Source organism: Streptomyces sp. NPDC002209 (assembly GCF_042890265.1).
GTDB lineage: Bacteria > Actinomycetota > Actinomycetes > Streptomycetales > Streptomycetaceae > Streptomyces.
The window spans coordinates 167972-225642 of the sequence record NZ_JBIARX010000011.1; the positions used below are offsets into that span (position 1 = coordinate 167972).

Genomic DNA, 57671 nt, shown 5'->3' on the forward strand with positions numbered 1-57671 from the left:
AAGGACGGTGTCATCACCGTCGAGGAGTCCAACGCCTTCGGCCTGGAGCTGGAGTTCACCGAGGGCATGGCCTTCGACAAGGGCTACCTCTCGCCGTACATGGTCACCGACCAGGAGCGTATGGAGGCCGTCCTCGACGACCCGTACATCCTGATCAACCAGGGCAAGATCTCGTCCATCCAGGACCTCCTGCCCCTGCTCGAGAAGGTCATCCAGGCCGGCGGCTCCCGCCCGCTGCTGATCATCGCCGAGGACGTCGAGGGCGAGGCGCTCTCCACCCTCGTCGTCAACAAGATCCGCGGCACCTTCAACGCGGTCGCCGTCAAGGCCCCCGGCTTCGGTGACCGCCGCAAGGCGATGCTCCAGGACATGGCCACCCTCACCGGTGCCACCGTCATCGCCGAGGAGGTCGGCCTCAAGCTCGACCAGGCCGGTCTGGACGTCCTCGGTTCCGCGCGCCGCGTGACCATCTCCAAGGACGACACCACGATCGTCGACGGTGCCGGCAGCTCCGACGAGGTCCTCGGCCGCGTCAACCAGATCAAGGCCGAGATCGAGTCCACGGACTCGGACTGGGACCGCGAGAAGCTGCAGGAGCGCCTGGCGAAGCTCGCCGGCGGCGTCTGCGTCATCAAGGTCGGCGCCGCCACCGAGGTGGAGCTCAAGGAGAAGAAGCACCGTCTCGAGGACGCCATCTCGGCGACCCGCGCCGCGGTCGAGGAGGGCATCGTCTCCGGCGGTGGCTCCGCGCTCGTCCACGCCGTGAAGGTGCTCGAGGACAACCTGGGTCTGACCGGCGACGAGGGCACGGGTGTCGCGGTCGTCCGCCGCGCCGCCGTCGAGCCGCTGCGCTGGATCGCCGAGAACGCCGGCCTCGAGGGCTACGTCATCACCTCGAAGGTCGCCGAGCTCGACAAGGGCCAGGGCTTCAACGCCGCCACCGGCGAGTACGGCGACCTGGTCAAGGCCGGCGTCATCGACCCGGTCAAGGTCACGCGCTCCGCGCTGGAGAACGCCGCTTCCATCGCCTCCCTGCTGCTCACGACCGAGACCCTGGTCGTCGAGAAGCCGGCCGAGGACGAGGGCGACGCCGGTCACGGTCACGGTCACGGCCACAGCCACTGACGCGCTGAGTAGCCAGCGAAAAGGCCCCGGTCCCGCCGTCAACGCGGCGGTGACCGGGGCCTTTTCCGTGACCGGGGGCCACTACATCGCGCCGAGATCCTTCATCAGGCGCATGGCGTCGTAGTGCCACCAGCCTTCCTTGATCTTTCCGCCCTCGCAGCGGAAGACCGTCGTACCGGTCATCGTGCAGGTCTTGCCGGTCGGGGCGATCCCCATGAACTCGCCCTTGTGCGTACCGGTCCAGGTCCACAGGGTGGTGATGTAGTCGTCCTGCGCCATCTGGGCGTCCCGCGTGAAGGTGAAGTCGAAGGCGCTGCGCCACATCTGCACGTCCTCGCGCATGCCTTCGGGGCCCATCTTGTCCGTGGGGTTGGAGATGTCGTGGTCGTGGTAGTCCGACGCGAAGATCTCGTCGGCGGTGGACAGGTCGCCCTTCATCGCGAGCTCGTCGAACATGCGGTTCGCGATCAGGGTGTTGAGGTGCTCGTCGCGGATGACGTCAAGGTTGGTGAACCGGGGCATCCCGTCGCAGAGGGCCACCATCTCCTGGAACATCTTGTCCGTCTCCTGGAGATGAGAGTTCTTCATGGCCTCTTCGTACGACGGGAATTCGACGACGTCGACGAAGTGCGTGTCGGATTCGCGGTCCCTGCCCACCATGGTGTGGGACACGGTGCGCTTGCCCTGCGTCTGCGCCAGGTACCGGTCGAAGACCTCGTTGACGGCCTCGGGCCTGCTGGTCTCGTAATCGACTATTTGTACGAATGTCATGGCGTCTCCCGGGCTGGATCGGACACGTCCAGTTTAGGGAGATTTCACCCGGTCGGCCGGTTTTCCGGACCGGCCTACCCGTAAGTCACTCGGCGGTCACTCGGACTACTGGGGGCCGTACTTGCGGCCCGTACGCGAGGACACCCCGCCCAGCAGCCCGCGCGGCGTCAGCTTCACCAGGCCCATCAGCGCCTTGTACCGCGGGTCCGGGATCGAGACGGTCTTGCCGCGCGCCAGGTCGTCCAGGGCCGAGGCCACCAGCTTGTCCGCGTCCAGCCACATCCAGTTGGGGATGTTGTCCGTGCCCATGCCGGCGCGCTGGTGGAACTCCGTCCGTACGAATCCGGGGCACAGCGCCATCAGCCGTACGCCGGATCCCGCCAGGTCCCTCGCCGCGCCCTGGGTGAACTGCACGACCCAGGCCTTGCTGGCCCCGTACGTGCCGCGCGGCACGAAGGCCGCCACCGAGGCCACGTTGATGACGCCGCCGCGGCCGCGCGAACGCATCGAAGCGGTGGCCGCCGAGGTCAGCCGCAGAACGGCCTCGATGTGCACCTTCAGCATGGTCAGCTCGTCGGCCATGGAGACCTCGAGGTAGCGGCCCTTGTTGCCGAAGCCCGCGTTGTTGACCAGCAGGTCCACCGGGTGCGTACGGTCGCCCAGGCGCTGTTCGACCGCCGCGATGCCCTCGTCGGTGGACAGGTCGGCGGTCAGCACCTCGGCCTCGATGCCGTGCCGGTCGTGCAGCTCGGTGGCCTGCTCGCCGAGCCGCTTCGTGTCGCGGGCCACCAGTACGAGGTTGTGGCCCTGGGCGGCCAGCCGCCGGGCGAATGCGGCGCCGATGCCCGCCGTGGATCCCGTAATCAACGCAGTCGTCATAGGCGCAACCTAGCCGTCCTGGGTGACAGCTCAAGGGGAGCCCGCCGGGCGGTACCCCTTCGTGACGGTTCCTGCCGCCCGCCGTCGCTTCCCGCTGCGGAACCGCTACTTCCGGCTACATTCGCCCAGCTCCCGGGCGCGCGCCGAGCCGCGCGGCGGGCTACTTCCCGTACTGAGACCCGTACTTCTCCATGTACGCGCGGACCGTCTCGTGCGCCTGCGGCTCCATCGCCCCGCCCGCCGCCAGCGTCCGCGGCAGCAGCGAGCGGTCCGTGGTGAACGCCCGGAACCAGAGCCCCACCGTCACGTCGTGGTCCGGCCGGTGGACGACCTCGATGCCGTCGCCGGGGGAGACCGTGCCCTCCTGGACCACGCGCAGGTACGCACCCGGCCGCACGGCCTGCGTGTACCGCTTGACCCAGGCCTTCTCGCCGAGGGCGCCCTGGAAGGTCCGGCACGGGATGCGGGCCGAGGCCACCTCGAGGACGAGGCCCGCGCCGATCCGCCAGCGCTCCCCGAGCAGTGCACCGGTCACGTCGATGCCGGAGGTGGTGAGGTTCTCGCCGAAGATTCCGGCGGGCAGTTCGCGGTCCAGCTCGCCCTCCCACCAGTCCAGGTCCTCGCGCGCGTAGGCGTAGACGGCCTGGTGGTCACCGCCGTGGTGGCGCAGGTCGCAGACGGCGTCGCCCTCGAGGCCGCTGCCGCCGACGCCCTTGGGCCCCGGGGCGGACACCCGGACCGGGCCGGGGACGGGGCGCTTGCCGATGCCGGTGACTCCGGCCGCCGCGTCTGTGTAGTCGACGGCCGTCGCACGGCCGAGGTTCACGGAGAGGACGCGCAGGGGGGAATGGGGGGCGATGAAGGCCATGGGGCCACGGTAGTCCAGCTTCCTCAAAGAGGCACGGGCGTATTCGCGGTGTGCTCAAAGCTGGGCTTATGCTCGAAGGATGATCGAGGCACGTCATCTCCGGGTGCTGCGCGCCGTGGCCGGCACCGGGTCCTTCTCCGCCGCCGCCCGTGAGCTCGGGTGCACCCAGCCCGCCGTCTCCCAGCAGATGAAGGCGCTGGAACAGTCGGCCGGCACCCCGCTGCTGATCCGGGCCGGCCGCGAGATGCGGCTGACCCAGGCCGGTACGGCCCTGGTGCGGCACGCCGCAGGGATCCTCGCCGGGCTGACCGCCGCCGAGGAGGAGGTCGCGGCGATCGCCGGGCTGCGCGCGGGCCGGGTCCGGCTGGTGTCCTTCCCCAGCGGCAGTTCCACCCTGGTGCCGACCGCGCTGGCCGCGATGCGCGCCGAGCACCCCGGTACGCGGATCTCCCTGGTCGAGGCGGAGCCGCCGCGGTCGGTGGAGATGCTGCGCGAGGGCGACTGCGACCTGGCGCTGGCCTTCCGGTACGGCGGGGCCGCCGGGTCGGCCGCCGAGTGGGAGGACCTCGTGGTGCGGCCGCTGCTGACGGACCGGCTCGTCGGGCTGGTCCCGGACGGGCACCGGCTGGCCGGGGCGGAGCGGGTGGGCATGGCGGACCTCGCCGACGAGCCCTGGATCGCGGGCTGTCCGCGCTGCCGCCGCCACCTGGTGGAGGTGTGCGAGGAGGTGGGCTTCACCCCGCGCATCGACTTCGCGACCGACGACTACCCGGCCGTGGTCGGCCTGGTCGGCGCCGGGCTGGGCGTCGCGGTGCTGCCGGAGCTCGCGGTGGAGTCCGTACGCGCCAAGGGCGTGAGCACGGTGGCCGTGGAACCGGCCGTGGAGCGGGAGGTCGTGGCGCTGACCCTGCCCGACCTGGCGCGGGTGCCGGCCGTGGCGGCGACCCTGGCCGAGCTGGAGCGGGCCGCCACGCGCTGACCGTGACCGTACGGCGGTACGGCGGTACGGCCGAACGCGTGGCGTTCCGGTTCGCGTGCGGGTCGCAGAAACGTTCCTTCGTACGTTTCGGCGAGCTCGTGGATCAGTGCGGGGGGATGGGGCCGATCGTGCTCGACGCGGGGATCAGACGATGGCGTGCGCGCCCCATGAGCTCTTCGCGTTCGTCTTCGGTGAGCCCGCCCCACACCCCGTAGGGCTCGCGGACGGCCAGTGCGTGCGCGGCGCATTCCGAGCGCACCGGGCATCTCATGCAGACCTCTTTAGCCGAGGCCTCGCGCGCACTCCTCGCCGCGCCCCGCTCGCCTTCCGGGTGGAAGAAGAGGGAGCTGTCGACCCCTCGGCAGGCGGCCAGCAGCTGCCAGTCCCAGAGGTCGGCGTTCGGTCCGGGGAGGCGGGAGAAATCTGCCATGGGTAGTCCTCTTGGTGCCGGTACTGAGACGGATACGGTCCAAGTCTCCACACCTACTGTCGGAGTAGATGTAAATATGACTCATTGGGAATCTAGCCTCAGACACGTGCCAAACGGAAGAAAAGCCGCCAAATAGGGCATAGCTCCAGATGGAGGACACGCGGCGAGTGGCACCCGCATCGTGATGGCTTCCTCACGTAGAGTGCCGAAGGTGTCCGTCCGACCCGTAACTCTTTCGAGTGACCATCGTTGAGAGTGCGAAGGCGGTTGAACCAAGAAGTTCCCGGACAGGTGTCCGAGGGCATCGACCGCACAGGTGACGATACGTACCAGCCTGGAGGCTCAAGGTGACGCGCATCAGCAGCTGCGGAGGGCGGTCATGACTTCCGTCCTCGTCTGCGACGACTCCCCGCTTGCCCGAGAGGCGCTCCGTCGCGCGGTTGCCACCGTGCCCGGCGTCGAGCGTGTGACGACGGCTGCCAACGGCGAGGAAGTCCTCCGCCGCTGGGGTGCCGACCGCTCCGACCTGATTCTGATGGATGTACGGATGCCCGGGCTCGGCGGTGTGGAGACGGTGCGCCGGCTGCTCTCGGCCGATCCGGGCGCCCGCATCATCATGCTGACGGTCGCCGAGGACCTGGACGGCGTGGCCCTCGCGGTCGCGGCCGGTGCCCGGGGCTACCTGCACAAGGACGCCTCGCGCGCCGAACTGCGGGCCACGGTCACCCAGGCACTCGCCGACCCGACCTGGCGACTGGCCCCGCGCCGGCTCCGCTCGGCCGAGATGGGCGCCGCGCCCACGCTCACCGCGCGCGAGATCCAGGTCCTGGAGGGCATGAGCCACGGCCGGTCCAACGCGGAGATCGGGCGCGAGCTCTTCCTCTCCGAGGACACGGTCAAGACGCACGCCCGCCGGCTGTTCAAGAAGCTGGGCGCCTCGGACCGGGCGCACGCCGTGGCGCTCGGGTTCCGCTGGGGCCTGGTCCGCTGACCGCGAGCCCGCAGGCCGGACGCTGAGAGCGGTCCCGTCCGCCATCGGCGGGCGGGGCGGCGCGCCGCGTGCCGCCGATCGGGTGAGTGCCCGCCGATCGGGCCCGACCGCGGCCGGTCCCGTCCGGTCCTGTCCGGCCCCGTGTCCCGTACGGTCCGTCCGGAGCACCGTCCCGCCTGTTTCCGTCCCGTCGCACCCGGTGCGTACCGGGGGGTCGGCGGGGCACAATCCGGGGGACGTGTCGCTTCGCGCGCGATGCCGCATGCTTGAGGTGTGGCGCATTTTCTGGGATGGGGCCTCGGGGAGTACTCGGTCGAGCGGGAGGGGAGGGCGCAGTGATGGGTTCGGGCGCACCCGCTCATAACGCTTCGACGCACAACACGGGCCGTGGCGGCGCGAATGCTCCGGCGCCAAGGCACCATGGATTGATGCGCGACGACGAGGCCCCGGGGTCACCCGCGGCCACAGGCTCCACCGGCGCCGCCAAGAGCGGCAGCGCCGGGGCTGTCAGCGCGCTCGTACGCCGTGCCGTGGAGGGTGACGAGCAGGCGACGCACGACCTGCTCGCCTTCGTGCACCCGCTGGCCATCCGCTACTGCCGCGCCCGGCTCTCGCGCCTTCCGGGCGACGCCCGCCACTTCGTGGAGGACCTGGCGCAGGAGGTGTGCGTCGCCGTCCTGATGGCGCTCCCGCGGTACCGGGACACCGGCCGCCCCTTCGAGGCCTTCGTCTTCGCCATCGCCGCGCACAAGGTCGCCGACCTGCAGCGGGCCGCCATGCGGCACCCGGGCAGCACGGCCGTGCCATCCGACGAGATGCCCGAGCGGCCGGACGACTCGCTGGGCCCGGAGGAGCGGGCGCTGCTGAGCAGCGACGCCGCCTGGGCCAAGAAGCTGCTGGCCAACCTTCCGGAGAACCAGCGCGAGCTCCTCGTACTGCGGGTGGCGGTCGGGCTGACGGCAGAGGAGACCGGGCAGATGCTCGGGATGTCCCCCGGCGCGGTGCGGGTGGCCCAGCACCGTGCCCTCAGCCGGCTGCGCGCGCTCGCGGAGCAGTAGGCGGGCAACGGCCGGGCGGCGGCCGAATCCCGTCGACGATTCTTCGTCGACGATCAATAGGAGGAAGCCACGAAACTTGGGCTCGACCCGGCTCGTGGAATGAGACGCGTCGCGATCCCGTTAGCATGGAGATCCGCGCTGAGCAAGACCATTGGGAAGGTGTCATGACTGTGAACGCCGACGGAGTGCCCGACAAATTCGCCACACTCGGCCTCACGTATGACGACGTCCTGCTGCTGCCGGGCGCGTCCGACATGGCGCCGGACGAGATCGACACCTCCTCCCTCATCTCCCGGAACGTGCGCGTCAACGTTCCGCTGCTGTCCGCCGCCATGGACAAGGTCACCGAGGCCCGCATGGCCATCGCGATGGCCCGCCAGGGCGGCGTCGGCGTACTGCACCGCAACCTGTCGATCGCCGACCAGGCGAACCAGGTGGACCTGGTCAAGCGCTCCGAGTCCGGCATGGTCACCGACCCGATCACGGTGCACCCCGACGCGACGCTGCGCGAGGCCGACGAGCTCTGCGCGAAGTTCCGCATCTCCGGCGTCCCGGTCACCGACTCGGCGGGCAAGCTGCTCGGCATCGTGACCAACCGCGACATGGCCTTCGAGTCGGACCGCAGCCGCCAGGTGCGCGAGGTCATGACGCCGATGCCGCTCGTCACGGGCAAGGTCGGCATCTCCGGCGTCGACGCCATGGAGCTGCTGCGCCGCCACAAGATCGAGAAGCTTCCGCTGGTCGACGACGCGGGCATCCTCAAGGGCCTCATCACGGTCAAGGACTTCGTCAAGGCCGAGAAGTACCCGAACGCCGCCAAGGACAAGGACGGCCGCCTCCTGGTCGGCGCCGCGGTCGGCGTCGCCGGCGACGCGTACGACCGCGCCCAGGCCCTGATCGAGGCCGGCGCCGACTTCATCGTCGTCGACACCGCCCACGGCCACTCCCGCCTGGTCGGCGACATGGTCGCCAAGATCAAGTCGAACGCGTCCGTCGACGTCATCGGCGGCAACGTGGCCACCCGCGACGGCGCCCAGGCGCTGATCGACGCCGGCTGCGACGGCATCAAGGTCGGGGTCGGCCCCGGCTCCATCTGCACCACCCGCGTCGTCGCCGGCATCGGCGTCCCGCAGGTCACCGCCATCTACGAGGCCTCGCTCGCCGCCAAGGCGGCCGGCGTCCCGGTCATCGGCGACGGCGGCCTGCAGTACTCCGGCGACATCGCGAAGGCGCTCGTCGCCGGCGCCGACACGGTGATGCTCGGCTCGCTGCTCGCGGGCTGCGAGGAGTCCCCGGGCGAGCTGCTCTTCATCAACGGCAAGCAGTTCAAGTCGTACCGCGGCATGGGCTCGCTCGGCGCGATGCAGTCCCGCGGCGACCAGCGCTCCTTCTCCAAGGACCGCTACTTCCAGGAGGGCGTGGGCGGCGACGACAAGCTCATCCCCGAGGGCATCGAGGGCCAGGTCCCGTACCGCGGCCCGCTCTCCGCGGTCGTGCACCAGCTCGTCGGCGGCCTGCGCCAGTCGATGTTCTACGTCGGCGGCCGTACGGTGCCGGAGCTCCAGGACCGCGGCCGCTTCGTCCGCATCACCTCGGCGGGCCTCAAGGAGAGCCACCCGCACGACATCCAGATGACGGTCGAGGCGCCGAACTACAGCCGCAAGGGCTGAACCGACAGCGCATGAAGGGGGCGGGTCCATCCGGACCCGCCCCCTTGACGTTGCGTCCGTACAGCGGTCACCGGAACGCGGGGCGCCGGGGTTCGGGGATACTGGACGGGCAGACCCAGAGGAAAGGCCACCACACGTGACTGAGATCGAGATCGGGCGCGGCAAGCGCGGCCGCAGGGCGTACGCGTTCGACGACATCGCCATCGTCCCGAGCCGGCGTACGCGGGACCCGAAGGAGGTCTCGATCGCCTGGCAGATCGACGCCTACCGCTTCGAGCTCCCGTTCCTCGCCGCCCCCATGGACTCGGTCGTCTCCCCGCAGACCGCCATCCGCATCGGCGAGCTCGGCGGCCTCGGCGTGCTGAACCTCGAAGGCCTGTGGACCCGGTACGAGGACCCGCAGCCGCTGCTCGACGAGATCACGGAGCTGGACGAGGACGCCGCCACGCGCCGTCTCCAGGAGATCTACTCCGCGCCCATCCAGGCGGACCTGATCCGGCAGCGGATCAAGGAGGTGCGCGACTCGGGCGTCGTCACCGCCGCCGCGCTCTCCCCGCAGCGCACCGCCGAGTTCTCCAAGGCCGTCGTCGACGCCGGTGTGGACATCTTCGTGATCCGCGGCACCACCGTGTCCGCGGAGCACGTCTCCGGCGCCGCCGAGCCGCTGAACCTCAAGCAGTTCATCTACGAGCTCGACGTCCCGGTCATCGTCGGCGGCTGCGCCACGTACACCGCGGCCCTGCACCTGATGCGCACCGGCGCCGCGGGCGTCCTGGTCGGCTTCGGCGGCGGCGCCGCGCACACCACGCGCAACGTGCTCGGCATCCAGGTCCCGATGGCCACCGCCGTCGCGGACGTGGCCGCGGCCCGCCGCGACTACATGGACGAGTCCGGCGGCCGCTACGTGCACGTCATCGCCGACGGCGGCGTGGGCTGGTCCGGCGACATCCCGAAGGCCGTCGCCTGCGGCGCCGACGCCGTGATGATGGGCTCCCCGCTCGCCCGCGCCACCGACGCGCCCGGCAAGGGCCACCACTGGGGCATGGAGGCCGTCCACGAGGACGTGCCGCGCGGCAAGAAGGTCGACCTGGGCACGGTCGGCACCACCGAGGAGATCCTCACCGGTCCGTCGCACATCTCGGACGGCTCGATGAACCTCTTCGGCGCGCTGCGCCGCTCGATGGCCACCACCGGCTACAGCGAGCTCAAGGAGTTCCAGCGGGTCGAGGTCACCGTCGCGGACTCGCAGCACCGCCGCTGACCCGTACGCGCCAAGGGCCGGCTCCCCGGAGGGGGAGCCGGCCCTTCGGCGTACGGCCGGTCAGTTCTTGCCCTTGATCCGGCGGTCCAGGCAGACGCCCCACGGGATCAGGAAGACGCCCGCGAGGATCATCCACCCGAGCAGTTCCTGCGCGGTGGCCCGGGGTATCCGGTCGTGATCGTCGCCCAGGGCGAGGGCCAGCAGGAGCGCCGACCCGCCGATGAGCAGCCCGGGCACACCGAGCACCCACAGCAGCGCGGTGAACCAGACGGAACGCACGGCGGGCGCGGGCGCGGGCGCGGGCGCCGGTCCGGGCCCGGCCGGCTGCGGGATCCGCGACGGGTGGCGGGGCGGCATCGCGACCACAGCCGAGGGCGGGACGGCCGCGTCGATCACCGCCAGTTCGGCAGGGGTGATCCGGTGGTAGAGGGTCGGCTCGACGGTGACGGTGAAGCCGTCGTGGCCGACGAGGTGACGCGCGCCGTCCGGGTAGACCTGCATCAGGGAGCACTCGGCGTACCGGACGGTGACCCGCTGGCCCGGCGAGACCCGGCTGACGCCGTCCTCGGCCAGGCTCAGGAAGACGCCCGGGTCCGCCACCGCCGGGTGGCGCCGGCCGCCGACGATCTCCGGGGAATCGGTGGGCGCGGCCGCCAGTCCCGCCAGGTCCACGCCCCGGCCGGGCACCTGCACCAGGGCGTCGTCCCACACGGCGCGGGCGACCCGGTGGAGGTCGGCGACGGTGACCGCCCCGATCTCGGCCTTCGCCTCGGCGACGGTGAGGTTGCGGTGGCCCAGCAGCAGGTTCACGGCGTGCCCGGGGAGCAGGCGGCCGGCGAGCTCCGGCGTGTCGAACCGGGCCAGCGCGGATGCCCGTACGGCGTCCAGGTCGGCTTGTTCGATCCGGCCGGCCCGCAGCTTCGCGAAGACGTCCAGGAAGGCGCCGACCAGGGCGTCCTGCTTCTGCGGGAGGGCGTCGGCGTACGCGGTGACGGTCGCGGAGTCGGCGTCGCGCGGCGCGTAGTCGCCGGTCGCGGTGGAGGAGTAGCCGCCGTTCTGGCGCAGCTCGCGGAACAGCTCCTTGCCCAGGACCTCGGCGAACAGGCCCGCTTCGGTGGAACGGGGCACGACCGCGGTCAGGACGACGCCCCGCTCGTTGCCCGTGAAGTAGGCCGGGGTGGCGGGCAGCGCCGAGGTGGCCGCCGGGGCCGGGTGCCACGCGCCGCTCGGCAGGGTCAGGTCGAGGCCCTCGGGGACGGTGTCGCCGGTGATCCACAGGACGGCGTTCCCGGCGGTGAACCGGGTCTGCGCCCACGCACGGACGTCGTCCGCGGTCAGGCGGTACAGCCCTGTCTCGGCGTAGCCGGTGAGTCCGTACGAGCGGGAGCCGTAGCGCCACAGGGTGGCGGCGTGCGCCGGGCCGTGGCCCTGGCCGGCGGCCTCGGTGCGCAGGATCTCCTTCTCGGTCTCCAGCCGGTCCGTCGGGAGGTCGCGCAGCGCCGCGCACACGCCGTTGAGGTACGCGACCACCTCGGCGTGCGTGCCGGTGACCTGGAAGTGGGTGTACGCGGCGGCGGTGGCGCCGTTGTGGTGCAGGTCGCCGGGGCCGTGCCGGTGCAGGGCGAGGTGCTCGACCAGATGGGTGATGCCGCTGGTGGCGAGGGTCTCGTCGGCGCGTCCGACGCGGAAGAGGAGCCCGGCGGTGAGGAGCCCCGAGCGGGGGGCGAGGAGGGTGCGGATGCCGTCCACGGTGGTGGTGATGATGCCGTCGGCGTCGGTGGTGTCCATGGTGTCCCCGTCAGCCCTTCACGAGGGCGGTCTTGCGGTGGCGGGTGGACCCGGCCTCGTGGTCGATGCCGCCGGGGGCGCGGATGCGGTCGGCGGGCGCGAAGACGGGCGGGCCGGGCGGGGGCGAGCGGACACGCGCGGACCATATGGCCGCCGGACGGACCGTCGACAGGGAAGTCTGTCGAACGTGCCTGCTCGGAGGGGCCCTTGGATCAGTCGCTGGCCTTCTTGGCCGTGCCGAAGGCGACGAAGCCGCCGATGACGAGGAAGACGTAGTCCATCGCCTCGGCGCCCTTCTGCCAGTAGTCGCCCAGACCGCTGACGCCCACGTTGCTCAGGACGTCGCCGAGGCCGACGTTGCCGAGGTCGGCCAGCGCGAGCGCGATGTAGAACAGCTGGCCGAGGTAGACGGCGCCGATCGAGAGGATCGCCCCGACCACGGGGAGCACGGGGTTCTTGCCGCCGAGCTTTCCGGCGGCGAAGCCGACCAGGATGCCGACGCCGACCGCCGCGTAGCCGACCTGGCGGTCGATCGCGTTCATGATCCCGCCGTACGCGGCGGCCGCGGCCAGGGCGGCGACCACGGCCGCGGCGATGCCGAGGCCGATGTTGCCGGTCCGGGCGGGCTCGGCCGGGTACGGGACGGCCGGGGTCGCGGAGTCGGGCGCGGGCGGCTGGATGTGCTGGCTCATGAAGAAATCCCCCCCAGGGATTCGGGCATACGTGCGGGCGCGGGCAGGAGACATGGGGCGCCGAGGACGTATGTGCGAGATAAGTCGCCGCAGGCTAGCAGCCGGATCCGACATCCGGAGAAGGGATTTGCGGCGTGGTCAGAGCCGGTGCGCCGCACCCGCCGGGCTGGCGCCGCGGGTGTCCAGCAGCAACTGTGCCTTCACCGCCAGACCTTGGAGGTCGTACGTGCGGTGGTGCTGGAGCAGGATCGTCAGATCGGCGTTCGCGGCGGCCTCGTACAGGGATTCGGCGCGGGGGACGGGCTGGTCCCTGACGCGCCATCCGGCGATGTAGGGGTCGTGGTAGCTGATCAGTGCGCCGAGGTCGAGGAGGCGGCTGGCGATCTCGCAGGCCGGCGAGCCCTCCTGGTCGCCCAGATCGGGTTTGTACGTGACGCCGAGCAGCAGGACCCGGGCCCCGCGGGCCGACTTCCCGTGCTCGTTCAGCAAGGTGGCGGAACGCTGGATCACGTACTGGGGCATCCGGCTGTTGATCTCCTGCGCCAGCCCGACCATGCGCAGGGGGTGGCCCGGGGTGCGGGTGGTGTGGGGGAGGTAGTTGGGGTCGAGGGGGACGCTGTGGCCGCCGACCCCCGGGCCGGGCCGGAAGGCCTGGAATCCGTACGGCTTGGTCTCGGCGCAGCGGATGACGTCCCACAGGTCGACGCCGAGGTCGTGGCAGAGCACCGCCATCTCGTTCATGAGGGCGATGTTGACGTGCCGGTAGTTGGTCTCCAGCAGCTGGACGGTCTCGGCCTCGCGCAGGCCGCGCGCGCGGACCACCTTCTCGGTGAGGCGGGCGTAGAAGGCGTGCGCGGACTCGGTGCACGCGGGGGTGAGGCCGCCGATCACCTTGGGGGTGTTGGCGACGCCGTGGGTGCGGTTGCCCGGGTCGAGGCGGCTGGGGGAGTAGGCGAGGTGGAAGTCCCGGCCGGCGCGCAGTCCGGAGCCCTCCTCGAGGATCGGGCGCAGGTAGTCCTCGGTGACGCCCGGGTGGGCGGCGGATTCGAGGATGACGGTGGTGTGCGGGCGCAGCCGGGCGGCGAGCGTGCGGCCCGCCTCGCCGACGGCGGAGAGGTCGAGCGCGCGGTCGGCGCCGAGCTGGGTGGGGGCGCAGATGACGGCGGTGCGGACCCTGCCGAGTTCGGCGGGGTTGGTGGTGACCCGGAAGCCGGCGGCCGACATGCGGCGGATCTCGGCGGCGGTGAGGGTGGAGTCCGTGGCCGGACCGCTGTCGTAGCCGACCGTCTCGATTCCGGCGGCGACGGCCGCCTGGGCCAGCGGGAGGCCGAGGTGGCCGAGTCCGATGACGGCGAGATCTGCGGGCATGGGGTGCCGTCCCTTCCCTGGCATGCATGAGGGGGCTGGGTGCGCAAGTCCTGTGGACCGTGCGGGTCCAGGTGTGGAGCTGGCGCGATGTCAGACTAGGCGTATATATGACCGATGTGTCGTATTACGGGGTGATGGTCGCCGTTGTGTTGTCCACAGGCGGTGGCTGATGTGGGTGCGGCGGGTCAGAATCGAGGGCGGGGGATGTGAGCGGGATCACCCGCACCGAGCGGGGAACACCCGCACCGAACGGGAGGCAGCCGTGAGGACAGCGACACTGGGGCCGGTCCAGCGCGAAGAGGCGCTCGCCCGGATGGCCGAGCGGGAACTGGACGTGCTGGTGGTGGGCGCGGGCGTGGTGGGCGCCGGCACCGCCCTCGACGCCGCGACCAGAGGCCTCTCGACGGGGCTGGTGGAGGCCCGGGACTGGGCGTCCGGCACCTCCAGCCGGTCGAGCAAGCTGATCCACGGCGGCTTGCGGTACCTGGAGATGCTGGACTTCGCCCTCGTGCGGGAGGCCCTGAAGGAGCGCGGCCTGCTGCTGGAGCGGCTGGCTCCGCACCTGGTCAAGCCCGTGCCGTTCCTGTACCCGCTGCAGCACAAGGGCTGGGAGCGGTTCTACGCCGGATCGGGGGTCGCGCTGTACGACGCGATGTCGGTCTCGAGCGGGCACGGCCGGGGGCTGCCGGTGCACCGGCACCTGTCGCGCAAGCGCGCGCTGCGGGTCGCTCCGGCGCTGCGCAAGGACGCGCTGGTGGGCGCCCTGCAGTACTACGACGCCCAGATGGACGATGCGCGGTACGTGGCCACGCTGGTGCGGACGGCCGCGGCGTACGGGGCGCAGTGCGCCAACCGGGCGAGGGTGGTCGACTTCCTGCGCGAGGGCGAGCGGGTCGTCGGGGCGCGCGTGCAGGACGTGGAGGGCGGCGGCGAGTACGAGATCCGCGCGCGCCAGATCGTGAACGCGACGGGGGTGTGGACGGACGACACGCAGGCGCTGATCGGGGAGCGGGGGCAGTTCCACGTCCGGGCCTCGAAGGGCATCCACCTGGTCGTCCCGAAGGACCGGATCCACTCCTCGACGGGCCTGATCCTGCGGACGGAGAAGTCCGTGCTGTTCGTCATCCCCTGGGGGCGGAGCTGGATCGTGGGGACGACGGACACGGACTGGGACCTGGACAAGGCGCATCCGGCGGCGTCCAGCGCGGACATCGACTACCTGCTCGAGCACGTGAACTCGGTGCTGGCGGTACCGCTGACGCGGGACGACGTACAGGGGGTGTACGCGGGCCTGCGGCCGCTGCTGGCCGGGGAGTCGGACGCGACGAGCAAGCTCTCGCGCGAGCACACGGTGGCGCATCCCGTACCGGGGCTGGTGGTGGTCGCGGGCGGCAAGTACACGACGTACCGGGTCATGGCGAAGGACGCCGTCGACGAGGCGGTGCACGGGCTGGACCAGCGGGTCGCCGAATGCGTGACGGAGGACGTGCCGCTGGTCGGGGCCGAGGGGTACCGGGCGCTGTGGAACGGGCGGGCCGGGACGGCGGCCCGGACCGGCCTTCATGTGGTGCGGGTGGAGCACCTGTTGAACCGGTACGGCTCGATGACGGACGAACTGCTGGACCTGATCGCGGCGGACCCCGGTCTGGGGCAGCCGCTGGGCGGGGCGGACGACTACCTCCGGGCGGAGGTGGTGTACGCGGCCTCGCACGAGGGGGCGCGGCACCTGGACGACGTGCTGACGCGGCGGACGCGGATCTCGATCGAGACGTTCGACCGGGGGACGCGGTCGGCGAGGGAGTGCGCCGAGCTGATGGCCCCGGTCCTGGGGTGGGACAAGCAGCAGATCGAGAAGGAAGTGGAACACTACGAGAAGCGGGTACAGGCGGAACGGGAATCGCAACGTCAGCCGGACGACCAGACGGCGGATGCGGCGCGGTTGGGGGCTCCCGACATCGTTCCGTTGTAACTCCGGGATGCGGAGGGGGGAACCGCGGACCCGGGGCGCCCGTCCGTTGCGGAGTGAGGAACAATGAGGGTTCTGCCGGGGCGGGTTACCGCACGGGTTCTGCCGGGGCGGGCCACCGGGGACCCCGGAGGCTGCCGGAGCAGCCTGAGCAGGCGGCACGATCGCAGAGGGGACGCATGTCGAAGCCGGAGCACACCGAGTCGCCCGCCGAGTCGCCTGCGGCGAAGCAGGACCGGGCGAAGCCTGTGTCGGCGGAGCCGAAGTCGCCTGCGGCGAAGCCTGGCGCACCGCAGGCTGCGGAGCCTGACGCCGCGAAGCCTGCCGCCCCGCCTGCGGCGGAGCCGGGCGTGGCCGAGCCTGCGGCTGCCGCCGGGGCGGCGAAGCCGGAGGCCGATGAGCCTGCTCCGGCGAAGGCCGACCTGAACAAGCCCGCGGCCAAGCCTGCCGCGGCGTCTGACGGGTCGGCGAAGCCGGCGGGCGCGGTGGCCGAGCCCGAGGACAAGAAGTCCGCCGGTGCGGCGAAGCCCGCGGCGGGGAATCCCGTCGTCGAGAAGGCCGATGCCGTTGCGGCTGCGGTCAAGGCGGCTGCCGCCAAGGCCGCCGAGGGCGCGGGAGCCGAGGGGCGGCTGCTCGCACGCCGCTACCGGCTGCGCGAAGTGCTCGGCAAGGGCGGCATGGGCACCGTCTGGCGCGCCGAGGACGAGACCCTCGGCCGGACGGTCGCCGTCAAGGAACTCCGCTTCAGCAGCGGCGTCGACGAGGACGAGAAGCGCCGCCTCATCACCCGTACGCTGCGCGAGGCCAAGGCCATTGCCCGGATCCGCAGCGGCGGCGCCGTCACCGTCTTCGACGTCGTGGACGAGGACGAGCGCCCGTGGATCGTCATGGAGCTCATCGAGGGTCCCTCCCTCGCCGAGTTCATCCGTGAACACGGCGCCCTGACTCCCCACCGCGCCGCCGAGGTCGGCCTCGCCGTGCTCGACGTGCTCCGCGCCGCGCACGGCCAGGGCATCCTGCACCGCGACGTGAAGCCGTCCAACGTGCTCATCGCCCGCACCGGCCGCGTCGTCCTCACCGACTTCGGCATCGCCCAGGTCGAGGGCGACCCCTCCGTCACCTCCACCGGCATGCTCGTCGGCGCCCCCTCGTACATCTCCCCCGAGCGCGCCCGCGGCCAGAAGCCCGGCCCGCCCGCCGACATGTGGTCCCTCGGCGGACTGCTCTACGCCGCCGTCGAGGGCGTCCCCCCGTACGACAAGGGGTCCGCGCTCGCCACCCTCACCGCCGTGATGACCGAGCCGGTGGAGCCGCCCAAGAACGCGGGTCCGCTGACCGAGGTCATCTACGGCCTGCTGGCCAAGGACCCGGCCCGCCGCCTCGACGAGGAGCGCGCCCGGGCGATGCTCACCGCCGTCGTCAACGCGCCGGAGCCGGCCCCCGCCCCCGTCCTCGCCCCGGCCGTCGAGGAGACCCGGCAGATCTCGCTGGCCGACGCCAAGGAGGCAGCGGCCAAGGTCACCGCCGAAAAGGCTGCGGAGAAGGCCGCCGAGAAGGCGGAGAAGAAGGAGCGCGAGCGGCTCGAGCGCGAGCAGCGCGAACGGGCCCGCGCGGCGCTGAAGGCGACCCGCAAGGCCGCGGCGGCCGCAGCGGCGGCGACGGCGGCGACGGCGGCCTCGGCGGCCGAGCCCCCGGCGACGGGCAGGCCCTCGCCGGTCGCGGCGCCGCTCACCGACGTCATGTCCCGCCGCACCATCGCCCTCGCGATAGCGGGCGTGGTCGTCGCGCTCGCCGCCATCGGATCCCTGATCGCGTACGTGGTCAGCGGTGACGACCCGTCCGGCAAGAAGGACGAGGGCAAGGGCGGCCCGGGTGCGACGGCTTCGGGCACGCCGAACCCCAGCGCGTCCGCCAAGACCGGAGAGACCAACGCCACCGCAGGCAAGGGTGGCAGCGGCAGCGCCGCCGCCACCGGCGGCACCGAGCCCGGCCAGGCGCAGTCCCCGGGCGGGCAGCAGGGCCAGGGCCAGGGCCAGAGTCAGGGCCAGGGCCAGAGCCAGGGTCAGGGCGCCTCGCCGGGCAGCCCCGGAGGCGGACTTCCCGAGGGCTACGCCAAGGTGACGGACCCCGGGTTCCACTTCTCCATGGTGATGCCGTCCGGCTTCAAGGTGACGGGCATAGCCGGCGAGAACTCCGGAGCGATATACAGCCGCGACGGCGGCTTCCCGCGCATCCAGGTCGACTACACCAACAGCCCCGGCAACGACGCCCGCGCCGCGTGGGCGGAAGCGGTCGCCGGAACGGCGAGCTCCAGCACGAACTACCGGACGATCCGGATCGACGCCACGGAGTACAACGGCTACCCGACCGTCGCCGACTGGGAGTTCGAGCGGGAGCAGAAGGGCATCAAGGTCCGGGTGCTCAACCGCGGCTTCAAGGTGGACGCGAAGCACGGCTACGCCATCATGATCAGCTGCGCGGCGGACCAGTGGGACGGCGCGGAGTGCACCACGATGCGCAACACGGCGTTCGCGACCTTCCAGCCGCTCGGCTGAACAGCCGCTCGCCACGAGCCTTTCCAGGCCCGGGACGCGGGCGCCCTGCGCGACGTATCGTGGCAGCGGGGCCATGGGACACGTGCGCCCCCAGGACTCGGGGGAGGCGGAGTGGAGGACTACGCGGGCCGGATCCTGGCCGACCGCTACCGTCTGCCGCTGCCGCCGTCGGACGAGTACGAGCTGGTCGAGACCCGCGCCTTCGACACGCGCAGCGGGCAGGAAGTCCTGGTACGGCAGGTGCCGTTGCCGGAGCTCGTGGACGCCGAGCTGCTGGACGGGGACGCGGCGGCCGAGGCCGGGGCGCGGGCCCCGATGGCGTCCGGGCGCCGGGCGGCGGGGGATCTGCCGGCCGTGCGGAGGGCCATCGCCGCTGCGCAGGCGGCTGCGTCCGTGCCGGACCATCCGCGGCTGGACCAGGTCTTCGACGTGTTCGCCGAGGGCGGGTCGCTGTGGATAGTGAGCGAGTTGGTGCCGGCGCGTCCGCTGGCCGCACTCATCGCCGATGAACCGCTGAGCCCCTACCGGGCGGCGGAGGTCGCTGCGGACGTGCTGACCGCGTTGCGGGTGCTGCACGCGCACGGCTGGACGCACCGGAACATCACGGTCCGGACCGTGTTGATATGCGAGGACGGGAGGGTCGTGCTGACGGGGCTGGCGGCGGGTGCCGCCGAGGACGCCCTGTGCGGCTACGACCCGGTCCCGCCGAACCCCGGCGGAGCCGACGGCTGGGCCCCGCCCGCCGCGCCGCCGGCCCCTGCCCCGCCCCTGGGCTGGGGCACGCCCCGCGCGGCCTCCCCGAACCCCGGCGCGGGTCCCGGCCCGGACTCCGCCACCCGGGCCCCGAGCACACCGCCCCCGGCGTCGGCGCAGCCGGACACGGGCGCCTTAGCCGCCGGGGACCGCGACCGGGGCATGCCGCCCGGCACGGGGACGGACTCCGCGGGGCCCGGCGCGGGGCTCTCCGTACGGGGGTCCCAGGGCGGGGACCCGTACGGGCCGGCGGGCGACGGGCGGGACTCCGGTCCGGGTGCGGGCGGTTACGCCCCCCTCGTGGCGCCCGGGTACGACACCGGACCGCGGTACTCCGACCACATCACCCCCGGGGCGGCCCAGGAGCGGCCCGACCTCAGGGCGGCCGCCCGCGCCGGGGCCATCGCCGCGTACCGGGCGGGCGCACAGGCCGCCGCCGCGCGGGTCACCGAGCAGCGCAAGGGCGGATCCGGGCCCGCGCCGGAGCCGAGGCCGCAGGGGTCGAACCTCCCGCAGGGGTACTCGTACCCGTACGGCGGCCCGGAGAGCGCTGCGAGCGCGCCGTGGCACGGGGCCACCCCGCGCCGGCAGGCCGCCCTTCCGCCCGCCGAGCAGCCGGAGCCGGGGCCGGAGTCGGGGCCGGAGTCGGCGACCGAGCCCGGGTCGCGGCCCGACCCGGCGCCGCCCCGCCCCGCGCTGCCCGCCCCACTCGCCCTGCCCCAGGGCTACCACCAGGCCGACCCCCCGCCCCCGGCCTCGCCGCAGGGCGCCGAGGGCCCCAACATGGCCTCGTACGTGCCCCCGGGCGAGCCCGGCCCCGTCCGCCGGAACGGGTCCGCGGGCCCGGCCACGGGCTCGTACGCGATCCCCGGCGAGCCGGCCGCCCTGCTCCCGCCCGCGGAGGGCGAGGTTCCGGATGCGCGCCTGAATCCGTACCCCGGCCAGACGGGGCCGCAGGGGCCCGGGGGTTCGGATGCCGCGGCCGCACACCCGCTCCCCGGCCCGCCCAGCCGGCCCGGCCACGGCGGGGGATGGGGTGGTGGCGGGATCCGGAGCGGGCTGGATGCCGAGCGGGCGCGGCAGACGCGGATGGCCGTCGTCGGGGCCGTCACGGAGCGGTGGGCCCCCGAGCAGGCCGGGCCCGTCGCGGGGCCCTGGCAGCTGGCCGCCCCCGTCGGACCCGCCACCGACCTCTGGGCGCTCGGGGCGCTGCTGTACCGCGCCGTCCAGGGCCATGCCCCGTACCCCGAGGACAGCGTCACCGAGCTCGTCGAGATGGTCTGCGCCGAATCCCCGGCCTTCGCCGAGGAGTGCGGCCCGCTGCGCCCGGTCGTGGAGTCGCTGCTGCGCCAGGACCCCACCGAGCGCCCCGACTTCGAGGAGCTCCGCGGCTGGCTGCGCTCGCTCGTACGGTCCGCCCCCGAGCCGGACGGGGGCCTCGGCGCGCTCCCGATGCCCGAGCCGGATCCCGCGCGGCTGCCCGTCGTACGCCGTCGGGGCGACCTGCACGGCCGGCACCGCAATCCCGCCCCCTCCCGCAGGCCGCGCTCCCTGGGGAGGACCCTGCTCGTCGGCGTCCTCGCCCTGCTCGCCGGGGCCGTGGCCTACGCCGTGCTCTTCCTGCCCGGGGCCGGGGACCAGGGGGATGGCGACGACAAGACCCCGGTGGCGCAGCAGTCCCCGTCGCCCTCCGCTCCGGTTTCGCCTTCGCCGAAGCAGAGCCAGACGCCCCAGACCCCGCAGACCGGGGTCCCCGCCCCCGCCCCGCCCGGCTACACCACCCAGCAGGACCCCGAGCACTTCGAGATCGCCGTCCCGGGCGGCTGGGAGCGGCGCGGCATGAACGAGGCCGGGCAGGTCCGTTACACCGACGGGGAGTACGTCCTGACGGTCGTCCCCGGCCGGGACAAGGTCGACGGCAATCCGGACCCGGCGACGTACCAGAAGGACAAGGAGCCGGAGCTGGCCCCGTACCGGTCGTCCACCTGGGCCAGCGGCGGCGACGTCAAGACCACGAAGGTCGGCAACCAGCTGCGCGTCACCGGCCGGTACACGTGGATCGACGGCAACGGCCGCAGCGTCGTCGCCCGCAATTTCGTCGTGGCGCTCGGCGGCAGCTACCACGTCGTCATGGTCACGGGTCCGCAGGACGGGGAGGGCAAGGTCACCGAAGTCTTCGAAAAGGCCACGGGGAGTTACAAATCAGGCGGCTGAGGCCGACTGACGGTGACTCAGTACGGCGATTGCGTCACAGTGCTGCCGGAACCGTGCCTTCACGGTTCCGGCAGCCCCGAGGGCTCCGTAATCTGGCCCGAAGTGCACAGAGTGGCGGGGTTTCGTGGAACAGCAGACAGGTGCGGGTGCGGTGCTCGCAGGCCGGTACCGGCTCGTGGAGCCCATCGGCAGCGGCGGCATGGGCAAGGTGTGGCGCGCGCATGACGAGCTGCTGCACAGGACCGTCGCCGTCAAGGAACTGACGGCGGGTCTGTACGTCGCCCAGGCCGACCGGGAGGTCCTGCACGCCCGGACCCAGAAGGAGGCCCGGGCCGCGGCCCGGATCCAGCACCCGGCGGTCGTCGTCGTCCACGACGTGCTGGAGCACGACGACCGGCCGTGGATCGTCATGGAGTACATCGACGGCCCCTCCCTCGCGGACGCGGCCAAGTCGGCCGGCCGGATCGAGCCCACCGAGGCGGCCCGGATCGGGCTGCACGTACTGGGCGCGCTGCGCGCCGCGCACGCGGTCGGCGTCCTGCACCGGGACGTGAAGCCCGGCAACGTGCTGCTCGCCAAGGACGGGCGGGTCCTGCTCACGGACTTCGGGATCGCCGCGATCGAGGGCGACTCCTCCATCACGCGGACCGGCGAGATCGTCGGCTCCATCGACTACCTGGCCCCGGAGCGGGTCACCGGCGGGACCCCCGGCACGGCCTCCGACCTGTGGTCGCTGGGCGCGACCCTGTACACGGCCGTCGAGGCCCGTTCGCCCTTCCGCCGCACCTCGCCCATCTCCAGCCTGCAGGCCGTGGTCAACGACGAGCCGCCGGCGCTGCGGCAGTCGGGGGCCCTGGGGCCGGTCATCACCGCCCTGCTGCGCAAGGATCCGGACGAGCGGCCCTCGGCCCAGGAGACCGAGCGGATGCTGATCGAGGCGATGGAGGGCCGGGAGCCGAAGGCGGCGCACGCGTACGTGCCCACCCGCGCGGTGACCCCCGAGGAGCTCGCCGACGCCTCCGACGCCGAGGAGGCGGAGCCGCAGGCGGCGCCCGCCCCGGCCCCCGACCAGGTTCGCACCGCCGCCCTGCCCGAACAGTCCGGCCCCGGCCCCGCACCCGCGGCCCCGGGCGGAGGGTGGATCAAGCGGGCCGCCGCCATCGCCCTCGTGGCGGCGCTGGTCGGCGGCGGCGCCGTCTTCGGCGTCCTGAAGTTCACCGGGGACGACGCGGGGGACGGCGGTTCCGACAAGAACGCGAGCGCCCCCGACCGGCAGGACGGGGTCGCCGACGCCGCCCCGCCCGCCGGGTACACCAAGGTCGTCGACCCCCTGGCCGGCTTCACGCTGTTCGTCCCGGAAGGCTGGACGCGCAAGGCGAACGGCGACCAGATCGACTACACCCCCGACGACGGGAAGCACTTCATCCGCATCGCCTCCGACCCCACCCCGGACTACCGGGACCCGTACGCGCACCTGCTCGACCTGGAGACGCAGGTGGCGAAGCGGACGGACTACAAGAAGGTGCGGCTGAACCAGAACACCTTCCGGGACAGCACCCGGGCCGCGCTCTGGGACTTCACCTACACGGAGAAGCAGACCCACCCGGGTCCGCGCCGGGCGAAGGAGCAGATGTACATCGCCCCGGACGGCACGGAGTACGCGGTCTACATGTCGAGCCCGGTCGCCGACTGGGCCACGACCGAGCAGCAGTTCGACGTCGTGCTCAGCGGCTGGAAGCCGCCGGCGAAGCCCTGATCCCGGCATCCTGCCAGCGATCGCTGGCAGAAATGGCAAAATCCGGTTACCGACGGGTACCCAAAGCTCCGCAGGCGGAATACGCTCACCGCCATGACGGACTCGCAGGCCCCGGCCCCCCTCCGCAGCGCACCGCAGCCCACCAACCCGGTCGCCCCCGCCCCGGCCGGTGCCCGCACCGCCGCCGACGTGGTGACCCCCGACCTGGTCACCCGGCTGACCCGCGGAGTGATCGGCTCCGGCCGGACCGCCAACCACACCCCGTTCACCGGGGCCAAGCTGGCGGACCTCCCCGAGGCCACCCCCGAGGACGTCGCCGAGGCCTTCGACCGGGCCCGCGCCGCCCAGGGCGCCTGGGCGGCCGTCCCCGTCGCCAAGCGGGCGGCCGTGCTCCTGCGCTTCCACGACCTGGTCCTGGACCGGCAGGCCGAGGTCCTCGACCTGATCCAGCTGGAGACCGGCAAGGCCCGCCTGCACGCCCACGAGGAGGTCCAGGCGGTCGCCGTCGCCGCCCGCCACTACGGCCGCAAGGCCCCCTCGTACCTGCGCCCCAAGGGCCACACGGGCGCCATGCCCACCCTCACCAAGGTCACCGAGCTGCGCCAGCCGCGCGGGGTCGTCGGCCAGATCGCCCCCTGGAACTACCCCCTGGAGCTGTCGGTCGGCGACGCCCTGCCCGCCTTCGTGGCGGGCAACGCCCTCGTCATGAAGCCCGACACCGAGACCGCCCTGACCGCCCTGTGGGCGCGCGACCTGCTCATCGAGGCCGGGCTGCCCGCCGAGGTCTTCCAGATCGTCCTCGGCGAGGGCCCGGTCGTCGGCCCCGAGGTGGTCCGCCACGCCGACTACGTCTCCTTCACCGGCTCCACCCGCACCGGCCGCGAGGTCGCCCGGGGCGCAGCCGCCCGCCTCGTCGGGGTCTCGCTCGAGCTCGGCGGCAAGAACGCCATGCTCGTGCTGCACGACGCCGACATCGAGAAGGCCGCCGCCGGCGCCGTCCGCGCCTGCTTCTCCTCCGCCGGCCAGCTCTGCATCTCCATCGAGCGGCTGTACGTCCACGCCTCCATCGCCGACGCGTTCGTCGAGCGCTTCGCCGCCCGCACGAAGGCCATGCGGCTCGGCGCCTCCCTCGCGTACGGCGCGGACATGGGCTCGCTGGTCGGCGAGCGCCAGCTGGAGACCGTCCAGCGGCACGTGGACGAGGCCGTCGCCAAGGGCGCCACCCTCGTCGCGGGCGGCACGGCCCGCCCCGACATCGGCCCGCTCTTCTACGAGCCCACCATCCTCGACGGCGTCGAGGCGCCGATGGCGGTCTGCGGCGAGGAGACGTTCGGCCCGGTCGTCTCCGTCTACCGGTTCACCGACGAGGACGAGGCGATCGCGCAGGCCAACTCCACCGCGTACGGGCTCAACTCCAGCGTCTGGACCAAGGACGCCCGCCGCGGCCACGCCGTCGCCGCCCGCCTGCGCACCGGCACGGTCAACATCAACGAGGGCTACGCCCCCGCCTACGGCAGCGCCCAGGCGCCCATGGGCGGCATGAAGGACTCCGGCCTCGGCCGCCGCCACGGCTCCGAGGGCATCCTCAAGTACACCGAGGCCCAGACCGTCGCCCACCAGCGGCTGCTCCCGATGGCGCCCTCGCTGGGCATGGACGACGAGAAGTACGCGGCGTTCATGACCCGCAGCCTCAAGGTCATGAAGGCTCTCCGTCTGCGCTAGACACGCCAGGACCCAACCGGGAGGCACAAGCAGTGTCGTACGACCACGACTACGACTACGACGTCATCGTCATCGGATCGGGCTTCGGAGGGTCGGTCTCGGCGCTGCGGCTGACCGAGAAGGGCTACCGGGTCGGCGTCCTGGAGGCAGGGCGCCGGTTCACCCGCGAGAGCCTGCCCCGCAACAGCTGGGACCTGCGGAACTACCTGTGGGCCCCGGCCCTCGGGCTGTACGGGATCCAGCGGATCCACCTGCTCGGCAACGTGATGGTGCTCGCGGGCGCCGGGGTGGGCGGCGGCTCGCTCAACTACGCCAACACCCTGTACGTGCCGCCCACCGCCTTCTTCGAGGACCGGCAGTGGGCGGCCATCACCGACTGGCGCGAGGAGCTCGCCCCGTACTACGACCAGGCCAAGCGGATGCTCGGCGTCCGACTCAACCCGACGATGACGCCCTCCGACGTCCACCTGAAGGCCGCCGCCGAGAAGATGGGCGTCGGGGACTCCTTCCACATGGCCCCGGTCGGCGTCTTCTTCGGCGACGGCGCGGACGCCGAGGGCGGCTGCGAGGCCCGCCCCGGCCAGGAGGTCCCCGACCCGTACTTCGGCGGTGCAGGCCCCGCCCGCAAGGCCTGCACCGAATGCGGCGAGTGCATGACCGGCTGCCGGCACGGCGCGAAGAACACCCTGAACGAGAACTACCTCCACCTCGCCGAGCGCGCCGGCGCCGTCATCCACCCGATGACCACCGTCACCGCGCTCGCCGAGCACCAGGGCGGCGGCTACCGGATCCGCACCGTCCCCACCGACCAGCGCCGCAGGGGCATCGCCAAGGAGCTGCGCGCCCGGTACGTGGTCGTCGCGGCGGGCACGTACGGCACCCAGACCCTGCTGCACACCATGAAGGACAACGGGCTGCTCCCGCGGATCTCGGACCGGCTCGGCGAGCTGACCCGGACCAACTCGGAGGGCCTGGTCGGCGCGCAGACCGACGACCGCCGCTACCGCCGGCGCCACGGCGACGGCCCCGGCAAGGGGCAGCGCGCGGACTTCACCCGGGGCGTGGCGATCACCTCGTCCGTGCATCCCGACGCCGACACCCACATCGAGCCCGTCCGCTACGGCAAGGGCTCCAACGCCATGGGGTTCATGACCGTCCTCCAGGTGCCGTTCGGCAGGCACCGGGTCCGGGCCTGGTTCGCCCGGACCGCGAAGCACCCGGTGCAGCTGGCGCGCTCGCTGTCCAACCGGCGCTGGTCGGAGCGGACGATCATCGGCCTGGTCATGCAGTCGCTGGACAACTCGCTGACGACGTACCGCAAGCCCGGCGGCCTCGGCAAGGGCCTGCTCACCGCCCGCCAGGGGCACGGCGCGCCGAACCCGGTGCAGATCAAGGAGGCCACCGAGGCGGCCACCCTGCTGGCCGAGGAGATCAACGGCTTCCCGGGCAGCAACATCGGCGAGCTGATGGGCACCCCGCTGACGGCGCACTTCCTCGGCGGCTGCCCGATCGGCGCCTCCGCGGAGCAGGGCGTGGTGGACCCGTACCACCGGCTGTACGGGCACCCGGGCATCTCGGTGGTGGACGGCTCGGCGGTCTCCGCGAACCTCGGGGTGAACCCGTCGCTGACGATCACGGCGCAGGCGGAGCGGGCGATGTCGTACTGGCCGAACAACGGCGAGCGGGACCCGCGGCCGGAGCAGGGCGGGGCCTACGTCCGGCTGGCGGCGGTGGAACCGGCCCGTCCGGCGGTCCCGAAGGAGGCGTTCGGCGCGTTGCGGCTGCCTTTGCTGCTGCCGGTGCCGGAGGTTCCGAAGAAGGCGTGAGGTGCCGTGACACGTGTAGCGGCGGCAGGGTCTGCGCTCCCCCTCCGAGCGCAGAACCCGCCGCCGCGTACATAAGTGACAGGTGATCAGTCCGGATGGTTGCATGTGATGCCCGTCACGCCGCGAAGTGTGCAACTGTGACCGGCCCTCGGCGGTCTCGACCTTCATGGACAAGCGCATCTCCCTTTTGGCAGCTACGGGGTTGGCGACGCTGAGCCTCGGCGTGGCCGCCCCCGCGCTCGCCGCGGAACCCGCCTTCCCGCTCGGCGGCCCCTCCGCCCAGGTGCTCCAGCCGTACCCGGATTCGGGCGACCCGAAGGAGCGGAGCCTTCGCTACGACCTGGACTACGTGGGCCCCGGCAACAGCTTCCCGGGCGAGTTCACCGTCACCGTCGACCTGAGCAAGGTCGCCGGGGTCGCCGCGGTCCGGCTCGACCCGGCCAAGCCCCGGCCGAACTGCACGACGAGCGCCACGGCGATCGTCTGCAAGCAGCAGGGCCTGTCGGTCGGGAGCCCGGGCGCCAACACCTTCGACCTGCTGGTCTCCGCCGCCAAGGACAGCAAGAACGGCGCGAGCGGTGAGATCGCCGTCACCGGCAAGGTGGCCGGGGCGAGCGTCACGCCCGTCACCACCAAGCTGACCGTCGGCGGCCCCGACCTGCACCTGGGCGAGCTGAAGCCCAAGGCCGACGTGACGGCGGGCGAGCAGCAGGACCTGCCGCTCGCCTTCGCGAACCGGGGCACGCTGCCCGCCAAGTCGGTGGCACTGGAGCTGGACGCCTCGGCCGGCCTGGAGCCGGCGGAGACGTACGACAACTGCCGGCGGCAGGACCACGGCGGGATGGGTGCCACCACGGTCTGCCTCGTCGAGGGCGAGTTCCTGCCCGGAGAGTCCTACCAGCTCGCCCCCGACTCCCCGCTGCACCTCAAGACGACCGAGCGGGCCTACCGGGACCGGCTGCGCTACGGGGTCGTCCCCGACCCGGCGCCGAGCAAGGACGCGCCCGAGGGCAAGCCGGCCGCCGGCAAGAAGCTGAAGCTGGTCAAGGCGTCGGCCGCGGTGCCGGTCACGGACTCCAACCTGGACCCGCGCAGCGCCAGGCGCGCCGAGAACACCGACCTCAACCCCGGTGACAACGAGCGCAGCTTCGAGTTCACCGCCAACGGCGCCCGGGCCGACTTCGAGGCGGTCACCGCGTCGCCCTCCGGCAAGGTGGGCGACACGGTCGTGGCCGAGCTCGGCTTCCGCAACAAGGGCCCGGCCGTGATCAGCCACCTGAGCTCGGGCCAGAGCGTGGCCCGCACCGACATCGTGATCCCGGCCGGCGTGCAGGTCACGGACGTGCCCCGGAACTGCCGCGCGGTCAACGCCGACGGGAGCGACCGCGCGGAGCAGCCGGGCGCGCCGCGCTACTTCTGCGACGGCGGGCTGTTCGCGGACGTCCCGGGTACGTACGCCGGCCGGTTCGCGATGAAGATAGAGAAGGCCGTGGCGGGTGCCAAGGGCTCGGTCACCGTCGGCGAACCGGTCGCGGGCGGCACCAAGCCGCTCGCCTTCGACCCGGTCGCGGGCAACGCCCAGGCCGCGTTCGTGGTCGAGGTCAAGGGCGCCGCGAGCCCGAGCCCGAGCACCTCGGTCTCCGCCTCGCCGTCGCCGTCCGCGTCCGCCTCGGCGTCCGCCTCGCCGTCCGCGTCGTCCTCCACCACCGCTGCCGGCGGTACGGGGGGCAACCTGGCCTCGACCGGCAGCTCCGTCGGTCCGGTCGCGCTGGGTGCGCTGGCGGCCGTGGTCGTCGGCGGTGCGCTGTACGTGGGGGTGCGCCGCCGGTCCGGCGGGCACGCGTAAGCGCAGGACGACAGAGAACGGCCGGCCCGGGGCGTCCCCTGGGCCGGCCGTCTTTTCCGGGGTGACCGGGCTGCTGTCCCCTGCCGTCCGGTCACGCGAAGGAGCGAGGTCCCACGGCGCACGTCCCCGACGGGCCGTGCGTCTCATCGCTCCGGCGGTGCCACGCGTGGTGCTCGGTCCCGCGCCTGGCTGACGCGGCCACCCACACCAACGAAGCCCGTCGGGGCCGGTCACGGTCCGGACGAGTGACGAACAGGCGTAAGGGGCGCGGGCGCAAGGGGTGTGGGCAAGGGGTGGGGCGGCGTCAGACGCGGCCGCGGCACAGCTCCAGCAGGGTCATGGCGAGGGCGGTCCCGGGCTTCCCGAGGGCATCGCGCCAGTGCTCGAGCACCTCCATCTCGCGCGAGAGGTTCACCCGGCGGCCGCCCGAGGAGATCCGGGCCTCCTGGATGACGGTCGAGACGGCCATCCGCTCCTGGATCAGGCCGATGATCCGGTCGTCGATGGCGTCGATGCGCTGACGGGACTCGGCGATGAGCTGCGCGGGGGTGGTGGTCACGGTCATGTTCTTACTCCTGTGGGTAGTTCCGGCAGGAGCGGAAACGCCAGAGCGCCCCGGTCCTGTCGGACCGGGGCGCTCTGGGAAGTCAGCGGCTCAAGCGAGCATCACGATGACCCATGGCGACCGGACCGGCCGGTGCCATAGGTAAAGAGGAAGCTCAGCTGCTTGCGCATGGACTGGATTATGGCCGCCCGCCCCCTCCCGGGCCAACCCGGCCCGGATCGTGAGACGGCCCGTCCGCGCGCACGACACGGGCATGGTCGGTGACCACCCGGCGGAACAGGTCGTGGCCGGTCCGCCCGGTGTGCCGCAGCGCCCAGTCCTGCGCGGCTTCCTGCTCGTCCTGCGGCCCCGACTCCGCCCCGCACCGGTAGGCGGCGCAGAACGCCTCGTAGGTGATCCCGCCCTCGGGTGCGTGCCGGATGGTGTGCCCGACGTACCGGAACACGGCCCGCGGGCTCAGCACCGGCCGCGCCCGCGGTGCGCGGCGATCTCGACGTTGCAGTCCGACACCGCCGAGCGGTCCCCCCGCCGGTACGCCTCCGACCGCTGCCCGGCCAACGCCGCACACACGTCACACCCGGCGGCCGGTCTGGGGGAGTCGCGGGGCGGGGAGAGGTGGACGGGCGGGCTCATGGTGGTCCGAGTTGCCATGAAATGAACGCTAGGCAAGGGGAGTTGGGGGCGCGAGAGGTCATTCGCGACTATTCTCGCGCAGTCGGAATCTATATCCGGAAATTCTCGCGCAGTGTCCTGGAAGCCATGGCGGGAAGGGGCGCGCGGTCCCTGAAGCTGGGCCGACCGGCCACGTACGAGAGGGGCAATGCCATGGCGCGTCGACTGCGGTTCAACGGCAACGGGAGCGGGGTCAACGGGTGCCCGGCGGTGCACGAGGACTTGGACAGCGGTGAGGTCATCGTCCACGGACCACCGCTCACCGACCCAGAGGACATTGCCCAGCTCCGGCACCTGTCGCCGGGAGAAGTGCCCGTCGTGGTCCCGCGTGAGCTGCTCGTCGATTTCGGCCCCAAGGAGGTCGACCGCGTGCCGCACATCATCGACCTGGACGAGTTCGACCGGCTGTTCACGCGGTTCGAGCACGTGACGTGGCGGCTGGAGACCCGGCGCCGCTACGCATCGGACGAAGCCACCGAGGACTTCTGGATCCTCGACTCGCGGACGGTCGCGCTGCTGAACTTCGACGAGGACGACAACTTCGTCGACGTCGAGCTGATCACGGAACCTGCCGAGGTGCTCCGCTACGCCCAAGTGCGTGATGCTGCATCGCACTACGCTGTGCCGTACGAGGTGTTCCAGGCCAAGTAGCGGCAATGAGCGGGTACCGGTGAGCACGGACTATCAGCAGGCGCGGGAAGCGCTCGGCATACGGCTGCGCGAACTCCGTCTCGCGGCCGCTGGTGGCCGGCTCACCGGTGCGGCGCTGGCCCGGCGGCTCGGCTGGCCCCAGCCCAAGGTGAGCAAGCTGGAGAACGGTCGGCAGACCGCGACCCCCGAAGACCTGCGTGCCTGGGCCGACGAGACGGGTCATCCGGAGGCGTACGACGAACTGCTGGCCCGGCTGCGCGGCTTCGAGAGCCACATCCGCTCATGGCGGCGCCAGCTGAGCTCGGGGCACAAGCGCGTACAGGACACGCACCTTGCCGCGCACGGCGACGCCACCGTGCTCCGGGGGTGGGAGACGTCCATGATCATGGGGATCCTGCAGACGCCCGACTACGCGCGGTCCATCTTCACCCGCTACGCAGAGCTCCAGCAGTCGCCCCGGGACACGGAAGAAGCCGTCCGCTCGCGCATGCGGCGACAAGAGGCGCTCTACGACCCGGCCAAGCGCTTCCACGTCCTGATGTGGGAGGCCGCGCTCCATGCGCGGATCTGTCCGCCCGCCGTGCTCGCCGCGCAGCTGGACCGGCTGCTCGGGGTGGTCGGCCTCGACACCGTGGAGCTCGGGATCGTTCCCTTCGCCGCGGCGCTGAAGATCCCGCCCGCCACCGGCTTCTGGATGTACGACGAGCGGCTGGTGATCGTGGAGACCTGGCACGCCGAGCTGTGGCTCGATGACGCGGACAGTGTCGCCACCCACCTCCGGGTCTGGAACACGCTGCGCGAGTCCGCCGTGTACGGCGCCGAGGCTCAGCGGGTGATCAGCGAGGCGCGGCGGGCGCTGTGACGAGGGGGTCGCGGGGTGTCACGGTGACGTGGGCCTCGGATGGTGCGACAAAGTGGCGGCCTGCGCCACCGGTAGAATCGACAAAACAGCCACCTCTTCCGCCGGAAGGCCGCCCCGTGCCAGAAGCACCCTCCGCCGCCCACGACAGCGCCCCGGACACGGTTCTCGTCGTCGACTTCGGCGCCCAGTACGCCCAGCTCATCGCCCGCCGCGTCCGCGAGGCACGGGTCTACAGCGAGATCGTGCCCAGCACGATGCCCGTGGCCGAGATGCTGGCCAAGAACCCCAAGGCGATCATCCTCTCCGGCGGCCCGTCCTCCGTCTACGAGGAGGGCGCCCCGCGTCTGGACGAGGCCCGCGCCCTGTTCGAGTCCGGGGTCCCGGTCTTCGGCATGTGCTACGGCTTCCAGCTGATGGCGACCACCCTCGGCGGCACCGTCGACAACACCGGCGCCCGCGAGTACGGCCGTACGCCGCTCGCCGTCTCCAAGGCCGGCTCGACCCTGTTCGAGGGCACCCCCGAGAACCAGTCGGTGTGGATGTCGCACGGCGACGCCTGCTCCGCCGCCCCCGAGGGCTTCACCGTCACCGCGTCGACGAACGTCGTCCCGGTCGCGGCCTTCGAGAACGACGAGAAGAAGCTGTACGGCGTGCAGTACCACCCCGAGGTGATGCACTCCACGCACGGCCAGCAGGTGCTGGAGCACTTCCTCTACCGCGGCGCCGGCCTCGAGCCCACCTGGACCACCGGCAACATCGTCGAGGAGCAGATCGCGGCCATCCGCGAGCAGGTCGGCGACAAGCGCGCCATCTGCGGCCTCTCCGGCGGCGTGGACTCCGCGGTCGCCGCGGCCCTCGTCCAGAAGGCCATCGGCTCCCAGCTGACCTGCGTGTACGTCGACCACGGTCTGATGCGCAAGGGCGAGACCGAGCAGGTCGAGAAGGACTTCGTCGCCGCCACCGGCGTGCAGCTGAAGGTCGTCGACGCGCAGGAGCGCTTCCTGAGCGCGCTCGCAGGCGTCTCCGACCCGGAGACCAAGCGGAAGATCATCGGCCGCGAGTTCATCCGCGTCTTCGAGCAGGCCCAGCTGGAGATCCTCCAGGAGGACGGCCCCGCGGTGTCCTTCCTGGTCCAGGGCACCCTGTACCCGGACGTCGTCGAGTCCGGCGGCGGCACCGGCACCGCGAACATCAAGTCGCACCACAACGTGGGCGGCCTCCCCGACGACATCGAGTTCGAGCTCGTCGAGCCGCTGCGCCAGCTGTTCAAGGACGAGGTCCGGATGGTCGGCCAGGAGCTCGGCCTGCCCGACGAGATCGTCCAGCGCCAGCCCTTCCCGGGCCCCGGCCTCGGCATCCGCATCGTCGGCGAGGTCACCAAGGAGCGCCTCGACCTGCTGCGCGAGGCCGACGCCATCGCCCGCCACGAGCTGACCGCGGCCGGCCTGGACCGCGAGATCTGGCAGTGCCCGGTCGTCCTGCTCGCGGACGTCCGCAGCGTCGGCGTCCAGGGCGACGGCCGTACCTACGGCCACCCGATCGTGCTGCGCCCCGTCTCCTCCGAGGACGCCATGACCGCGGACTGGACGCGCATGCCGTACGAGGTGCTCGCCCGGATCTCCACCCGCATCACCAACGAGGTGCCGGACGTGAACCGCGTGGTCCTCGACTGCACGAGCAAGCCCCCGGGCACCATCGAGTGGGAGTAGTCCCCACGCGCCGCCCGTGACGAAGCCGCCGTTCCCCCCGGGAGCGGCGGCTTCGCCGTTGGTATGGCCTGTTGCGGGAGCCGCCGGTACCTTGCGCCGCGAGCCGCGCCGAGCCGTCGAAGGAGCGCCCATGGCCCAGCAGCCCGCCCCCGCACCCGCCCCCGCACCCGTACCCGTGGACCGGCTGCGGTTCGCGATGCCGCCCGTGCACACCGGGGCGGCCGAGGAGCGCGCGTACCGCAAGGAGCGGCTGGCCGGGGCGCTGCGGCTGTTCGGGCGGCTCGGGTACGAGGAAGGCGTCGCCGGTCATGCCAGCGCGCGCGACCCGGAGTTCGAGGACTGCTACTGGGTGAACCCGTTCGGGCAGGCCCTGTCCGCACTCACCGCCGACGACCTGCTCCTCGTCGACGGGGAGGGACGCGTGCGACAAGGGGGCCGACGCGTCAACGAGTTGGCCTTCGCGGTGCACGCGGCCGTGCACCGGGCCCGCCCCGAAGCGGTCGCCGTGGTGCACACGCACGCCCCGTACGGCAGGGCGCTCGCCGCGCTCGGGGAGCTGCTCGCGCCGATCAGCGAGGAGGCCTGCGCCTTCTACGAGGACCACGCGCTCCTCGACGGGTTCGCGGGGCCGGAGGACTCGGGGAGGATCGCCCGCGCCCTGGGCCCGTACAAGGCGCTGGTCCTGCGCAACCGCGGGCTGCTGACGGTCGGCGACTCCGTGGACGCGGCGGCCTGGTGGTTCGTCGCGGCGGAGCGTGCGGCGCAGGTGCAGCTGATCGCGCGGGCCGCCGGGAAGCCGGTGCCGATCGACCACCGCAGCGCGCTCGCGGCGCGGGAGCGGTTCGGCACGGATCTCGCCGCCTGGGTCAGCTACCAGCCCCTGTGGCAGACCGTCGCCCCGTGACGCGGGACCGGGCCGGGCGGGTGGCGTCAACATCATGAACCGTTAATCACCTGCTCTGACATCGTGCGCAATCCGGAGCACTGCCGCAGTGGTGCACAATTCGCTGGCATCGCACCGTAGTTCAGAGAGGCGGCACGCACGTGGCTGTCCAAGAGATGTCCCGAGGTACCCATACCGCCGCCTGCGCCTGCGACGACTGTGCACGCGAGGGACACCGCCGCGCGGTCGCCGCGTTCACGGAGAAGAGGGACGAGTTCGCCGCGGGCCAGGGTCTGCCGGCGGCGGTGGCCCGTTCGGCCGGGGCGTCCCGGCAGTGGGTCTCCGACGAGCTCACCCTGTCGGCCCGTACGGTCGCCGACCGGGGCCGGGAGGCCGGCAACTCCTGGCTGTACCTGTTCTCGCGGCGGGCCGTGCTCGCCGTGTGGATCGCCGCCGGAGTGCTGCTGCTGGTGCAGGTCGGCACCGCGCTCGGCACCGGCTGGTCCACCGCGCGTACGGCCGGGCTGCTCGCGGCGGTGGTCCTGGCCGGGCTGCTCACGGTCGCCGCCCGGGCCCAGTCGGTGCGCGGCGGTCTGCTCGCCCCGCTGGTCGGGGAGGACAACCGGCTGTCCACCTCGAAGGCGGTGCCCAGCGCCTGGGTGGTGGTGACGGCGTTCGCCGCGCTGCTGCCCGCGCTGCGGCTGGCGGCCTCCTCGCCCGGGCCGGAGCGGCAGGCGCTGTACGCGGGGCTGGCGCTGGGGCGGGCGCTGCCGCTGCTGGCGGTGGTCGCGCTGACCTCGGCCGTGGCGGTGCTGGTGCGCCGGGTGGTCACCGTACGGATCATGGGCCAGCGGATGCAGAAGCTGCCGGCGGACCGGCCGCGCGGGGTGGACCTGCTGACGGACGACGCGGGCCGCGGGAACTTCCCGGACGCGCAGTACGTGCTGGTCTCCACGGTGGTGCTGGCCTACGCGGCGGTGTCGATGGCCCGCTTCCCGGACCGGCTGCCGCGGCTGCCGTGGGCGCTGGCCGTGCTGGTGGCGCTGTCGGCGGCGGTGTACCTCGCGGCGAAGTACGCGGAGGTGACCCGTCCGCTGATCCTGTCGGTGGTGCGCAGAAGGGAACCCGGCGACCTCGACGCGGCCATCCGGCCGGGCGACGACATCGAGATCCGCGGCGTGGGCTTCGTACCGCCGGGGGCGCAGACGCCGGAGATGCTGGCCCGGCTGGTCGTACGGGTCGGGGCGGTGCACGTGCACGTGCCGCTGGTGCCGGTCGCGGGCGGGTTCACCAACCCCTCGGACTCGGTCCTGACGGTGCCGGTCCCGGCGGAAGTGGAACCCGGGCGCATCGAGGTCCAGGTGGTCACGGCCGCCGGAGTGGAATCCAACCGCTGCACCATCGACGTGGCCGAGTGATCGGGGTACACATGGGGCGTGACCCGAACTGATGTCCCTTCCCCCGGCCCCACCGGACTGCGGGAACAGGCCGCCCGGTACGCCCTGCTGCCGCTGCGGATCTTCCTCGGCGTGACCTTCGTCTACGCGGGCCTGGACAAGCTGACCGACTCCGCGTTCCTGTCCGCCTCCGGCCCCGGCTCCATCGGCGAGCTGATGCATGGCGTGCGCGACACCTCCGCGATCCCCGCCCTGGTGGACTGGGCCCTGCTCTCGCCCGTCGGCTTCGCCGTGGTGCTCGCCGTCGGGGAGCTCCTGGTGGGCCTGGGCGTCCTGGCCGGCCTGCTGACCCGGATCGCGGCCACCGGCGGAGCGCTGATCTCGCTCAGCCTGTGGCTCACGGTGTCCTGGCAGGTGACCCCGTACTACTACGGCAACGACCTGATCTACCTGATGGCCTGGATCCCGCTGATCCTGGCCGGTGCGCCCTACCTGTCGCTGGACTCGGTGATCCGGTCGCGCCGGTCCCGGCGTACGGCGTAGGTCACCACCCCGACCAGCGCGGCGAGGCAGAGCCCGCCCATGGTCATCGGGATGACCAGGAACCAGGGCAGGTCCGCCTCCCCGGTCGCGTCGAGCAGGTACAGCACGCCCGCGGCCACCAGGACCAGGCCGGCCAGCAGCCGTCCGGGCTGGAACTCATGACGCCGCACGGGCCACCTCCACCTGTCCCACACCCGCGTTCAGGTGCAGCTCGATCGTTCCCCCGGCCTCGGTGCCGGCGGGCGGCCTGAGGGTCGCCTGCTGGGTCTCGCCGCCGCTCTTGATGCGTACGTCCTGGCTCGTGTCCCCGGGCAGCCTGATGTCGCCCAGCTTCACCGAGACGTCGGCCTGCGCGGTGACCTCGCGGGGCACGATCACCTTGAGCCGGCCCGCCTGCGCCGTGGCCCGCACGGACAGCGTGGTGCCCTTCGGCACGTCCAGCCGGCTCAGGTCCAGCGTGGCCAGCCCGGTGCCCGCCGCGTACAGGGGTTTGACGTCGGCCACCGCGGCCGGCCGCCATGCCACGGCCTTCCAGTCGGTGCCGATCTCGCGGGGCAGCGCGGATGCCCCGGCGAGCAGCCCGGCGGTGATCATCGCGAGCAGGACGGTGCCGAAGCCGGTGCGCCCCTTGACCGAGCTGACCGCGAGGCCGAGACCGAAGACCGCCAGGGCCGAGGCGAGCCCGATCTGCAGGGCGTGCGAGAGGGTGCTGCCCTGCCAGACCGAGGCCGTGGCGGCGCCCCCGGCCAGCAGGGCCAGGACGAACACCCGGCCGCCGATGCCGCCCCGTGGCGCTCTCGGGGCTGCGGCCCGCTCGGGCGCCGCCGAGGCCTTGCCGCCCGCGGTGTCCGCCGCGGCCTCGGCGGAGTCGTCCGGGCCCCACAGGTATCCGGTGGTCCCGACGGGGCCGGTGGTGCCGTCCTTGACCAGCGGGTCCCGCCACCAGGACGGGGCGCCGGGCACGGGCGGAGCCTGGGTCTCCGGCGGGCCCGGGCGGTGGGCCGCCTGGGGCTCCGCCTCGGGAGGGGCGGCGGCGCGGCGGCGCTGCGACCAGTACGAGGCACCGCCGAGGGCCAGGATGACCAGCACGGAGAAGACGGCCAGCCCGCCGTTGTCCAGCATCGACAGGAACAGCGCACAGCCGACCAGGGCCGCGAACACCGCGGCCAGGGTGGCGCCCTCGACCCGGCCCGTCAGCAGCTTCTTCGCCTCGCTGTCGTCCTCGCCCTCCACCGGCAGCAGCAGCCAGGCGAAGCCGTAGAAGATCAGGCCGACGCCGCCGGTGACCGCGAGGACGCCGAGCACGATCCGGAAGATCGCCGGGTCCAGGTCGAAATACCGGCCGAGGCCGCCGCACACGCCCGCGAGGACCTTGTCGCGCTTGCTGCGGCGCAGGGGCGGCCGTTCGGCGGCGCCCGGCGGCGGTGTCGCGCCGGCAGCCGCCGGCGACGGCGGGGAGTCGTGCTTGGTCATGGATCCATGGTGACGGGCCGCCGCGCCCCGCGGCACCGGGCCCGACCCTGGCACAACCCTGATATCCCCCCTACAGAACTGGGGGGATGCCCTGATGCCCCGCGCGGCGCGCGCGTGTGACCATCAGGAACATGCCCGTTTCCGCCGCCCCCCGTCCCCCGCACGCAGCAGAAGCCGACGAACCGTCGCAGCGCAGGCTCTACCGCAGCGCCGACGGCCGGATGCTCGGCGGTGTCGCGCGCGGTCTCGCCGGGCACCTCGGGCTGCCCGTCATCTGGGTACGGCTCGCCTTCCTCGGCCTGTTCATGTGGGGCGACGGGCTGGGCGTACTGCTCTACGCCGCGTTCTGGGTCTTCGTACCGCTGGGCGTCGGCGGGCGCACCGGCCACCGCTCATTCTTCGAGACCCTCCCCGACGGCACCCGGCGCCTGCGCAAGCCCGACAAGGGGCAGATCACCGCGCTCATCGCCCTGTGCATCGGCGCCGGGATCTTCATCGCCAAGGTCCAGGTCGGGGGCGCGTCCGGGCGCTACGTGTGGCCGACGCTGCTGGTCGGCGCCGGTGTGGTCCTCGTATGGCGGCAGGCCGACAACGCCCGCCGCGCCCACTGGGGCGCCGCCGGCGGGCGCAACGCCCGCCTCCTGCAGATGGCCCGCGGGTTCGCCGGCGTCGCGCTGGTCGGCGTGGGCCTGACCGTCTTCATCGTCGTACGCGGCTCGGCGGCGCAGCTCGGCAACGTGCTGACCGCGGCCCTCGCCGTCCTCGTCGGCATCGCCCTGCTGGCCGGGCCCTGGCTGATCCGGATGACCCAGGACCTCTCCGAGGAACGCCTCATGCGCATCCGCGCCCAGGAGCGCGCCGAGGTCGCCGCCCACGTGCACGACTCGGTGCTGCACACGCTCACCCTGATCCAGCGCAACGCGGAGGACGTCGGCGAGGTGCGCCGCCTCGCCCGGGCCCAGGAGCGGGAGCTGCGGAACTGGCTCTACAAGCCGGAGGGAACCGGCAAGGACGAGGCCGAGGAGCCGACCACCCTCGCGGAGGCCGTCAAGAAGACGGCCGCCGAGGTGGAGGACCACCACGGGGTCCCGATCGAGGTCGTCGTGGTCGGCGACTGCCCGCTGGACGAGAAGCTCGCCGCACAGATCCAGGCCGCGCGCGAGGCGATGGTCAACGCCGCCAAGTACGGTGGCGAGGGAGGGCCGGTGCAGGTGTACGCCGAGGTGGAGGGGCAGACGGTGTTCGTGTCCGTACGGGACCGCGGACCGGGCTTCGACATCGACGCGGTACCGGACGACCGCATGGGCGTACGAGAATCGATCATCGGCCGGATGCAGCGCAACGGCGGGACCGCACGGCTGCGGTCCGCGCCCGACGGCGGCACGGAAGTCGAGCTGGAGATGGAGAGGGCGGCGAACGCAGCATGACCGAAGAGACCGGCAGCGGGGGAGTGGCCAGGAACGTTCGGGTGGTGCTCGTCGACGACCACCGGATGTTCCGTACGGGCGTGCAGGCCGAGATCGGCGAGACCGCCCGGACCGGCGTCGAGGTCGTCGGCGAGGCGGCCGACGTCGACCAGGCCGTCACCGTCATCACCGCCACCCGGCCCGAGGTGGTCCTGCTCGACGTGCACCTGCCCGGCGGCGGCGGGGTCGAGGTGCTGCGGCGCTGCGCCCCGCTGATGTCGGCGGCCGAGGACCCGGTGCGGTTCCTGGCCCTGTCGGTGTCGGACGCGGCCGAGGACGTCATCGGGGTCATCCGGGGCGGCGCGCGCGGGTACGTCACCAAGACCATCACCGGGACGGACCTGGTGGACTCGATCTTCCGGGTGCAGGAGGGCGACGCGGTGTTCTCTCCGCGGCTCGCGGGCTTCGTGCTCGACGCGTTCGCCTCGACGGACGCGCCGCCGGTCGACGAGGACCTGGACCGCCTCACGCAGCGCGAGCGCGAGGTGCTGCGGCTGATCGCGCGCGGGTACGCGTACAAGGAGATCGCCAAGCAGCTCTTCATCTCGGTGAAGACCGTCGAATCGCACGTCTCGGCGGTGCTCAGGAAGCTCCAGCTCTCCAACCGGCACGAGCTGACCCGCTGGGCGACGGCGCGCCGTCTGGTCTGATCGCGTGTGACCCACGCCGCAGGCGGCGGGGGCAACCGCGCGGTGTCACGCGGCCCTCTTGGGTGGCGTGATGAGCTTGACCGGGATCCCCCTCTTCGCGACGGCGATCGCCCTCACGGCGATCGCCGTCGTCCTGCCGCTGGCCGTGTGGAGCAAGGTGCGCGGTCCCGCCGTCGTACGCGTGTCGACCCGTGCCCTGATGGTGGTGTTCGCCCAGGTCACCGCCGTTGCGCTGGTGTTCATCGCGGTGAACCGGCAGGAGACCTTCTACAACTCCTGGGGCGATCTGCTCGGCACCGGCAAGTACGTCACCGCCGCCCCCGACCTGGGCCCGGACGGGCTCGGCGGGAAGAAGGCCACCGAGGTCAAGGCCGAGCCGAAGGTCCACCAGGACTTCCAGCCGGTCGACGGCCTCGGCGGCCAGGTCAAGAAGACCGAGCTCAACGGCAAGATCTCCGGGGTCAAGGGCGAGGTCATGGTGTGGCTCCCGCCGCAGTACGACGACCCGGCGTTCAAGAACAAGAAGTTCCCCGTGGTCGAGCTGATCCCGGGCATACCGGGGACGGGCAAGTCCTGGTTCCAGGGGCTCAAGGCGCACGAGGTGCTGGAGCCGCTGATGAAGAGCGGCAAGGTGCAGCCGTTCATCCTGGTCTCGCCGCGCGCCATGCTGCTGGGCAACGGCGACACCGGCTGCGCGAACATCCCCGGCAAGGTCAACGCGGACAGCTGGTTCAGCGTCGACGTCCGCAAGATGGTCACCGACAACTTCCGGGCGTCGGACGAGGCCCGCACCTGGGGCGTGGCCGGCTACTCGGCGGGCGCGTACTGCGCCGCCAAGCTGGGCATCCTGCACCCCGACCGCTACAGCGCGGCCGTCTCCCTGTCCGGATACAACGATCCGGGCCAGGAGCCCACCTCGCTGGTCGCCCAGGACCCGGAGATGCGGCGCACCCACAACCTGAAGGCCCTGCTCAAGGCCGCGCCCACGCCGCCGGTGGTCGCGCTGTGGATGTCGGGGGCCGAGCAGGACGGCTACCTGTCCGGCACCGACCTCAAGGCCATCGCGCAGAACCCGACCACGGTGCACGCGGAGAAGGTGGTCGGCGGCCACAACCTCGACTCGTGGTCGAAGCAGATCCCGCAGACCTTCGGCTGGCTGAGCACGCAGGTCAAGGCGCCGTAGGCCCCCGCCCGCCGGGCGATCCTCACGCCGCGCGATCGCTCATGCCGGGCGGGAGGCGCCGGCCCAGGGCATCGAGTCGATCGGGGCCACGCGGACCGTCGAGCCGGGACGGGGGGCGTGGATCATCTGGCCGTTGCCGATGTACAGGCCGACGTGGGTGACCCCGGAGTAGAAGAACACCAGGTCCCCGGGGGCCAGCTGATCGCGCGCGACGCGCTGTCCGGCGTTGATCTGCGTGTAGGTGGTGCGCGGGAGGGAGACCCCGGCCGAGCGCCAGGCCGCCTGGGTCAGCCCGGAGCAGTCGAACGAGCCCGGTCCCGTCGCGCCCCACACGTACGGCTTGCCGATCGCCCCGTACGCGAAGGCCACCGCGCGGGCGGCGCGCGTACCGTCGGCAGGCGCCGGCGGGGGCGTGGCGCTCGGACCGGCCGGGGCCCCGCCGGCCGACCGGTCCTCGTACGCGGCCCGCTCCTCGGCGGTGAGCTTGGCCAGCAGCCGCTTGGCGGCGGCGAGCTTGCCCTCGACGGTGGCCTTGTGCCCGGCGAGTTCGCCCTCGCGGGCGCGCAGGTCGGCGAGCCGTCCGGCGGCCTGGTCCCTGAGCTGCCCGACCTCGTCGAGCTGGCGCCGTACCGAGGAGATCTCGGCGGCGCTGCGGTCGCCGGTCCGGGTGAGGAACGAGGCCCGGTCCAGGTACTCCTGCGGGTCCGCGGCCAGCGCCAGCTGCATGGCGGGCCCCAGGCCGCCGCTGCGGTACTGGCCGGCGGCCAGGGAGCCGAGCGCCATGCGGGCGGTGTTGAGCCGGTCGGTCTTGCGGGCGGTCTCGTCGCGCAGCCCGTCGAGCGCGCGCTGCGCCTCGTCGGCCTTCTCCTTCGCCCCGTTGTACCGCTCGGTCGCCGCCTCGGCCTCCTCGTAGAGCCGGTCCACCTCCGACTTCACCTGGGAGGGCGTCTGCTGGGGGTCGGCCTGCGAGGTGCCTTCGAAGGCGGTGGCGGTGGCAGCGCCCGCGAGGGCGAGCGTCGCGGCGGTCCGCACGGTGCCGCGGGAGAGCGGGTGGAGCGGGCGCTGCCTGGGCTTTCGGTGACTGGCCACGAGGGCCTCACGTCCTTCCTCGCTCGGGAGCTCGGTGCTTGGAGGAGGACGCTAGACCTGAAGGTAACGGTCGGATGACGAGATGATCGCAAGTGCCCTGACGTGACCCGATGCGACCGGATGTGGCGCTCGTGGATCAGCGCCAGAGGACGGCGATGAAGATATTGACCACGGTCAGTCCGCCGACCGCGCCGAACAGCGCCTTCTCCACCCGCTCCTCGTCCCGCTTCACGTAGACGAGGGCGAGGACCACGAAGAGGACGGCGAGCTTCACGCCGATCTTGATGTTGTTGACGTGGCCGCCGTCCATCTCGCGGAAGCCGACCAGCAGGACGCCGGTGACGAGCATCGTCAGTGCGCCGTGCAGCATCGCGGGCACGAAGCGGGCGGTGCCGGCGCTCATCGCCTTCATCTGGGTCAGGAAGCCGCCCAGGAGGGCGGCGATGCCGATGACGTGCAGGCCCACGAAGACATTGATGAGTACGTCCATGGCGCCGAGCGTACGGGGGCTCCCGGACGGCCCGGGAAGCGGGTCGGCCCGTCCTACAGTGGCGCCATGCCTGCCGCCGCCGAGCCGACCCGCCCCTGCGCCGAGGAGCCGGCCCACCCCTGCACCGAGGATCTCGACCTGGCCGGGGTGCTCGCGGCCCTCGGGCACCCCGTCCGCCTCGAGATCGTCCGCAAGCTCGCCTCGGGCGAGGAGACGTTCTGCGGCGAGGTGGTCCCCGACCTGCCCAGGTCGAGCGTCACGCACCACCTGAAGACGCTCCGCGAGGGCGGGGTGATCCACCGGCGCCCGCAGGGCCGCAGGCTCTACCTCACGCTGCGCCGGGACGACCTGGAGCTGCGCTTCCCGGGCCTGCTGGAGCTGGTGCTCCGGCGGGGTGAGGGGGACCACAGGGGCGGGTGCGGCCGATTTTCCGCGGTCGGGACCGGGTGTCCGTCCCGACCCCTAGACTCGGAAAGCGATGAGCAGCCTCTTTGACGACAGTTTCCTGGCGGACCTCACCCCCTCCGACGAGGTCCCTCCGCCGCCCGAGGAGCACGCCGCCCCCGAGCCGGGTGCGGACGATCTCTTCGGGGGCCGATTCGACATTGCCGGCGGCAGTGAGGGGAGCGGTGACGCGTACTACCGGGACGGCTCCCCGAAGCCCGTCATCGACCCCGCGACCCTCCTGGACGGGCTGAACGAGCAGCAGGCCGCGGCCGTGGTGCACGCGGGCACCCCGCTGCTCATCGTGGCCGGCGCCGGCTCCGGCAAGACCCGGGTGCTGACCCACCGCATCGGCCACCTGCTGGCCGCGCGGAACGTCCACCCCGGCCAGATCCTGGCGATCACGTTCACCAACAAGGCCGCCGGCGAGATGAAGGAGCGCGTCGAGGGCCTGGTCGGCCCGCGCGCCAACGCCATGTGGGTGTCCACCTTCCACAGCGCCTGCGTGCGGATCCTGCGCCGCGAGTCGAAGCGCCTCGGCTTCACCTCGTCCTTCTCGATCTACGACGCGGCCGACTCGAAGCGCCTGATGGCGCTCGTCTGCCGCGACCTGGACCTGGACCCGAAGAAGTTCCCGCCCAAGGCCTTCAACGCCAAGATCTCGAACCTCAAGAACGAGCTCATCGACGAGGACGCCTTCGCCGGCCAGGCCGCCGACGGCTTCGAGAAGACGCTCGCCCAGGCGTACGCGATGTACCAGGGGCGGCTGCGCGAGGCCAACGCGCTCGACTTCGACGACATCATCATGACCACGGTGCACCTGCTCCAGGCGTTCCCGGACGTCGCCGAGCACTACCGGCGCCGCTTCCGGCACGTCCTGGTCGACGAGTACCAGGACACCAACCACGCCCAGTACACGCTCGTGCGCGAGCTCGTCGGCACCGGCTACCCGGACCTGCCGCCGGCCGAGCTGTGCGTCGTGGGTGACGCCGACCAGTCGATCTACGCCTTCCGCGGCGCGACCATCCGCAACATCCTCCAGTTCGAGGAGGACTACAAGGACGCGACGACGATCCTGCTGGAGCAGAACTACCGCTCCACGCAGACGATCCTCTCCGCCGCCAACGCGGTCATCGAGCGCAACGAGAACCGCCGCGCCAAGAACCTGTGGACCCAGGCCGGCACCGGCGCCGTCATCACCGGCTACGTCGCGGACACCGAGCACGACGAGGCGCAGTTCGTCGCCGACGAGATCGACCGGCTGACGGACGCGGGCGACGCCAAGGCGGGCGACGTGGCGATCTTCTACCGGACGAACGCGCAGTCGCGCGTGTTCGAGGAGATCTTCATCCGGGTCGGACTCCCGTACAAGGTCGTCGGCGGCGTCCGCTTCTACGAGCGCAAGGAGGTCCGGGACGTCCTCGCCTACCTGCGCGTCCTCGCGAACCCCGAGGACAACGTCCCGCTGCGCCGGATCCTCAACGTGCCCAAGCGCGGTATCGGCGAGCGCGCCGAAGCGATGGTCGACGCGCTCGCGATGCGCGAGAAGATCACCTTCCCGCAGGCGCTGCGGCGCGTGGACGAGGCCTTCGGCATGGCCGCGCGCTCGACCAACGCGGTGAAGCGGTTCAACGTGCTGATGGAGGAGCTCCGCACGATCGTCGACTCGGGCGCGGGCCCGGCGGTGGTCCTGGAGGCGGTGCTGGAGCGCACGGGCTACCTCGCCGAGCTCCAGGCCTCGACCGACCCGCAGGACGAGACGCGGATCGAGAACCTCCAGGAACTCGCGGCCGTGGCGCTGGAGTTCGAACAGGCCCGAGGTGAGGACAACCCGGGGACGCTGGCCGAGTTCCTGGAGCAGGTCGCGCTCGTCGCCGACTCCGACCAGATCCCGGACGAGGACGAGGACGGCTCGGGCGTCATCACGCTGATGACCCTGCACACCGCCAAGGGCCTCGAGTTCCCGGTGGTCTTCCTGACCGGCATGGAGGACGGGGTCTTCCCGCACATGCGGGCCCTGGGCCAGACCAAGGAGCTGGAGGAGGAGCGCCGCCTCGCGTACGTGGGCATCACCCGGGCGCGCGAGCGCCTGTACCTGACCCGGTCGAGCATGCGCAGCGCTTGGGGCACCCCCTCGTACAACCCGCCGTCGCGGTTCCTCGAGGAGATCCCGGCGGAGTACCTGCAGTGGAAGCGCACGGGCGCCGCGCAGAAGCCCGCGGGCCCGATGCGCAGTTCGGGCTCGGGATACGGGTCGTCCGGCTCGGGCGGCGGGAAGGCCACGTTCGGGACCTCGCCGGAGGCGTTCTTGTCCTCGTCCCGTACGAAGTCGGGGCCGTCCGGGTTCGCGACGCGCCGGGCCGCCGACAAGCCGGTCATCGCGCTGGCGGTCGGGGACCGGGTCACGCACGACCAGTTCGGGCTGGGCACGGTCATGGAGGTCAGGGGCGCCGGCGCGGACGCGCAGGCCACCGTCGACTTCGGGGACGACAAGCCGAAGCGCCTGCTGCTGCGCTACGCGCCGGTGCAGAAGCTGTAGGAGAGGGCTCGGGGAGCCGGGGGCCGGGGGATCGTTTCCCCGGCCGCGCACCTGCTACGTCGGGTCCAGGCCGTGGCTGCGGAGCCAGGGCAGGGGGTCGATCGCCGAGCCGCCGCCGGGCCGTACCTCGAAGTGGAGGTGCGGGCCGGTGGAGTTGCCGGAGTTGCCGGAGTAGGCGATGACGTCGCCCGCCTTGACCTTGCCGGACCGGATCTTGGTGCTGCTGAGGTGGCAGTACCAGGTCTCGGTGCCGTCGGGCGAGGTCACTATGGCCATGTTGCCGTAGGCGCTGTTCCACTGGGTGCGCACGGTGCCGTCGGTGGCGGCCATGACCGGGGTGCCGTAGGAGACCGGGAAGTCGATGCCGGTGTGCACGGACATCCACATGCCGCCGGCCTGGCCGAAGCTGGCGCTGAGGCCGTGCTGCTCGACCGGGATCGCGAACTTGGGACGGGCGGCCTCCTTGGCCGCCTCCTCCTCCGCCTTCTTCTTCTTTTCGTCTTCCTGGCGCTGGCGCAGGTCGATGCGCTCCTGCGTGCGGCTCGCGCGGTCCGCGAAGTCGCCCGCGTCGGCGCTGAGCGCCGTCAGCTGGGTGTCGAGCTTGCTGTTCGCCGCGACGGGCTTCACCGAGGCCGGGTCGGGCGCGGCCATCGTGGTGGTGTCCTCGGCGGGCTTGTCCACGGCGGTGAGTCCGCCGACGGAGGCCGCCGCGACACCGGCGACGCCCATCACGCAGGCGGAGGGCACGGCCACGGTCAGCAGGGCGGAACGCTTCGCCGGGGTGCGGCGCCGGCTGCTGCCGCCGCCTGCGGACGGGGAAGCGGCCGAAGGCGCCGACTTGGTCTTGGCGCCGGCGCGGCGCGAGCCGCGCGGCACGGGGGCGGCGGCCGGGGTGACCGGCATGGCCTGGGTGGGCAGGTCGTGCACCGGGGCCGCCGCGAGGTCGGCATCGGTACCGGGCCCGAAGTCCTGCTCGAGGTCGAGGTCGTGGTCCGGCTCGGGGGCTTCGTTGCCGAGGACCTCGAAGACGGCGGTCTCGCTGTAGACGCCGGCGGCGGGGGCGGCCGGCGCCTCGTAGGAGTAGGCCGCGTCCTGGTGCTGCTGCGGCTGCGCCTCGTGCTGCTGCTGGTACTCGTACGGGTAGTCGTACGAGAAGGTCTGGGTCTGCTGCTCGTGCTGCGGGACGGTGTTCCAGGCGGTGGCGTCGTACGCGCCGGTCTCGGTGCCCGTGGTGCCGTAACCCGGCATCGCCCACTGCCCGGTCTGCGCGGCCTGCCCGGTCTGCTCGTAGCCGAAGGCGGTGGCCTGGTAGTCCGTGCTGCCCGGCTGGTTCCAGGCGCTCGCATCCCACTGCCCGGTGCCGGCGTCCTCGGTGACGCCGCCCTGGGCGGGGACGGTCGGCAGGTAGCCGCCGTCCTGCGGGTAACTGCCCTGGACGGACCAGGCGGTGGAGTCGTACGCGCCGGTCTCGTAAGAGGCGTAAGAGGCGTAGTCGTACCCCTGGCCCTGTGTTTCGTAGGAAACATAGGCCGAGTCACCAGCGAAAGTGGTGTCGGAAAGGCCGTCGTACCCGGAATCGGGGTACAGGCCCGACGAGGGGCGGTCGTTCACCAACTTCTCTTTCGCCTCGGCAGTGGGGGCCTGGGTGGCCAGGGAACTCGAGGTTCCCTGGGGAGAGCAGTGGCGTGACTGTACCCGGCGGTTACTGGCAACGACAATCTTCGAGAGGTCCCGGGCTTTCCGGAACCGGGCATTCGGCCGTCTTTCGGTCGTGGCAAGGCCGAGCCTTGGCCTTGAGTTCGAAATCCGTTCGAGTCCGGGTGGGTTGGTGTTCACGCGACGGAAGCGGCATCTCCCAGGCTCTCGACCGCGGCCGGACCGGGTCCGTCGAGCGCGCGCCGGACCGCCGCCGTCACCGCGGGATGGGCGGCCAGGGCGAGGTGTCCGATCCCGGTGACCTGCACGTTCTCCGCACGGAGATCCGGATGCTCGATGCGGGCCGTCTCGGTCGGATCCATCAGCTCGTCGAACTCGCTCCAGAACGCCACGCATCGGGTCCGGCAGCCGGGCGCGGGAGCCCGCAGTTCGGCCATCACCGCGGAATCCGGGCGCATCTGCCGGACCAGCGGGTGGGCGTCCATGAAGGGGGCGACGCGCGTGCCGGAATGCGGGGTGCCGAGCGTGACGAGCGTGCGGACGCGGGCCTCGCCGCCGAGGCGCTGGACGTAGTACCGCCCGACCAGCCCGCCCAGGCTGTGCCCGACCAGGTCCACCTGCTCCTGTCCGCTGCGCTCGCACAGCTCCTCGACGCGCCGTGCGAGGTGGCGGGCGGTGACGCGCAGGTCGCGGGTGAAGGGGGAGTAGTTGTACGTCTCCACCTGCCGCCGTCCGCCCGCGGCGAGCGTGCGGCGCAGCAGGACGAAGACGGACCGGTTGTCGGTGAACCCGTGCAGGAGCAGCGCGGGCGTCCGCCCGAGGTGTTTTCTCCCGGTCTCGGCGGGCTTCTCCTGGAGTATCCCGGTCGGGTAGAGGAGCAGGTGGCCGCCGAAGACCACCGCCTCGAGCACCCCGGCCCGCAGCGCGGCCCCGGACACGGGTACGGGTATGGACACCCCCATGGACGGCCCCCCTCAGCCTTGTGGGACAGCGCCTCTTGGGGATGCGGCCGGCCGCGCCACCGTGCCGTGCGGCTGTCGGTACGGTGGCGCGGCGCCCCCGGTGCGGCTCCCCTGGCGGTGAATCAACGCCGTCCCACGTGTGATTTCCCCCTCGTGGTTGACCGTGAAACGGGGGTGTGCGCGATGCTGTACTTAACGTTCGTTCACTCGGGAGGCAGTGCGATGGGTGTGACCGGTCCGATCCGTGTGGTGGTGGCCAAGCCGGGTCTCGACGGCCACGACCGCGGGGCCAAGGTGATCGCGCGTGCGCTGCGGGACGCCGGCATGGAGGTCATCTACACCGGCCTCCACCAGACCCCCGAGCAGATCGTGGACACCGCCATTCAGGAGGACGCCGACGCGATCGGCCTCTCGATCCTCTCCGGCGCCCACAACACGCTGTTCGCGCGCGTCCTCGAACTCCTCAAGGAGCGCGACGCGGAGGACATCAAGGTCTTCGGCGGCGGCATCATCCCGGACGACGACATCGCGCCCCTGAAGGAAAAGGGCGTGGCCGAGATCTTCACCCCGGGCGCAACGACGACGTCGATCGTGGACTGGGTCCGCGCCAACGTCCGTAGCGCGTAGCCGCCGGGCCACCGCTGCGCGGAGTCGATGCCGCGCAGCGGTACCCCGGGCAGGTCAGGGCCGCGGGGCCAGCTCCGCGAGCATCGTGGCGCGCAGGCGCAGCGTGGCGACCAGGCGTTGGAAGGCCTCGGCCCAGTACGCCGCCGCGCCCGGGGACGTGTCCGGCGGGCCGTCCGACGCCGTCGTCAGGGACTCCAGGTGGTCGGCCGCAGCGGGATCCAGGCAGCGTTCCGCCAGGCCCATCACCCCGCTGAAGCTCCACGGGTAGCTGCCCGCCTCCCGCGCGGCGTCCAGCGCGTCCACCACGGCCCGCCCCAGCGTCCCCGCCCACGGCACCACGCACACGCCGAGCAGCTGGAAGGCCTCCGAGAGGCCGTGGGCCCGTATGAACTCCGCGACCCACTGCGCCCGTTCCCCGTCGGGCAGGATCGACAGCAGCTTCGCCCGCTCCGCGAGCGACGCCGTGCCGGGGGCCGTCGCGGGCGGCGCCGAGGCCGCGCCGAGCAGGGCCTTCGACCAGTCCGGATCACGCTGGCGCACCGCCGCCCGGCACCACGCCGCGTGCAGCTCCTCCCGCCAGCTCTCGCCCCCGGCCACCGGCAGCGCCACGATCTCCGCCGGGCCGAGCCCGCCGAACCGCTCCCGCCAGCAGGACAGCGGCGCCGCCTCCACCAGTTGGCCCAGCCACCAGGCCCGCTCCCCGCGCCCGGCCGGCGGCCGTTCGACCACGCCGTCCCGGAGCATCCCCGCATCGCACTCGGCCGGCGGGGCAACCCCCTCCGGCCCCACGCAGGCCAGCGCGCGCTCCGCCATCCGCCCGGCCAGCGCGGACTGCGGCAGCGCGGACAGCAGCTCGGCGGCCGTCGCCCGGACGTTGCGGCTCCGGTCGCCCAGGGCCGCCTCCAGGAACGGCTCGTCCCCCGCCGTCAGTCCCACCCGCAGCGAGTCGAGGAACATCAGCCGGTCCTCGGCCCGTTCCGTGGCCCAAGTCGTCGACAGCAGCCGCGTCGCAGCTGCCGGCTCGTGCGCCCGTACCGCCCCCAGCAGGGCCACCCGCTCCGCGAACAGCCCCTCCTGCCACAGCCGTTCCACCCCGGCCCCGTCCTCGGGGGCGGGCAGTTCCCCCGCGCCGCCCGCCCCGCCGCGCAGGGCGAACCGCCAGTCCGGGTTCAGCCGGGCCAGCCACAGCCCCCGCGCCCCGGCCAGGGCCAGGGCCTGCGGGCGCAGATCCGTACGGGCCCGGGCCGCGTCCAGCAGGGCCGGCACCAGCGCGGCCGGCGCCCGGTAGCCGTGCCGCCCGGCGGCGGCCAGCCACTGCGGCAGCAGCTCCGTCAGATCCGGGGCGGCGCCGCGCCGCCCGCCGCCGCTGCCCGCGCCGCTCCGGCCGGCCAGCAGCTGGGCGAGCCGCCGCCGGGCCGGCTCCGGCGGGGCCGGGCGCGGATCCCGCGGCGCGGGATCCGGCCGCGGACCCGCCTCGGCGGGCCGCAGCCCGGCCCGGCGCCGTACGGTCTGCACGGCCGCCGCGTCGAGCAGCGCCGCCGGACTGCCTTGCCTCCGCCCGGTCCCCAACAGCGCGGCCCCGACCAGCTCCTCCCACTCCCCGTGACCCGCGTCCGCGGTCGTGCCCGTCGTCGTGGTGGTTGTCGTCGTTGTCGTCGTGGTTGTCGTCGTGCCCGTGGTCACCGTGGCCGTCACCGCGTCCCTCCCTCTCGTCGTGCAGTGCTCCGGTCCCGCCCCCTCCGCGGGACCGGAGCAGCTTTCGCGCCCCGTCCGCCGACCCTTCAGCTTGCGTGGTTGTCGTTCACAAAAGCCCCCCGGCTTCGTCGTTCGTGCACGCCGGCGCCCCCGCGCCAACGCTCCCTCCCCTACACCGCCCCCGGCGCCGTCACCCCAGGGCGACCGGTTCCGGGCAGCCCGGATGCCATGCCGTCAATGGAGTGAATCCGCGGTGTCCGCATTCGCCGAACACCGTGACCGGGCCGCCGCCCGAGAGCGCGGCCAGCTGCCACAGCCCGGACCGCGACCCGCCGCCGGCGAGCGCGACCGGCAGCGCGCAGTCGCCCTCCGCATCCGCCAGCTGCCAGCCCGATTCCCCCGGTATCGGGATCACCGGGCCCAGCACCACCGGCCACGAGTCGAGCCACGGGTCCTCCCGCAGCGCCGCCCCGTACGCCTCCAGTGCCGCCCCCGTACCGACCCCGGCCGGGACCCGGTCGCACGGCTCGGCCGCCGCGGACCTCTCCCCGAGATCCGCCCGCAGCCCCGCCGAACCGGGCCGGAAGCGAGCCTGCGCCTCCAGAACCAGCCCCACGGGCAGTGCCAGCCCCGGAGGCCGCCCGGGCGGACCGAAGTCCAGCACCAGGGCCGGGCGCCCGCTCCCCAGCCCGCGCAGCCAAGTCCGCCGGGTGGTGAGCCGGCCGTCCGGTGACACCGAGTCGTACTGGGCCAGCACCAGCCAGCGGTCCCGTACGACCTCCCCCTCCGCGGCGGTACCCGCAAGCCCCACCCTGCTCCGGACCGTCGCGGCGAGCGGCTCCGGCAGGCCTGCCAGCCCGAGCCAACCCCGGTTCAGCAGGTGCAGCAGCGCGCCCTCCTCCAGCATCCGGGCGGGCCATCCGGGTCCGCAACTGGGTATCGTCCCCAACTCCCGCACCCGCGCGGCCAGTCCGGGAGCCTGGGCGTCGACCATCCGGGCGGCCGTCTCCTCCCAGGGCGCGTACCCCGCCTGCTGCTGGCCGGCCAGGCCCCCGCGCAGCACGTCCTCGAGCCGCTGCTCCAGTTCGCCGACGCCCGCACTGATCCGGGCCGCCCTCCGTTCGGCCCGGCGCCTCGCCGCCTCCTCGTCCACCGGTCCGCCCGCCGCGGCCGCGGGGCGCCCGGCCTTCGCCGCCCGCTCCGCCAGCCACCCGGCGGCCCAGTCCGGAGCCTCACCGGGCTCGCCGAACCCCTCCGCCGCCCAGAGCAGCAGGAGCCCGAGCGCGTGCTTGCACGGGAACTTCCGGCTCGGGCACGAGCACGTGTACGCCGGGCCCCTCAGGTCCACGACCGTCCGGTACGGCGTACTGCCGCTGCCCTTGCACAACCCCCACACAGAAGCGGAAGCGGAATCTCCGGTATGCGACCACGAGCCCGCCCCGCCCAGCTTGGCCCCCGCCTTTCGTGACGCATCGTCAGGAGCCAGGGCCAGTACCTGTTCCGCCGTCCAGCGGACCGCCTGCTCAGTCATGTGTCCCACCGTAGAGACCCCCACTGACAATTGCCCTGACCTGCAACAACGGTGTGAGCAAAGGGCGTTGTCAGTGGCGTGGTGCACGGTTGTTCCAGCAGTCGGGAACGGCTGCCGAGCATTGGAGGGGGACCATGACCATGCCCGAGAACGACAAGGGCGCCGAGGCGCTGCGGCCGCACGCCGAAGACGCCTTCGCGGACGAACTGAAAGCCCTCGCGGCCGCCGACGACCGGCCCCGCCCGACGCGCTGGAAGCTCTCCCCGTGGGCCGTCGCGACCTACCTCCTGGGCGGCACCCTGGAGGACGGCACGGTCATCACGCCCAAGTACGTCGGCCCGCGCCGCATCGTCGAGGTCGCCGTCACCACCCTCGCCACCGACCGCGCCCTGCTCCTGCTCGGCGTCCCCGGCACCGCCAAGACGTGGGTGTCCGAGCACCTGGCCGCCGCCGTGAGCGGGGACTCCACCCTCCTCGTCCAGGGCACCGCCGGCACCCCCGAGGAGGCGATCCGGTACGGCTGGAACTACGCCCGCCTCCTCGCCCACGGGCCCAGCCGCGAAGCCCTGGTACCGAGCCCCGTCATGCGGGCCATGGCCGAGGGCATGACCGCCCGCGTCGAGGAGCTCACCCGTATCCCGGCCGACGTCCAGGACACCCTGATCACCGTCCTGTCCGAGAAGACGCTCCCCGTACCGGAGCTCGGCCAGGAGGTGCAGGCCGTGCGCGGCTTCAACCTCATCGCCACCGCCAACGACCGCGACCGCGGGGTCAACGAGCTCTCCAGCGCGCTGCGCCGCCGCTTCAACACCGTCGTGCTGCCGCTGCCCGCCACCGCCGAAGCCGAGGTCGACATCGTCGCCCGCCGCGTCGACCAGATGGGCCGCGCCCTCGACCTGCCGGCCGTGCCCGAGGGCCTGGAGGAGATCCGCCGCGTCGTCACCGTCTTCCGCGAGCTGCGCGACGGGGTCACCGGCGACGGCCGTACGAAGGTGAAGTCGCCGAGCGGCACCCTGTCCACCGCCGAGGCCATATCGGTCGTCACCGGCGGCCTGGCCCTGGCCGCCCACTTCGGGGACGGCGTCCTGCGCCCGTCCGACGTGGCCGCCGGGATCCTCGGCGCGGTGGTCCGGGACCCGGCCGCCGACAAGATCGTCTGGCAGGAGTACCTCGAGGCCGTGGTGCGCGAGCGGGACGGCTGGAAGGACTTCTACCGCGCCTGCCGCGAGGTGACGGCATGAGCGGTACGAGCGGCCCGGCCGCCGGGCGGCGGGGGCCGCTGCTGCTGGGCGTACGGCACCACGGGCCCGGCTCGGCCCGCGCGGTGCGGGCCGCCCTCGACGCGGCCCGCCCGGCGGCCGTGCTGATCGAGGGTCCGCCGGAGGGGGACGCGCTGCTGCCGCTGGCCGCCGACCCGGGGATGCGGCCGCCCGTCGCCCTGTTCGCGCACGCCGCCGACGATCCGGGCAGGGCGGCGTTCTGGCCGCTGGCCGCGTTCTCGCCGGAGTGGGTCGCCATCCGCTGGGCGCAGCAGCAGGAGGTGCCGGTTGCGGTCCGGTTCATCGACCTCCCGGCGGCGCACACGCTGGCCGCGCAGCCCGGCACCGACCCGGAAGAGGCCGGGTCCGTACGGCCGGACCCGCTCGCGGTGCTGGCCGAGACCGCCGGGTACGACGACCCGGAGCGCTGGTGGGAGGACGTGGTCGAGCACCGCGGCGCCGTCCGGGAGGACCCTCTCGCCGCGTTCGAGGCGCTCGGGGAGGCGATGGGGGCGCTGCGCGAGGCGTACGGGGACGGCGGCCACACCCGGGACCTGGTGCGCGAGGCGTACATGCGGCAGCGGATGCGGGCCGCCCGCCGGGAGTTCGGGGATGCGTACGCCGTGGTGTGCGGGGCCTGGCACGTACCGGCGCTGCGCGCGAAGACCACGGCCGCCGCGGACAAGGCGCTGCTCACCGGGCTCCCCAAGGCCAAGGTGGAGACCACCTGGGTGCCCTGGACCCACCGGCGGCTCGCCCGGGCCGGCGGGTACGGCGCGGGCATCACCTCGCCCGGCTGGTACGCGCACCTCTTCGCGGCCCGGGACCGGCCGGTGGAGCGGTGGCTGACCAAGGTCGCCGGGCTGCTGCGGGAGGAGGACCGGCAGGTCTCCCCGGCGCACGTCATCGAGGCGGTCCGGCTGGCGGGGACGCTGGCCGCGGTGCGCGGGCGGCCGGCGGCCGGGCTGACGGAGACCCTCGAGGCGGTGCGGGCCGTGATGTGCGACGGCTCCGACATACCGCTCGCGCTCGTCGAGGACCGCCTGGTCGTCGGCGACGTGCTCGGCGAGGTCCCGGACGGAGCGCCCGTCGTCCCGCTGCAGCGGGACCTGACCCGGAAGCAGCGCTCGCTGCGGCTCAGGGCCGAGGCGCAGGAGCGCGAGCTGGAGCTCGACCTGCGCAAGGACACCGACGCGGCCAAGTCCCTGCTGCTGCACCGGCTGCGGCTGCTCGGCATCGACTGGGGCACACCGGCCGCCTCGCGGGGGAGCACGGGGACGTTCCGCGAGACGTGGCGGCTGCGCTGGGAGCCGGAGCTGTCGGTGCGGGTCGCCGAGGCCGGGATCTGGGGCACCACCGTCGTGGCGGCCGCCACCGCCAAGGCCGAGGCGGATGCGGCCGGGGCGGCGGAGCTCGGCGAGGTCACGGCGCTGGCAGAGCGGTGCCTGCTGGCCGGGCTGTCCGGGGCACTGCCCGCCGTCCTGCGGGCCCTCGCGGACCGGGCCGCACTGGACACCGACGTGGCACGGCTCGCCAAGGCCCTGCCGGCGCTGGCCCGTTCGCTGCGGTACGGGGACGTACGGGGGACGGACGCCTCGGCGCTGCGGACGGTCGCGGGAGGGCTCGCCGAGCGGATATGCGTGGCGCTGCCGCCCGCGTGCGCGGCGGGTCTGGACGCCGACGCGGCGGCGGAACTGCGGGGCCATGTGGACGCGGTCCACGGCGCGATCGGGCTCCTGGAGGAGGACGGCCTGCGGGAGCGGTGGTCGGCGGTGCTGCGGGCGCTGGCCGGGCGGGACACGGTGGCGGGGGTGATCCGCGGGCGGGCGGCCAGGCTGCTCCTGGACGACGGGCGGCTTCCGGCGCAGGAGACGGCGCGGCTGATGGGGCTCGCGCTGTCCCCGGCGGCGTCGCCGGCGGACGCGGCGGGCTGGATCGACGGCTTCGCGGGCGGAGGCTCGGGCGGGGGCACGCTGCTGGTCCACGACGCGCGGCTGCTGGGGCTGATCGACGCGTGGCTGACCGGCGTGCCGGAGCGGGCCTTCACCGATGTGCTGCCGCTCCTGCGGAGGACGTTCGGGGCGTACGAGGCGGGTGTGAAGCGGAGCCTGGGCGAGCTGGTCCGCCGCGGCCCGTCGGCGCAGCCCGCGCCGACCCGGGCCCCCGAGGGCTTCGCCCCCACCCTGGACCCCGCCCGCGCGGACGCGGTCCTCCCCGTCCTCGGCCTCCTGCTCGCCCCGCCGTGACCACCGGCGCCGCGCGGGGCTCCGGATCCGGGCAGAGCCCGGGGGCGGGACGGGGGCGGGCGGGAAGGGGCCGCGCAGCGGTGGGGCCACACGAGCGGCACGGGTGGGTACGGGCGCCCGGATGCGTCCGAGGCGGACATGGACACGCGGCGTCGGCACGGGCCGGCGGCCGGGACGAGGACAGGGGGACGGGCAGATGAGCGGTACGGGGATCCCGGCAGGGGGCGAAGCCGCCGCGGAGGCGCGCCTGCGGAGGTGGCGGATGGTGCTCGGGGGCGACGGGGACGGGACCGGGTGCGTGTTGAGCGGGCGGGACGTCGGCATGGATGCCGCGCTCTCGGAGCTGTACGGCGCGGGCGGGGCCCCGAAGGGCGGCGGGCAGCGCAGCGGGGGGCTCGGGGGGTCCGCGCCCCACGTGGCCCGCTGGCTCGGGGACATCCGTACGTACTTCCCCGGCTCCGTCGTCCAGATCATGCAGCGGGACGCCATCGAGCGGCTCGGCCTGTCCGCCCTCCTCCTGGAGCCCGAGATGCTGGAGGCCGTCGAGCCCGACGTCCATCTCGTGGGAACGCTGCTCTCCCTCAACAAGGCCATGCCCGAGACGACCCGGGAGACGGCCCGCGCCGTCGTCCGCAAGGTGGTCGAGCAGCTGGAGGAGCGGCTCGCCTCCCGCACCCGCGCCACCCTCACCGGCGCCCTCGACCGCTCCGCCCGCACCCGCCGCCCCCGGCACGCGGACATCGACTGGGAGCGGACCATCCGGGCGAATCTGAAGAACTACCTGCCGGAGTACGAGACCGTCGTCCCCGAGCGGCTCGTCGGGTACGGGCGCGCCGCCCGGGCGGTGAAGAAGGAGGTGGTCCTCTGCATCGACCAGTCCGGATCGATGGCCGCCTCCGTCGTCTACGCCTCCGTCTTCGGCGCGGTGCTCGCCTCGATGCGTGCGATCGCGACCCGGCTCGTCGTCTTCGACACCGCCGTCGTGGACCTGACGGATCAGCTCGACGATCCGGTCGACGTCCTGTTCGGCACGCAGCTCGGCGGCGGCACCGACATCAACCGCGCCCTCGCCTACTGCCAGTCGAAGATCACCCGCCCTGCCGATACCGTCGTGGTCCTGATCAGTGATCTCTACGAGGGCGGCATACGCAACGAGATGCTGGGCCGCGTCGCGGCGATGAAGGCCTCGGGAGTCGAGTTCGTGACCCTCCTGGCCCTGTCCGACGAGGGAGCCCCCGCCTACGACCGCGAGCACGCCGCGGCCCTTGCGGCACTGGGCGCCCCGGCCTTCGCCTGCACCCCCGACCTGTTCCCGGAGGTCATGGCCGCGGCCCTGGAGAAGCGCCCCCTGCCCGTCCCGTGACCCGCCCGCTGACCCGCCCGCTGATCTGTCCCGTGCCCCGCCCCCCGCCCGTCCCCGAACCCGCCTCCGGACCGTCCCCGATGGGCGCCGCCGGGCCTGGCGGATCACACGAATTTCCAGTTCAACCGTGAGGTGTTCTGTGACAGGTATCACCGCTCAGGTGTGATCTGCGATTTAGGGACCCAGGTCCCACGGGGATAACCTGCGGGACGGACATGCCGCGTCCACGGTCACCGTGTGCGCCTCCCTAGTGACAGCGCCGTCACGTTGCCCTCCGCGGCACGCCCACGCAGACAACCGCGAATCACTGCGAATCTTTGAAGACAAGGGACGGACGCGCGTGGACCTGTTCGAGTACCAGGCGAGGGACCTCTTCGCCAAGCACGGTGTACCGGTGCTGGCCGGTGAAGTCATCGACACGCCTGAGGCGGCTCGCGAGGCCACCGAGCGGCTGGGCGGCAAGTCGGTCGTCAAGGCGCAGGTGAAGGTCGGCGGCCGTGGCAAGGCCGGCGGCGTCAAGCTCGCCGCCACCCCGGACGAGGCCGTCGCCCGTGCGACGGACATCCTGGGCATGGACATCAAGGGCCACACGGTCCACAAGGTGATGATCGCCGAGACCGCTCCCGAGATCCTCGAGGAGTACTACGTCTCGTACCTGCTGGACCGCACCAACCGCACCTTCCTGGCCATGGCCTCGGTCGCGGGCGGCATGGACATCGAGCAGGTCGCCGAGGAGACCCCGGAGAAGCTCGCCAAGGTCCCGGTGAACGCCAACGAGGGCGTGACCATCGAGAAGGCCCGCGAGATCGTCGCGCTGGCGCAGTTCCCGGCCGAGGTCGCCGAGAAGGTCGCCGAGGTCCTCGTGACCCTGTGGGCGACCTTCATCGCCGAGGACGCGCTCCTCGTCGAGGTCAACCCGCTCGCGAAGGTCGCCTCCGGCGACGTCATCGCCCTCGACGGCAAGGTCTCGCTCGACGAGAACGCCGAGTTCCGCCAGCCGGGCCACGAGGAGTTCGTGGACCACGCGGCCGCGAACCCGCTCGAGGCCGCCGCCAAGGCGAAGAACCTCAACTACGTGAAGCTCGACGGCGAGGTCGGCATCATCGGCAACGGCGCGGGTCTCGTCATGAGCACCCTCGACGTCGTCGCGTACGCCGGTGAGAACCACGGCGGCGTCAAGCCCGCCAACTTCCTGGAC

General features: G+C 72.8%; 46 protein-coding genes and 1 pseudogene (2 of these 47 running past the window's edge). 29 read left to right on the plus strand and 18 right to left on the minus strand.

Translation table 11 applies throughout. The annotated features are described in order from the left end of the window. On the plus strand, nt 1-1125 hold the 3' portion of the coding sequence (gene groL / locus ACFYXK_RS22765) for a chaperonin GroEL (protein WP_389412756.1). The gene continues 504 nt to the left of window position 1, outside the view; the window shows 1125 of its 1629 coding nt (coding positions 505-1629); its start codon lies beyond the left edge, outside the window; it ends in the stop codon at nt 1123-1125. Between the two features lie 81 nt (nt 1126-1206). Here the strand turns inward: groL and ACFYXK_RS22770 are convergent, their stop codons facing one another. From ACFYXK_RS22770 to ACFYXK_RS22780, 3 genes are all read right to left on the minus strand, one after another. After that, nucleotides 1207-1896 (minus strand): ester cyclase, encoded by a 690-nt coding sequence (locus tag ACFYXK_RS22770; protein WP_389412757.1) that lies wholly within the window; start codon nt 1894-1896, stop codon nt 1207-1209. Nucleotides 1897-2001: 105 nt separating this feature from the next. Next, nucleotides 2002-2775, minus strand: coding sequence for an SDR family NAD(P)-dependent oxidoreductase (locus tag ACFYXK_RS22775; protein WP_389412758.1), 774 nt, complete (start codon nt 2773-2775; stop codon nt 2002-2004). 160 nt (nt 2776-2935) lie between these two features. Next, on the minus strand, nt 2936-3616 hold the full coding sequence (locus ACFYXK_RS22780) for an MOSC domain-containing protein (RefSeq protein WP_389412806.1): 681 nt from the start codon (nt 3614-3616) through the stop codon (nt 2936-2938). A gap of 106 nt (nt 3617-3722) precedes the next feature. Here ACFYXK_RS22780 and ACFYXK_RS22785 point away from each other — a divergent pair, with 106 nt between their 5' ends. After that, a complete protein-coding gene (locus ACFYXK_RS22785; RefSeq protein WP_328620531.1) occupies nt 3723-4622 on the plus strand; it encodes a LysR family transcriptional regulator in 900 nt (299 codons plus the stop codon). A gap of 103 nt (nt 4623-4725) precedes the next feature. Here ACFYXK_RS22785 and ACFYXK_RS22790 read toward each other — a convergent pair whose 3' ends face one another. Then, nucleotides 4726-5052, minus strand: coding sequence for a WhiB family transcriptional regulator (locus tag ACFYXK_RS22790; RefSeq protein ID WP_053786417.1), 327 nt, complete (start codon nt 5050-5052; stop codon nt 4726-4728). Between the two features lie 379 nt (nt 5053-5431). On the opposite strand from ACFYXK_RS22790, the gene ACFYXK_RS22795 reads away from it, so the two are divergent. From ACFYXK_RS22795 to ACFYXK_RS22810, 4 genes are all read left to right on the plus strand, one after another. Beyond that, entirely contained in the window at nt 5432-6043 is a 612-nt protein-coding gene (locus tag ACFYXK_RS22795; RefSeq protein WP_003948568.1) for a response regulator transcription factor, read from the plus strand. 428 nt (nt 6044-6471) lie between these two features. Then, the gene (locus ACFYXK_RS22800) at nt 6472-7101 is read left to right on the plus strand and encodes a sigma-70 family RNA polymerase sigma factor (RefSeq protein ID WP_266664660.1); all 630 of its coding nucleotides are present in this window, start codon (nt 6472-6474) and stop codon (nt 7099-7101) included. 164 nt (nt 7102-7265) lie between these two features. Further along, nucleotides 7266-8771 (plus strand): IMP dehydrogenase, encoded by a 1506-nt coding sequence (gene guaB / locus ACFYXK_RS22805; protein WP_389412759.1) that lies wholly within the window; start codon nt 7266-7268, stop codon nt 8769-8771. Between the two features lie 136 nt (nt 8772-8907). Continuing rightward, a complete protein-coding gene (locus tag ACFYXK_RS22810) occupies nt 8908-10032 on the plus strand; it encodes a GuaB3 family IMP dehydrogenase-related protein (RefSeq protein ID WP_389412760.1) in 1125 nt (374 codons plus the stop codon). Between the two features lie 60 nt (nt 10033-10092). Here the strand turns inward: ACFYXK_RS22810 and ACFYXK_RS22815 are convergent, their stop codons facing one another. From ACFYXK_RS22815 to ACFYXK_RS22825, 3 genes are all read right to left on the minus strand, one after another. Beyond that, nucleotides 10093-11820, minus strand: a complete 1728-nt coding sequence (locus tag ACFYXK_RS22815; protein ID WP_389412761.1) for a M16 family metallopeptidase — start codon at nt 11818-11820, stop codon at nt 10093-10095. A 212-nt stretch (nt 11821-12032) separates the two neighbouring features. Continuing rightward, nucleotides 12033-12512, minus strand: a complete 480-nt coding sequence (locus tag ACFYXK_RS22820) for a hypothetical protein (RefSeq protein WP_389412762.1) — start codon at nt 12510-12512, stop codon at nt 12033-12035. Between the two features lie 138 nt (nt 12513-12650). Beyond that, nucleotides 12651-13880 carry a nucleotide sugar dehydrogenase gene (locus ACFYXK_RS22825; protein WP_383505680.1) on the minus strand — a complete coding sequence of 410 codons (1230 nt, stop codon included), beginning with the start codon at nt 13878-13880 and terminating at the stop codon, nt 12651-12653. 262 nt (nt 13881-14142) lie between these two features. Here ACFYXK_RS22825 and ACFYXK_RS22830 point away from each other — a divergent pair, with 262 nt between their 5' ends. The 7 genes from ACFYXK_RS22830 (at nt 14143) to ACFYXK_RS22860 (ending at nt 28518) form a co-directional block, all read left to right on the plus strand. Continuing rightward, nucleotides 14143-15849 (plus strand): glycerol-3-phosphate dehydrogenase/oxidase, encoded by a 1707-nt coding sequence (locus ACFYXK_RS22830; RefSeq protein ID WP_389412763.1) that lies wholly within the window; start codon nt 14143-14145, stop codon nt 15847-15849. Between the two features lie 176 nt (nt 15850-16025). Continuing rightward, nucleotides 16026-18401, plus strand: coding sequence for a serine/threonine-protein kinase (locus ACFYXK_RS22835; RefSeq protein WP_389412764.1), 2376 nt, complete (start codon nt 16026-16028; stop codon nt 18399-18401). Nucleotides 18402-18512: 111 nt separating this feature from the next. Further along, nucleotides 18513-21368 carry a serine/threonine protein kinase gene (locus ACFYXK_RS22840; protein ID WP_389412765.1) on the plus strand — a complete coding sequence of 952 codons (2856 nt, stop codon included), beginning with the start codon at nt 18513-18515 and terminating at the stop codon, nt 21366-21368. Between the two features lie 124 nt (nt 21369-21492). Next, nucleotides 21493-23124: a serine/threonine-protein kinase gene (locus ACFYXK_RS22845; RefSeq protein WP_389412766.1), complete on the plus strand. Its 1632-nt coding sequence runs from the start codon at nt 21493-21495 to the stop codon at nt 23122-23124. 93 nt (nt 23125-23217) lie between these two features. Then, on the plus strand, nt 23218-24846 hold the full coding sequence (locus ACFYXK_RS22850; RefSeq protein ID WP_389412767.1) for a succinic semialdehyde dehydrogenase: 1629 nt from the start codon (nt 23218-23220) through the stop codon (nt 24844-24846). Between the two features lie 32 nt (nt 24847-24878). Next, entirely contained in the window at nt 24879-26672 is a 1794-nt protein-coding gene (locus tag ACFYXK_RS22855; RefSeq protein WP_389412768.1) for a GMC oxidoreductase, read from the plus strand. A gap of 202 nt (nt 26673-26874) precedes the next feature. Next, nucleotides 26875-28518 carry a peptidase gene (locus ACFYXK_RS22860; RefSeq protein ID WP_389412769.1) on the plus strand — a complete coding sequence of 548 codons (1644 nt, stop codon included), beginning with the start codon at nt 26875-26877 and terminating at the stop codon, nt 28516-28518. Nucleotides 28519-28822: 304 nt separating this feature from the next. Here the strand turns inward: ACFYXK_RS22860 and ACFYXK_RS22865 are convergent. The 3 genes and pseudogenes from ACFYXK_RS22865 to ACFYXK_RS22875 form a co-directional block, all read right to left on the minus strand. Further along, nucleotides 28823-29119 (minus strand): annotated as a pseudogene (locus ACFYXK_RS22865) (chorismate mutase); the annotation flags it as partial. Nucleotides 29120-29261: 142 nt separating this feature from the next. Continuing rightward, on the minus strand, nt 29262-29546 hold the full coding sequence (locus ACFYXK_RS22870) for a hypothetical protein (RefSeq protein ID WP_389412770.1): 285 nt from the start codon (nt 29544-29546) through the stop codon (nt 29262-29264). Beyond that, on the minus strand, nt 29540-29734 hold the full coding sequence (locus tag ACFYXK_RS22875) for a hypothetical protein (protein WP_383505657.1): 195 nt from the start codon (nt 29732-29734) through the stop codon (nt 29540-29542). The genes ACFYXK_RS22870 and ACFYXK_RS22875 overlap by 7 nt, the downstream gene beginning before the upstream one ends. 174 nt (nt 29735-29908) lie before the next feature. Here ACFYXK_RS22875 and ACFYXK_RS22880 point away from each other — a divergent pair, with 174 nt between their 5' ends. From ACFYXK_RS22880 to ACFYXK_RS22905, 6 genes are all read left to right on the plus strand, one after another. Continuing rightward, entirely contained in the window at nt 29909-30406 is a 498-nt protein-coding gene (locus tag ACFYXK_RS22880; protein WP_389412771.1) for a DUF6879 family protein, read from the plus strand. 19 nt (nt 30407-30425) lie between these two features. Then, nucleotides 30426-31268, plus strand: coding sequence for a helix-turn-helix domain-containing protein (locus tag ACFYXK_RS22885; protein WP_389412772.1), 843 nt, complete (start codon nt 30426-30428; stop codon nt 31266-31268). 116 nt (nt 31269-31384) lie between these two features. Further along, on the plus strand, nt 31385-32977 hold the full coding sequence (guaA, locus tag ACFYXK_RS22890; RefSeq protein ID WP_389412773.1) for a glutamine-hydrolyzing GMP synthase: 1593 nt from the start codon (nt 31385-31387) through the stop codon (nt 32975-32977). Between the two features lie 130 nt (nt 32978-33107). Beyond that, nucleotides 33108-33881, plus strand: coding sequence for a class II aldolase/adducin family protein (locus ACFYXK_RS22895; protein ID WP_389412774.1), 774 nt, complete (start codon nt 33108-33110; stop codon nt 33879-33881). 155 nt (nt 33882-34036) lie between these two features. Beyond that, nucleotides 34037-35278 carry a hypothetical protein gene (locus tag ACFYXK_RS22900; protein WP_389412807.1) on the plus strand — a complete coding sequence of 414 codons (1242 nt, stop codon included), beginning with the start codon at nt 34037-34039 and terminating at the stop codon, nt 35276-35278. An 18-nt stretch (nt 35279-35296) separates the two neighbouring features. Then, a complete protein-coding gene (locus tag ACFYXK_RS22905) occupies nt 35297-35800 on the plus strand; it encodes a DoxX family membrane protein (protein WP_389412775.1) in 504 nt (167 codons plus the stop codon). On the opposite strand, the gene ACFYXK_RS22910 is transcribed toward ACFYXK_RS22905, so the two are convergent. Both ACFYXK_RS22910 and ACFYXK_RS22915 read right to left on the minus strand, forming a co-directional pair. Further along, nucleotides 35746-35970 (minus strand): hypothetical protein, encoded by a 225-nt coding sequence (locus ACFYXK_RS22910; protein ID WP_266626340.1) that lies wholly within the window; start codon nt 35968-35970, stop codon nt 35746-35748. The genes ACFYXK_RS22905 and ACFYXK_RS22910 overlap by 55 nt on opposite strands. Beyond that, nucleotides 35957-37273, minus strand: coding sequence for a PspC domain-containing protein (locus ACFYXK_RS22915; protein WP_389412776.1), 1317 nt, complete (start codon nt 37271-37273; stop codon nt 35957-35959). The genes ACFYXK_RS22910 and ACFYXK_RS22915 overlap by 14 nt, the downstream gene beginning before the upstream one ends. 131 nt (nt 37274-37404) lie before the next feature. Here ACFYXK_RS22915 and ACFYXK_RS22920 point away from each other — a divergent pair, with 131 nt between their 5' ends. The 3 genes from ACFYXK_RS22920 to ACFYXK_RS22930 all read left to right on the plus strand — a co-directional run bounded on the left by ACFYXK_RS22920 (nt 37405) and on the right by ACFYXK_RS22930 (nt 40572). Beyond that, nucleotides 37405-38700, plus strand: a complete 1296-nt coding sequence (locus ACFYXK_RS22920; RefSeq protein ID WP_389412777.1) for a PspC domain-containing protein — start codon at nt 37405-37407, stop codon at nt 38698-38700. After that, nucleotides 38697-39389, plus strand: coding sequence for a response regulator transcription factor (locus ACFYXK_RS22925; RefSeq protein WP_030290583.1), 693 nt, complete (start codon nt 38697-38699; stop codon nt 39387-39389). Before ACFYXK_RS22920 ends, ACFYXK_RS22925 begins: the two co-directional genes overlap by 4 nt. Nucleotides 39390-39459: 70 nt before the next feature. Beyond that, nucleotides 39460-40572 (plus strand): alpha/beta hydrolase, encoded by a 1113-nt coding sequence (locus ACFYXK_RS22930; protein ID WP_389412778.1) that lies wholly within the window; start codon nt 39460-39462, stop codon nt 40570-40572. A 39-nt stretch (nt 40573-40611) separates the two neighbouring features. Here the strand turns inward: ACFYXK_RS22930 and ACFYXK_RS22935 are convergent, their stop codons facing one another. Together ACFYXK_RS22935 and ACFYXK_RS22940 are read right to left on the minus strand one after the other, a co-directional pair. After that, nucleotides 40612-41661 (minus strand): NlpC/P60 family protein, encoded by a 1050-nt coding sequence (locus tag ACFYXK_RS22935; RefSeq protein WP_389412779.1) that lies wholly within the window; start codon nt 41659-41661, stop codon nt 40612-40614. A 136-nt stretch (nt 41662-41797) separates the two neighbouring features. Further along, nucleotides 41798-42151 (minus strand): hypothetical protein, encoded by a 354-nt coding sequence (locus ACFYXK_RS22940; protein WP_389412780.1) that lies wholly within the window; start codon nt 42149-42151, stop codon nt 41798-41800. A gap of 66 nt (nt 42152-42217) precedes the next feature. On the opposite strand from ACFYXK_RS22940, the gene ACFYXK_RS22945 reads away from it, so the two are divergent. Together ACFYXK_RS22945 and pcrA are read left to right on the plus strand one after the other, a co-directional pair. Next, complete coding sequence (locus tag ACFYXK_RS22945) at nt 42218-42646, plus strand: ArsR/SmtB family transcription factor (protein ID WP_389412781.1); 429 nt, start codon at nt 42218-42220, stop codon at nt 42644-42646. After that, entirely contained in the window at nt 42630-45134 is a 2505-nt protein-coding gene (gene pcrA / locus ACFYXK_RS22950) for a DNA helicase PcrA (protein WP_389412782.1), read from the plus strand. The genes ACFYXK_RS22945 and pcrA overlap by 17 nt, the downstream gene beginning before the upstream one ends. Nucleotides 45135-45188: 54 nt before the next feature. Here pcrA and ACFYXK_RS22955 read toward each other — a convergent pair whose 3' ends face one another. After that, the gene (locus ACFYXK_RS22955; RefSeq protein WP_389412783.1) at nt 45189-46745 is read right to left on the minus strand and encodes a M23 family metallopeptidase; all 1557 of its coding nucleotides are present in this window, start codon (nt 46743-46745) and stop codon (nt 45189-45191) included. 221 nt (nt 46746-46966) lie between these two features. Then, complete coding sequence (locus tag ACFYXK_RS22960; protein ID WP_389412784.1) at nt 46967-47752, minus strand: esterase/lipase family protein; 786 nt, start codon at nt 47750-47752, stop codon at nt 46967-46969. A 222-nt stretch (nt 47753-47974) separates the two neighbouring features. On the opposite strand from ACFYXK_RS22960, the gene ACFYXK_RS22965 reads away from it, so the two are divergent. Then, on the plus strand, nt 47975-48379 hold the full coding sequence (locus tag ACFYXK_RS22965) for a cobalamin B12-binding domain-containing protein (RefSeq protein WP_389412785.1): 405 nt from the start codon (nt 47975-47977) through the stop codon (nt 48377-48379). A gap of 54 nt (nt 48380-48433) precedes the next feature. Here the strand turns inward: ACFYXK_RS22965 and ACFYXK_RS22970 are convergent, their stop codons facing one another. Together ACFYXK_RS22970 and ACFYXK_RS22975 are read right to left on the minus strand one after the other, a co-directional pair. Beyond that, the gene (locus ACFYXK_RS22970) at nt 48434-50074 is read right to left on the minus strand and encodes a DUF5691 domain-containing protein (RefSeq protein WP_389412786.1); all 1641 of its coding nucleotides are present in this window, start codon (nt 50072-50074) and stop codon (nt 48434-48436) included. Nucleotides 50075-50264: 190 nt separating this feature from the next. Beyond that, nucleotides 50265-51605, minus strand: coding sequence for an SWIM zinc finger family protein (locus ACFYXK_RS22975; protein ID WP_389412787.1), 1341 nt, complete (start codon nt 51603-51605; stop codon nt 50265-50267). Between the two features lie 134 nt (nt 51606-51739). Here ACFYXK_RS22975 and ACFYXK_RS22980 point away from each other — a divergent pair, with 134 nt between their 5' ends. From ACFYXK_RS22980 to sucC, 4 genes are all read left to right on the plus strand, one after another. Beyond that, nucleotides 51740-52846 (plus strand): AAA family ATPase, encoded by a 1107-nt coding sequence (locus ACFYXK_RS22980; RefSeq protein WP_389412788.1) that lies wholly within the window; start codon nt 51740-51742, stop codon nt 52844-52846. After that, entirely contained in the window at nt 52843-55110 is a 2268-nt protein-coding gene (locus ACFYXK_RS22985; RefSeq protein ID WP_389412789.1) for a DUF5682 family protein, read from the plus strand. The genes ACFYXK_RS22980 and ACFYXK_RS22985 overlap by 4 nt, the downstream gene beginning before the upstream one ends. Before the next feature lie 196 nt (nt 55111-55306). Then, entirely contained in the window at nt 55307-56473 is a 1167-nt protein-coding gene (locus ACFYXK_RS22990) for a VWA domain-containing protein (protein WP_389412790.1), read from the plus strand. A gap of 340 nt (nt 56474-56813) precedes the next feature. After that, nucleotides 56814-57671, plus strand: the 5' portion of a protein-coding gene (sucC, locus tag ACFYXK_RS22995; RefSeq protein ID WP_030290619.1) for an ADP-forming succinate--CoA ligase subunit beta. 321 nt of this gene lie beyond the right edge of the window; only the first 858 of its 1179 coding nucleotides appear in the window; the start codon lies at nt 56814-56816; its stop codon lies beyond the right edge, outside the window.

Excerpts from the sequence above, each read along its gene's own strand:
- ACFYXK_RS22785 (WP_328620531.1), top strand. The coding sequence starts at position 3,723 with ATGATCGAGGCACGTCATCTCCGGGTGCTGCGCGCCGTGGCCGGCACC.
- ACFYXK_RS22925 (WP_030290583.1), top strand. The coding sequence starts at position 38,697 with ATGACCGAAGAGACCGGCAGCGGGGGAGTGGCCAGGAACGTTCGGGTG.
- ACFYXK_RS22900 (WP_389412807.1), top strand. The coding sequence starts at position 34,037 with ATGTCCCGAGGTACCCATACCGCCGCCTGCGCCTGCGACGACTGTGCA.
- ACFYXK_RS22975 (WP_389412787.1), bottom strand. The coding sequence starts at position 51,605 with ATGACTGAGCAGGCGGTCCGCTGGACGGCGGAACAGGTACTGGCCCTG.
- ACFYXK_RS22795 (WP_003948568.1), top strand. The coding sequence starts at position 5,432 with ATGACTTCCGTCCTCGTCTGCGACGACTCCCCGCTTGCCCGAGAGGCG.
- ACFYXK_RS22960 (WP_389412784.1), bottom strand. The coding sequence starts at position 47,752 with ATGGGGGTGTCCATACCCGTACCCGTGTCCGGGGCCGCGCTGCGGGCC.
- ACFYXK_RS22800 (WP_266664660.1), top strand. The coding sequence starts at position 6,472 with ATGCGCGACGACGAGGCCCCGGGGTCACCCGCGGCCACAGGCTCCACC.
- ACFYXK_RS22980 (WP_389412788.1), top strand. The coding sequence starts at position 51,740 with ATGACCATGCCCGAGAACGACAAGGGCGCCGAGGCGCTGCGGCCGCAC.
- pcrA (WP_389412782.1), top strand. The coding sequence starts at position 42,630 with ATGAGCAGCCTCTTTGACGACAGTTTCCTGGCGGACCTCACCCCCTCC.
- ACFYXK_RS22990 (WP_389412790.1), top strand. The coding sequence starts at position 55,307 with ATGAGCGGTACGGGGATCCCGGCAGGGGGCGAAGCCGCCGCGGAGGCG.
- ACFYXK_RS22965 (WP_389412785.1), top strand. The coding sequence starts at position 47,975 with ATGGGTGTGACCGGTCCGATCCGTGTGGTGGTGGCCAAGCCGGGTCTC.
- ACFYXK_RS22825 (WP_383505680.1), bottom strand. The coding sequence starts at position 13,880 with ATGCCCGCAGATCTCGCCGTCATCGGACTCGGCCACCTCGGCCTCCCG.
- ACFYXK_RS22880 (WP_389412771.1), top strand. The coding sequence starts at position 29,909 with ATGGCGCGTCGACTGCGGTTCAACGGCAACGGGAGCGGGGTCAACGGG.
- ACFYXK_RS22770 (WP_389412757.1), bottom strand. The coding sequence starts at position 1,896 with ATGACATTCGTACAAATAGTCGATTACGAGACCAGCAGGCCCGAGGCC.
- ACFYXK_RS22930 (WP_389412778.1), top strand. The coding sequence starts at position 39,460 with ATGAGCTTGACCGGGATCCCCCTCTTCGCGACGGCGATCGCCCTCACG.
- ACFYXK_RS22940 (WP_389412780.1), bottom strand. The coding sequence starts at position 42,151 with ATGGACGTACTCATCAATGTCTTCGTGGGCCTGCACGTCATCGGCATC.
- ACFYXK_RS22945 (WP_389412781.1), top strand. The coding sequence starts at position 42,218 with ATGCCTGCCGCCGCCGAGCCGACCCGCCCCTGCGCCGAGGAGCCGGCC.
- ACFYXK_RS22790 (WP_053786417.1), bottom strand. The coding sequence starts at position 5,052 with ATGGCAGATTTCTCCCGCCTCCCCGGACCGAACGCCGACCTCTGGGAC.
- ACFYXK_RS22820 (WP_389412762.1), bottom strand. The coding sequence starts at position 12,512 with ATGAGCCAGCACATCCAGCCGCCCGCGCCCGACTCCGCGACCCCGGCC.
- ACFYXK_RS22915 (WP_389412776.1), bottom strand. The coding sequence starts at position 37,273 with ATGACCAAGCACGACTCCCCGCCGTCGCCGGCGGCTGCCGGCGCGACA.
- ACFYXK_RS22895 (WP_389412774.1), top strand. The coding sequence starts at position 33,108 with ATGGCCCAGCAGCCCGCCCCCGCACCCGCCCCCGCACCCGTACCCGTG.
- ACFYXK_RS22850 (WP_389412767.1), top strand. The coding sequence starts at position 23,218 with ATGACGGACTCGCAGGCCCCGGCCCCCCTCCGCAGCGCACCGCAGCCC.
- ACFYXK_RS22985 (WP_389412789.1), top strand. The coding sequence starts at position 52,843 with ATGAGCGGTACGAGCGGCCCGGCCGCCGGGCGGCGGGGGCCGCTGCTG.
- guaB (WP_389412759.1), top strand. The coding sequence starts at position 7,266 with ATGACTGTGAACGCCGACGGAGTGCCCGACAAATTCGCCACACTCGGC.
- ACFYXK_RS22835 (WP_389412764.1), top strand. The coding sequence starts at position 16,026 with ATGTCGAAGCCGGAGCACACCGAGTCGCCCGCCGAGTCGCCTGCGGCG.
- ACFYXK_RS22815 (WP_389412761.1), bottom strand. The coding sequence starts at position 11,820 with ATGGACACCACCGACGCCGACGGCATCATCACCACCACCGTGGACGGC.
- ACFYXK_RS22920 (WP_389412777.1), top strand. The coding sequence starts at position 37,405 with ATGCCCGTTTCCGCCGCCCCCCGTCCCCCGCACGCAGCAGAAGCCGAC.
- ACFYXK_RS22775 (WP_389412758.1), bottom strand. The coding sequence starts at position 2,775 with ATGACGACTGCGTTGATTACGGGATCCACGGCGGGCATCGGCGCCGCA.
- ACFYXK_RS22875 (WP_383505657.1), bottom strand. The coding sequence starts at position 29,734 with ATGGCAACTCGGACCACCATGAGCCCGCCCGTCCACCTCTCCCCGCCC.